This is a genomic window from Streptomyces sp. GQ60 (genome assembly GCF_059758875.1).
Genome location: NZ_JCAXEG010000004.1, coordinates 168847 through 224228, shown reverse-complemented (window position 1 = coordinate 224228; position 55382 = coordinate 168847). Strand labels below are relative to the sequence as shown.

At 72.7% G+C, this 55382-nt stretch carries 47 protein-coding genes, 4 tRNA genes and 3 pseudogenes (1 of these 54 running past the window's edge); 24 read left to right on the top strand and 30 right to left on the bottom strand.

Annotated elements, in window-relative coordinates:
• Positions 1-139: 139 nt before the first annotated feature.
• Complete coding sequence (locus AC6CKD_RS12555; protein WP_498327205.1) at positions 140-1735, bottom strand: beta-N-acetylhexosaminidase; 1596 nt, start codon at positions 1733-1735, stop codon at positions 140-142.
• Between the two features lie 52 nt (positions 1736-1787).
• On the opposite strand from AC6CKD_RS12555, the gene AC6CKD_RS12550 reads away from it, so the two are divergent.
• The 3 genes from AC6CKD_RS12550 (at position 1788) to glmS (ending at position 5033) form a co-directional block, all read left to right on the top strand.
• A complete protein-coding gene (locus AC6CKD_RS12550; RefSeq protein ID WP_498327204.1) occupies positions 1788-2738 on the top strand; it encodes a DUF4429 domain-containing protein in 951 nt (316 codons plus the stop codon).
• Positions 2739-2845: 107 nt separating this feature from the next.
• The gene (locus AC6CKD_RS12545; RefSeq protein WP_214951593.1) at positions 2846-3121 is read left to right on the top strand and encodes a hypothetical protein; all 276 of its coding nucleotides are present in this window, start codon (positions 2846-2848) and stop codon (positions 3119-3121) included.
• A 94-nt stretch (positions 3122-3215) separates the two neighbouring features.
• On the top strand, positions 3216-5033 hold the full coding sequence (gene glmS / locus AC6CKD_RS12540; protein ID WP_498327203.1) for a glutamine--fructose-6-phosphate transaminase (isomerizing): 1818 nt from the start codon (positions 3216-3218) through the stop codon (positions 5031-5033).
• A gap of 115 nt (positions 5034-5148) precedes the next feature.
• Here the strand turns inward: glmS and AC6CKD_RS12535 are convergent, their stop codons facing one another.
• Together AC6CKD_RS12535 and AC6CKD_RS12530 are read right to left on the bottom strand one after the other, a co-directional pair.
• A complete protein-coding gene (locus AC6CKD_RS12535; protein ID WP_498327202.1) occupies positions 5149-5718 on the bottom strand; it encodes a GPR1/FUN34/YaaH family transporter in 570 nt (189 codons plus the stop codon).
• A gap of 99 nt (positions 5719-5817) precedes the next feature.
• Positions 5818-6348, bottom strand: a complete 531-nt coding sequence (locus AC6CKD_RS12530; protein WP_214951587.1) for a universal stress protein — start codon at positions 6346-6348, stop codon at positions 5818-5820.
• A 544-nt stretch (positions 6349-6892) separates the two neighbouring features.
• Between AC6CKD_RS12530 and AC6CKD_RS12525 the strand changes: the two genes are divergently transcribed.
• The 4 genes from AC6CKD_RS12525 (at position 6893) to AC6CKD_RS12510 (ending at position 9568) form a co-directional block, all read left to right on the top strand.
• On the top strand, positions 6893-7171 hold the full coding sequence (locus AC6CKD_RS12525; RefSeq protein WP_498327200.1) for a hypothetical protein: 279 nt from the start codon (positions 6893-6895) through the stop codon (positions 7169-7171).
• Positions 7172-7547: 376 nt separating this feature from the next.
• Positions 7548-8714 (top strand): helix-turn-helix domain-containing protein, encoded by a 1167-nt coding sequence (locus AC6CKD_RS12520; RefSeq protein ID WP_498327198.1) that lies wholly within the window; start codon positions 7548-7550, stop codon positions 8712-8714.
• An 82-nt stretch (positions 8715-8796) separates the two neighbouring features.
• Positions 8797-9399 (top strand): oligoribonuclease, encoded by a 603-nt coding sequence (orn, locus tag AC6CKD_RS12515; protein ID WP_250741286.1) that lies wholly within the window; start codon positions 8797-8799, stop codon positions 9397-9399.
• Positions 9400-9495: 96 nt separating this feature from the next.
• A tRNA-His gene (locus AC6CKD_RS12510) sits at positions 9496-9568 on the top strand.
• Between the two features lie 70 nt (positions 9569-9638).
• Here the strand turns inward: AC6CKD_RS12510 and AC6CKD_RS12505 are convergent.
• Positions 9639-11399, bottom strand: a complete 1761-nt coding sequence (locus AC6CKD_RS12505) for an NlpC/P60 family protein (RefSeq protein WP_498327197.1) — start codon at positions 11397-11399, stop codon at positions 9639-9641.
• A gap of 192 nt (positions 11400-11591) precedes the next feature.
• Between AC6CKD_RS12505 and AC6CKD_RS12500 the strand changes: the two genes are divergently transcribed.
• Positions 11592-12905, top strand: a complete 1314-nt coding sequence (locus tag AC6CKD_RS12500) for an MFS transporter (RefSeq protein ID WP_498327195.1) — start codon at positions 11592-11594, stop codon at positions 12903-12905.
• Here AC6CKD_RS12500 and AC6CKD_RS12495 read toward each other — a convergent pair.
• From AC6CKD_RS12495 to AC6CKD_RS12470, 6 genes are all read right to left on the bottom strand, one after another.
• On the bottom strand, positions 12820-13122 hold the full coding sequence (locus AC6CKD_RS12495; protein WP_498327194.1) for a hypothetical protein: 303 nt from the start codon (positions 13120-13122) through the stop codon (positions 12820-12822). The two genes, AC6CKD_RS12500 and AC6CKD_RS12495, sit on opposite strands and share 86 nt — an antisense overlap.
• Positions 13123-13200: 78 nt before the next feature.
• Complete coding sequence (locus tag AC6CKD_RS12490; protein ID WP_498327193.1) at positions 13201-13875, bottom strand: NADPH-dependent F420 reductase; 675 nt, start codon at positions 13873-13875, stop codon at positions 13201-13203.
• A gap of 114 nt (positions 13876-13989) precedes the next feature.
• Positions 13990-14631: a disulfide bond formation protein B gene (locus AC6CKD_RS12485; RefSeq protein ID WP_498327192.1), complete on the bottom strand. Its 642-nt coding sequence runs from the start codon at positions 14629-14631 to the stop codon at positions 13990-13992.
• 11 nt (positions 14632-14642) lie between these two features.
• Complete coding sequence (locus tag AC6CKD_RS12480; RefSeq protein WP_478689918.1) at positions 14643-14807, bottom strand: DUF5993 family protein; 165 nt, start codon at positions 14805-14807, stop codon at positions 14643-14645.
• A 68-nt stretch (positions 14808-14875) separates the two neighbouring features.
• Entirely contained in the window at positions 14876-16249 is a 1374-nt protein-coding gene (locus AC6CKD_RS12475; protein ID WP_498327190.1) for a sensor histidine kinase, read from the bottom strand.
• Between the two features lie 7 nt (positions 16250-16256).
• Positions 16257-16946, bottom strand: a complete 690-nt coding sequence (locus AC6CKD_RS12470) for a response regulator transcription factor (protein WP_250741272.1) — start codon at positions 16944-16946, stop codon at positions 16257-16259.
• A gap of 79 nt (positions 16947-17025) precedes the next feature.
• Here AC6CKD_RS12470 and AC6CKD_RS12465 point away from each other — a divergent pair, with 79 nt between their 5' ends.
• Together AC6CKD_RS12465 and AC6CKD_RS12460 are read left to right on the top strand one after the other, a co-directional pair.
• A complete protein-coding gene (locus AC6CKD_RS12465) occupies positions 17026-17577 on the top strand; it encodes a hypothetical protein (RefSeq protein ID WP_498327188.1) in 552 nt (183 codons plus the stop codon).
• Between the two features lie 42 nt (positions 17578-17619).
• Positions 17620-19134, top strand: coding sequence for a class I adenylate-forming enzyme family protein (locus AC6CKD_RS12460; protein ID WP_498327187.1), 1515 nt, complete (start codon positions 17620-17622; stop codon positions 19132-19134).
• A 32-nt stretch (positions 19135-19166) separates the two neighbouring features.
• Here the strand turns inward: AC6CKD_RS12460 and AC6CKD_RS12455 are convergent, their stop codons facing one another.
• Entirely contained in the window at positions 19167-20045 is an 879-nt protein-coding gene (locus AC6CKD_RS12455; protein WP_498327186.1) for a spermidine synthase, read from the bottom strand.
• 65 nt (positions 20046-20110) lie between these two features.
• Positions 20111-20584 carry a hypothetical protein gene (locus AC6CKD_RS12450; protein WP_498327184.1) on the bottom strand — a complete coding sequence of 158 codons (474 nt, stop codon included), beginning with the start codon at positions 20582-20584 and terminating at the stop codon, positions 20111-20113.
• Between the two features lie 306 nt (positions 20585-20890).
• Between AC6CKD_RS12450 and AC6CKD_RS12445 the strand changes: the two genes are divergently transcribed.
• On the top strand, positions 20891-22240 hold the full coding sequence (locus AC6CKD_RS12445) for an NsdA family TPR-like regulatory protein (protein WP_498327182.1): 1350 nt from the start codon (positions 20891-20893) through the stop codon (positions 22238-22240).
• Between the two features lie 12 nt (positions 22241-22252).
• Here AC6CKD_RS12445 and AC6CKD_RS12440 read toward each other — a convergent pair whose 3' ends face one another.
• Complete coding sequence (locus AC6CKD_RS12440; protein WP_498327181.1) at positions 22253-22846, bottom strand: histidine phosphatase family protein; 594 nt, start codon at positions 22844-22846, stop codon at positions 22253-22255.
• A 141-nt stretch (positions 22847-22987) separates the two neighbouring features.
• Positions 22988-24181 carry an RNA-guided endonuclease InsQ/TnpB family protein gene (locus AC6CKD_RS12435; protein WP_498327179.1) on the bottom strand — a complete coding sequence of 398 codons (1194 nt, stop codon included), beginning with the start codon at positions 24179-24181 and terminating at the stop codon, positions 22988-22990.
• A 193-nt stretch (positions 24182-24374) separates the two neighbouring features.
• Here AC6CKD_RS12435 and AC6CKD_RS12430 point away from each other — a divergent pair.
• The 5 genes and pseudogenes from AC6CKD_RS12430 to AC6CKD_RS12410 form a co-directional block, all read left to right on the top strand.
• Positions 24375-25007 (top strand): annotated as a pseudogene (locus tag AC6CKD_RS12430) (phosphatase PAP2 family protein); the annotation flags it as partial.
• Positions 25008-25260: 253 nt separating this feature from the next.
• A complete protein-coding gene (locus AC6CKD_RS12425) occupies positions 25261-26538 on the top strand; it encodes a hypothetical protein (RefSeq protein WP_498327178.1) in 1278 nt (425 codons plus the stop codon).
• Complete coding sequence (locus tag AC6CKD_RS12420) at positions 26526-28148, top strand: hypothetical protein (RefSeq protein ID WP_498327177.1); 1623 nt, start codon at positions 26526-26528, stop codon at positions 28146-28148. Before AC6CKD_RS12425 ends, AC6CKD_RS12420 begins: the two co-directional genes overlap by 13 nt.
• On the top strand, positions 28145-29479 hold the full coding sequence (locus AC6CKD_RS12415) for an AAA domain-containing protein (protein WP_498327176.1): 1335 nt from the start codon (positions 28145-28147) through the stop codon (positions 29477-29479). Before AC6CKD_RS12420 ends, AC6CKD_RS12415 begins: the two co-directional genes overlap by 4 nt.
• 141 nt (positions 29480-29620) lie before the next feature.
• Entirely contained in the window at positions 29621-31015 is a 1395-nt protein-coding gene (locus tag AC6CKD_RS12410; RefSeq protein ID WP_498327174.1) for a signaling protein, read from the top strand.
• A gap of 15 nt (positions 31016-31030) precedes the next feature.
• Here AC6CKD_RS12410 and AC6CKD_RS12405 read toward each other — a convergent pair whose 3' ends face one another.
• A complete protein-coding gene (locus AC6CKD_RS12405) occupies positions 31031-31441 on the bottom strand; it encodes a MarR family winged helix-turn-helix transcriptional regulator (protein WP_498327173.1) in 411 nt (136 codons plus the stop codon).
• A gap of 130 nt (positions 31442-31571) precedes the next feature.
• Between AC6CKD_RS12405 and AC6CKD_RS12400 the strand changes: the two genes are divergently transcribed.
• Positions 31572-32159, top strand: a complete 588-nt coding sequence (locus AC6CKD_RS12400) for an NADPH-dependent FMN reductase (RefSeq protein ID WP_498327172.1) — start codon at positions 31572-31574, stop codon at positions 32157-32159.
• Here the strand turns inward: AC6CKD_RS12400 and AC6CKD_RS12395 are convergent.
• Both AC6CKD_RS12395 and AC6CKD_RS12390 read right to left on the bottom strand, forming a co-directional pair.
• Entirely contained in the window at positions 32149-32994 is an 846-nt protein-coding gene (locus tag AC6CKD_RS12395) for a M20 metallopeptidase family protein (protein WP_498327170.1), read from the bottom strand. The genes AC6CKD_RS12400 and AC6CKD_RS12395 overlap by 11 nt on opposite strands.
• A gap of 103 nt (positions 32995-33097) precedes the next feature.
• A pseudogene (locus AC6CKD_RS12390) lies at positions 33098-33157 on the bottom strand (hypothetical protein); the annotation flags it as partial.
• A gap of 357 nt (positions 33158-33514) precedes the next feature.
• Between AC6CKD_RS12390 and AC6CKD_RS12385 the strand changes: the two are divergent.
• The 3 genes and pseudogenes from AC6CKD_RS12385 to AC6CKD_RS12375 all read left to right on the top strand — a co-directional run bounded on the left by AC6CKD_RS12385 (position 33515) and on the right by AC6CKD_RS12375 (position 34631).
• Positions 33515-33862: a DUF8844 domain-containing protein gene (locus AC6CKD_RS12385; protein ID WP_498327168.1), complete on the top strand. Its 348-nt coding sequence runs from the start codon at positions 33515-33517 to the stop codon at positions 33860-33862.
• Between the two features lie 122 nt (positions 33863-33984).
• Positions 33985-34567 (top strand): annotated as a pseudogene (locus AC6CKD_RS12380) (bifunctional DNA primase/polymerase).
• Positions 34558-34631 (top strand) — tRNA-Lys (locus AC6CKD_RS12375). Before AC6CKD_RS12380 ends, AC6CKD_RS12375 begins: the two are co-directional and overlap by 10 nt.
• 88 nt (positions 34632-34719) lie before the next feature.
• Here AC6CKD_RS12375 and AC6CKD_RS12370 read toward each other — a convergent pair.
• A complete protein-coding gene (locus AC6CKD_RS12370; protein ID WP_498327167.1) occupies positions 34720-35922 on the bottom strand; it encodes a M6 family metalloprotease domain-containing protein in 1203 nt (400 codons plus the stop codon).
• 441 nt (positions 35923-36363) lie between these two features.
• Between AC6CKD_RS12370 and AC6CKD_RS12365 the strand changes: the two genes are divergently transcribed.
• Positions 36364-38259 carry a putative bifunctional diguanylate cyclase/phosphodiesterase gene (locus tag AC6CKD_RS12365; protein WP_498327166.1) on the top strand — a complete coding sequence of 632 codons (1896 nt, stop codon included), beginning with the start codon at positions 36364-36366 and terminating at the stop codon, positions 38257-38259.
• 17 nt (positions 38260-38276) lie between these two features.
• Here the strand turns inward: AC6CKD_RS12365 and AC6CKD_RS12360 are convergent, their stop codons facing one another.
• The 5 genes from AC6CKD_RS12360 to AC6CKD_RS12340 form a co-directional block, all read right to left on the bottom strand.
• Entirely contained in the window at positions 38277-39137 is an 861-nt protein-coding gene (locus AC6CKD_RS12360) for a poly-gamma-glutamate hydrolase family protein (protein WP_498327164.1), read from the bottom strand.
• Between the two features lie 170 nt (positions 39138-39307).
• On the bottom strand, positions 39308-39568 hold the full coding sequence (locus AC6CKD_RS12355; protein ID WP_498327163.1) for a DUF397 domain-containing protein: 261 nt from the start codon (positions 39566-39568) through the stop codon (positions 39308-39310).
• A complete protein-coding gene (locus tag AC6CKD_RS12350; RefSeq protein WP_498327161.1) occupies positions 39558-40376 on the bottom strand; it encodes a helix-turn-helix domain-containing protein in 819 nt (272 codons plus the stop codon). The genes AC6CKD_RS12355 and AC6CKD_RS12350 overlap by 11 nt, the downstream gene beginning before the upstream one ends.
• A 164-nt stretch (positions 40377-40540) precedes the next feature.
• Complete coding sequence (locus AC6CKD_RS12345; protein ID WP_498327160.1) at positions 40541-42232, bottom strand: glycosyl hydrolase family 18 protein; 1692 nt, start codon at positions 42230-42232, stop codon at positions 40541-40543.
• Between the two features lie 306 nt (positions 42233-42538).
• The gene (locus tag AC6CKD_RS12340; RefSeq protein ID WP_498327158.1) at positions 42539-44179 is read right to left on the bottom strand and encodes an IS200/IS605 family accessory protein TnpB-related protein; all 1641 of its coding nucleotides are present in this window, start codon (positions 44177-44179) and stop codon (positions 42539-42541) included.
• Positions 44180-44454: 275 nt separating this feature from the next.
• On the opposite strand from AC6CKD_RS12340, the gene AC6CKD_RS12335 reads away from it, so the two are divergent.
• Complete coding sequence (locus AC6CKD_RS12335; protein WP_498327157.1) at positions 44455-45573, top strand: NADAR family protein; 1119 nt, start codon at positions 44455-44457, stop codon at positions 45571-45573.
• A gap of 22 nt (positions 45574-45595) precedes the next feature.
• On the opposite strand, the gene AC6CKD_RS12330 is transcribed toward AC6CKD_RS12335, so the two are convergent.
• On the bottom strand, positions 45596-46786 hold the full coding sequence (locus tag AC6CKD_RS12330; RefSeq protein WP_498327155.1) for an LLM class flavin-dependent oxidoreductase: 1191 nt from the start codon (positions 46784-46786) through the stop codon (positions 45596-45598).
• A gap of 238 nt (positions 46787-47024) precedes the next feature.
• Between AC6CKD_RS12330 and AC6CKD_RS12325 the strand changes: the two genes are divergently transcribed.
• Complete coding sequence (locus AC6CKD_RS12325; protein WP_243337173.1) at positions 47025-47783, top strand: IclR family transcriptional regulator; 759 nt, start codon at positions 47025-47027, stop codon at positions 47781-47783.
• A gap of 79 nt (positions 47784-47862) precedes the next feature.
• Here the strand turns inward: AC6CKD_RS12325 and AC6CKD_RS12320 are convergent.
• The 5 genes from AC6CKD_RS12320 to AC6CKD_RS12300 all read right to left on the bottom strand — a co-directional run bounded on the left by AC6CKD_RS12320 (position 47863) and on the right by AC6CKD_RS12300 (position 54801).
• A tRNA-Lys gene (locus AC6CKD_RS12320) sits at positions 47863-47936 on the bottom strand.
• Positions 47937-48023: 87 nt separating this feature from the next.
• Entirely contained in the window at positions 48024-49697 is a 1674-nt protein-coding gene (locus tag AC6CKD_RS12315; protein WP_498327154.1) for an AMP-binding protein, read from the bottom strand.
• Between the two features lie 88 nt (positions 49698-49785).
• Positions 49786-50412 carry a lytic polysaccharide monooxygenase auxiliary activity family 9 protein gene (locus AC6CKD_RS12310; protein ID WP_498327153.1) on the bottom strand — a complete coding sequence of 209 codons (627 nt, stop codon included), beginning with the start codon at positions 50410-50412 and terminating at the stop codon, positions 49786-49788.
• A gap of 250 nt (positions 50413-50662) precedes the next feature.
• Positions 50663-53446, bottom strand: a complete 2784-nt coding sequence (locus tag AC6CKD_RS12305; protein ID WP_498327151.1) for an SPFH domain-containing protein — start codon at positions 53444-53446, stop codon at positions 50663-50665.
• On the bottom strand, positions 53443-54801 hold the full coding sequence (locus AC6CKD_RS12300; RefSeq protein WP_498327568.1) for a peptidoglycan-binding protein: 1359 nt from the start codon (positions 54799-54801) through the stop codon (positions 53443-53445). The genes AC6CKD_RS12305 and AC6CKD_RS12300 overlap by 4 nt, the downstream gene beginning before the upstream one ends.
• 284 nt (positions 54802-55085) lie before the next feature.
• Between AC6CKD_RS12300 and AC6CKD_RS12295 the strand changes: the two genes are divergently transcribed.
• A tRNA-Lys gene (locus AC6CKD_RS12295) sits at positions 55086-55159 on the top strand.
• A gap of 64 nt (positions 55160-55223) precedes the next feature.
• Here the strand turns inward: AC6CKD_RS12295 and AC6CKD_RS12290 are convergent.
• A protein-coding gene (locus AC6CKD_RS12290) for a class F sortase (protein WP_498327150.1) crosses the window boundary here: on the bottom strand, positions 55224-55382 show its 3' portion. Its footprint extends 504 nt past the window's final position; the window shows 159 of its 663 coding nt (coding positions 505-663); its start codon lies off the right edge, out of view; the stop codon is at positions 55224-55226.

Sequence of the window (55382 nt, the reverse complement as noted above, 5' to 3'; positions counted from 1 at the left end):
GCGAGGTCGTGACCCACCCGCCCGGCGATCTCGTCTACTCGCCCTCCGGGTCCGGCAGGCCCCCGCCGCCCGCCTCCGCCCAGCGCGCGCAGAAGTCACTTCCCCGAGCACCGCCGCCAACCGGGGTCCGTGCGGGCCGTCACCGGCCCCACGGCACGTCCGGCGCCCGGAAGAAGGCGACGTCCTGGGCGTCCAGGCGCGGGCCCTGGGCCGCCAGGCGCAGCCGGTACGAGGTCCAGTCGCGGGCGGCCGCCGGGGACCAGCCCAGCTCGGCGAGGCCCAGCACGCGCGGGAAGGCCATCAGCTCCCAGTCCCCCCGCGTCGCGACGGTCTCCGTCCACAGCGGGGCCTCCACCCCGAGCACCGCGGACTCCGGGAGGCCGGCCAGGTAGGCGCCCGGATCCCAGTCGTAGGCCCGGCGCACCGGTACGTAGCCGGCCCAGGCCAGCCCCGGCTTGGTCTCCCTGTCGTACTTCATGTCCAGGTAGAGCCGGTCCGCCGGGGACAGGATCACCGGGCTGCCCGCCTTGGCCGCCGCGGCCACCGCCGCCTTCTCGGCCGCCGCCGTGCGGTCGTGGCCCCAGTACTGGAGCACCGCGCCGGGGGCGGGCCGGGCCGTGGCGAGCTGGTGCCAGGCCACCACCGTCTTGCCGTGCTTGGCCACCACCGCCTGCGCCCGGTCCATGAAGGCCGCGTAGTCCGCCGCGGGCGTGGAGTGCGCCTCGTCGCCGCCGATGTGCAGGTACTTGCCCGGGGTCAGCTCCGCGATCTCCCCCAGCACCTGGTCGATGAACTCGTAGGTCCGCTCCTTGCCCACGCACAGCGAGCTGAAGCCGACCTTGATCCCCGTGTAGCGCTCGCGCGCCTTGCCGTCGCAGTTCAGCTCGGCATAGGCGGCCTGCGCGGCGTTCACGTGGCCGGGCATGTCGATCTCCGGGACCACGTCCACGTACCGCTCCGAGGCGTAGGCCACCAGGTCCCGGTACTCGTCCTTCGTCCAGTGCCCGCCGGGTCCGCCGCCGACCTCGCTCGCGCCCCCGTACTCCGCCAGCCTCGGCCAGGAGTCGATCGCGATGCGCCAGCCCTGGTCGTCGGTCAGGTGCAGGTGCAGGGTGTTGACCTTGTACTGCGCGAGCTGGTCCACGTACCTCTTCACCTGCTCCACCGTGAAGAAGTGGCGGGCCACGTCCACCATCGCGCCCCGGTACGCGAAGCGCGGCGCGTCGGTGACCGTGCCGCCCGGCACCGTCCCCGGACCGGACACCGGCAGGAGCTGGCGGAGCGTCTGGCCCGCGTGGAAGAGGCCGGCGGGCGTGCGGGCGGTGAGGGTGACCCCGCCGGGCCCGGACTCCAGCCGGTAGCCCTCCTCCCCCGCCCCCTCGGCCCCGGCGTCGATCCGCAGCCGGACGCCGTCGCCCCGCAGGCCGTCGACCACGGGCAGCGGCAGCCCGCTGGGGCCGCGCAGCTGCTCGGCGAGGAGTTCGCCGACCCTGCGGACCTCCTCGTCGCCGGTCGGGCCGGTACGGATGACCGTGCCCGGGCCGAAGGCGTACCCCGGGCCTTCGGCCCGGGCCGAGACGGGAGCCGGCAGGAGCCGCTCGTAGGGCGCGAGCGCGGCGGGCGGCTCGTCGCCGGGGCGGGCGTCGTCCCCCCGGGCGGCGCTGCCGCAGGAGGCGGCCGCGGGGACGGCGGCGAGGACCAGGAGGGCGGCGAGCGTGCGTCGCGGGACTCTCATGGGCACAGGTATAGGCCAACCGGGCCCGTGGGGCCGGTGCGAGAATCCGAAGATGGCGGAAATCATCCAGAAGGACGGCACATGGACCTTCGACGGGGACGCGGTGCGCATCGTGCCGGGCCGCGACAAGGGGGTGGGACTGCTGCGCCAGACACTGGGCGAGGTGCTCGTCCCGCTGCGCGCGCTCGCCGGGATCTCCTACGAACCGGGGCGCAAGACGGGCCGGCTGCGCCTGCGGCTGCGTGACGGCGCCGACCCGCTGCTCCAGGTGACGGGCGGCCGGCTGCCGGAGGCCTCCGATCCGTACCGGCTGACCGTGGAACCGGACCGCGGCGGGGTGGCGGAGTACTTCGTGGACGCGGTGCGCAACGCACTGCTGCTGGACCAGGTGGATGCCGGGCCCGCGGACTCCTACCTCCTGCCGGGTCCCGCCGTGCCGATCACGGTCGGCGCGGGCGACGGGACGGTGGCCTTCGACGGGGACCGGGTGTCCCTGGAGTGGAACTGGACCACCGAGGAGGCCAAGCGGTCCGGCGGGCCCCGGGAGTTCCGGATCGGGAACGTCCGGTCGGTGGAGTGGGCCCCGTCACGGGGGCTGGAGAACGGGTGGATCCGCTTCGCCTTGACCGGCCACTCCGCGCAGCCGGTCCCGCCGAAGTACGACCCGCACGCGGTGGAGCTGTTCGGGTTCAAGAAGGATCCGTTGATGGCGCTGGTCGCGGCGGCGGTCGCCGTGCGCATGCCGCACCCGGCGGCACTCGCGTCCGAGCCTCCGCTCCCGCATCCGCTCCCGCCCGGGACACCGCCGGACGCCGTCCCGCCGGCCCCCGCCCCGGCCGCCCCCGCCCTCGCATCCGCCCGTGCCGCCGCCCCGGCCGCCCCCGCGGAGGACCACGACGCCCTGCTGCGCCGGCTGCGCGAGCTGGGAGAGCTGCATCAGGCGGGGATCCTCACCGCCGAGGAGTTCGCCACAGCGAAAGCAGCGGTTTTGGGTCGTTTCTGATCCCAGAAGACCGGAATCAACCCTTCCCCTGGTCCAGACCAGCGCAATCCTGCCCGATTCCGGGCAGGATTTTTGCGTTCTGCGGCTCGTACCGCCAATATCGACGGATGCCCGACCGCCGCCCGTCGCACGACGACCTCGTCGACCACTTGGTGCGCAGCACCTCGCTCCAGCGGGGCGAAGCCGCCCGAGTGGTGCTCGACGTGCTCGCGTACTTCGACGAGAGCACCGAGGAGTTCGTCCGCCGGCGCCACCGTGAGCTCCAGTCCGGGGGCGCGGTCAACGCGGACATCTTCGAGCGGATCGCGGCCGAACTGCCGCACCGCGCCGTGGCACCGCCGGAGCTGTCGCTCCGGCAACTGCGCCGCATCGTCTACGGCTGAGCCATCCACAGCTGGGTCGTCCCCAGCTGAGCACCACCTGCCGGGAATCCGGGCAGCGGCAAGAGCAAACGAACTTCAGGAGGGGAAAGACCTTATGTGCGGAATCGTGGGTTACATCGGCAAGCGTGACGTGGCACCGCTACTGCTGGAGGGCCTGCAGCGACTGGAGTACCGCGGTTACGACTCCGCGGGCATCGTGGTCAACAGCCCGAAGGCCGCGGCCCTGAAGGTCGTCAAGGCCAAGGGCCGCGTACGCGAGCTGGAGTCCCGGGTACCCAAGCGCTTCGCCGGCACCACCGGCATCGCCCACACCCGCTGGGCCACCCACGGCGCCCCGAGCGACCTCAACTCCCACCCGCACCTGGACGCCGACAACAAGGTCGCCGTCGTCCACAACGGGATCGTCGACAACGCCTCCGAGCTGCGCGCCAAGCTGGAGGCCGACGGGGTCGTCTTCCTCTCGGAGACCGACACCGAGGTGCTCGTCCACCTCATCGCCCGCGCCCAGGCCGACACCCTGGAGGAGAAGGTCCGCGAGGCGCTCAAGGTCGTCGAGGGCACCTACGGCATCGCCGTCATGCACTCCGACTTCGCCGACCGCATCGTCGTGGCCCGCAACGGCTCCCCGGTCGTCCTCGGCATCGGCGAGAAGGAGATGTTCGTCGCCTCGGACATCGCCGCGCTCGTCTCCCACACCCGCCAGATCGTCACCCTCGACGACGGCGAGATGGCGACCCTGAAGGCCGACGACTTCCGGACCTACACCACCTCCGGTACGACGACCACCGCCACGCCCGAGACCGTGGAGTGGGAGGCCGCCTCCTACGACATGGGCGGCCACGACACGTACATGCACAAGGAGATCTCCGAGCAGGCCGACGCGGTCGACCGCGTCCTGCGCGGCCGGATCGACGACCGGTTCAACACCGTCCACCTGGGCGGCCTGAACCTGGACCCGCGCGAGGCGCGCGGCATCCGCCGGGTCAAGATCCTGGGCTGCGGCACCTCGTACCACGCCGGCCTCATCGGCGCGGGCCTCATCGAGAGCCTGGCCCGCATCCCCGCCGACGCCGAGCCGGCCTCGGAGTTCCGCTACCGCAACCCGGTCGTGGACCCCGACACCCTCTACATCGCGGTCTCCCAGTCCGGTGAGACGTACGACGTGCTCGCGGCGGTGCAGGAGCTCAAGCGCAAGGGCGCCCGCGTCCTCGGCGTGGTCAACGTGGTCGGCTCCGCGATCGCCCGCGCCGCCGACGGCGGCGTGTACGTGCACGCCGGCCCCGAGGTCTGCGTCGTCTCCACCAAGTGCTTCACCAACACGGTCGTGGCCTTCGCGCTGCTCGCCGTGCACCTGGGCCGCATCCGCGACCTGTCCGTCACCGACGGCAAGCGGATCATCGACGGCCTGCGCAAGCTGCCCGCGCAGATCCAGGAGATCCTGGACGGCGAAGAGGACATCAAGAAGCTGGCCGCCGAGTACGCCGAGGCCAAGTCGATGATGTTCATCGGCCGCGTCCGGGGCTACCCGGTGGCCCTGGAGGCCTCCCTGAAGCTCAAGGAGATCTCCTACATCCACGCCGAGGCCTACCCGGCCTCCGAGCTCAAGCACGGTCCGCTCGCCCTCATCGAGCCCTCGCTGCCGACGGTCGCGATCGTCCCGGACGACGACCTGCTGGAGAAGAACCGCGCGGCGCTGGAGGAGATCAAGGCCCGCAGTGGCCGGATCCTGGCGGTCGCCCACGCCAAGCAGGAGAAGGCCGACCACACCATCCTCGTCCCCAAGAACGAGGACGAGCTGGACCCGATCCTGATGGGCATCCCGCTGCAGCTGCTGGCGTACCACACCGCCCTGGCCATGGGCCGGGACATCGACAAGCCGCGCAACCTGGCGAAGTCCGTCACCGTCGAGTAGGTCGGGTGGTCGAGCAGGTCGCGTAGACCGGCGTGACCGCGCAGACCGCGCGCACGAAGAAGGCCCCCGGGGAACCCCCGGGGGCCTTCTCGTGCGGTGCGCGGTGCGCGGTCCGTCAGCTCGCGGCGACCGCGCGGCCGCGCGAACCCTTTCCGAAGGCCATCGGCCAGCTCGCCAGCGCCGCGGTGGCCCCGTACCAGGCCAGCAGTCCGGAGAGCGCCGCCACCCAGCCGGCCGCCTTGGCCAGCCCGCCGCTCTCGGCGAAGGTGCCTATCGCCAGGAGCAGCAGGGAGAGGGTGAACAGGCCGTACACGCCCTGACCGAACAGCCCGCCCGAAGCGGCGGCGGTGAGGGTCAGTGCCAGCATGGCGAACAGCACGAGGAACATTCCGGCCGCGTCTGCCGAAACCTTTCCGTCGGCCCCGCTGGCCCAGATGAACCAGAAGGTGCCGATGCCCGCGAAGGCCGTGCCGTTGAAGCCGTTGCCACCGCGGTACTCGAGGACTCCGAGGACGAACAGGGCGAGTCCGCCGAGGTACATGGCGAGCGAAACGGAGTTGGCTGCGGTCACACCGTCGATGATGCCGGTGGTGCCGATACCGAACGCGAGAAGGGTGAGACCCAGGGCGATGTGCCCGAGGGTCGAAGTCGAGGCCGTGCTTCCCGCAGAGACACCGTTGTCCACGGCGGGCTCCCTTCGATCTGCAGTTGTTTGCTGCGTCCCAGCAGCCTTTATCTACCCCTTACATGGGGGTGCACAACCGCACAATCGACATACAGTCGGTTACGGGATGACAACGACCGGTCGCTGCGCCCGCTTGGCCAGCCGGCCCGCCACCGATCCGAAGATCCGGCCGACGATGCCGTGCGTGGAGCCGACCACGATGGCGTCCGCCGAGTACTCCCGGCCGACCTCCTCCAGCTCGTGGCAGATGTCCCCGCCCCGCTCCACGAGGATCCACGGAACCTCGGAGAGGTAGTCCGCGCAGGCCAGCTCCAGCCCCAGCACCTCGGTGCGGTGGTCCGGCACGTCCACGAAGACCGGCGGCTCGCAGCCGGCCCACACGGTGGTGGGCAACCGGTTCGCGACGTGGACGATGATCAGACCGGAGCCGGAGCGGCGGGCCATGCCGATCGCGTACGCGAGGGCGCGCTCACTGGACGTGGATCCGTCGAAGCCCACCACGACCCCGTGCCGGAAGGCCGGGTCGCAGGGATGGCGTGGCTGTTCCACCGCGCGCAGGTCCGCCGATTCGGGATCGGCGAGGCGTTTGCGCTTACGGTCCGCGGGTTCGGAGAATTCGTGACCGGCCATGGGTGTCTCGGCGAAGAGGTCCTCAGGGGAAGGGACAAGGGGACGGGGCGCCAGTAGGCGGAAGCGACGATTCAAGCGGGACGATTCCAGAAAACGACAACTCAGTGTGACCGAGCTCTGTCCGGGAAGCATCTTCCCAAGCCCATACCCACCAGGGTACGGCGACACTCCTGTGCTGCACAGGTCATGCCGCCCTTGGAGAGCGTCCCAGGGAGCATGCCGCAGCCACGCCTCCTTGGCAATGTCCGCTGTCCCCTACAGCCAGTGACGAGGAGCACCCCATCGGGTGTGCGCCACCCGTGCGCGCAGTGACCGAGCCGCGCCGCGGGCCGTTGGACACGAGTCCGACCGTCCAGGAAGAGCCCGCAGGGAGCACGCCGTGCCCGGTCATACGCGAGGCCATCGAGGTCTTGGCCCCGTCCAGCCCGCTCAGCCACCCGCCCAGCCGCCCGCTCAGCCGACGCAGTCCGTCCACACGCCGCCCCCTCCCCTTCACCCGTCCGTGCAGTCCGCTCGGCGGCCGCACGAGGACCCCGCGGGTGACGTGGTGCGCTGGGCGGCTTTCAGCTGCCTGCTCGTCCCCGTGGTCCTCGTCGTCTACGGGACCTCCTTCGGCGGGGCCGCCGTCGCCACCCTGGGCCTCGCGGCCGTTACGGCGGCCTGCCGGGTGCTGCTGCGCCACTCGGAGCAGGTGGAGCGGAATGCCGCGCGGATCACCTCGGAAGACCGGTTGCCGCCCGCGCATCGGGGCCGGCACTCGCGCGCCGGGGCCGGAACGCAGCGCGGATGTCAGGTTTCCGGCGGGATGTCCCCTCGCGGCTGACCGATTCGCACATCCACACCCGCATGTTTTCAGCCAACTTCCCGGCAGGTCGCCCCCCTTGCCGGAATGTCCCCCCACCCCCCTCACCATCAGCGACTACGGCGCGACGGGGGCGCTTTGACCCTACGAGTACTGGCCATGGCCGGACAGTGCGCTTTCCACCCGGGTAGCGGAGTGGAACGCTTCCTGATCGAATGCTTTTCGCCAAGTTGCCAAGTCGACATAGCGCTGCGTGCTGAACTTGTCACGCCGACACCACGGGACGCAGTAGATTCGATCATGTATTTACGGCGGGGGAGCCACGTGCAAGGCCGAGGGGATACGTGCAGGTGCGACCAGACCAAGGAGTCGCGACACCCAAGGGGGGCTTAGCGCCATGAGCCAGGATTCCACCGCCGTCGTAGACGGCAGGAAGCTCGCGGGGCGTCGCCGCAGGGAGATCGTCGCGGTGCTGCTCTTCAGCGGCGGACCGATCTTCGAGAGCTCCATTCCACTTTCCGTGTTCGGCATTGACCGGCAGGACGCGGGAGTTCCACGCTACCGATTGCTCGTGTGCGCCGGTGAGGACGGTCCACTGCGGACCACCGGCGGACTCGAGCTGACCGCGCCATACGGGCTGGAGGCGATCGCCCGGGCAGGCACGGTCGTCGTGCCCGCGTGGCGTTCCATCACCTCACCGCCGCCGCCGGAGGCGCTCGAAGCGCTGCGCCTGGCGCACGAGGAGGGTGCCCGGATCGTCGGACTGTGCACGGGGGCATTCGTGCTCGCCGCCGCCGGTCTGCTGGACGGGCGGCCCGCGACGACGCACTGGATGTACGCGCCGACGCTGGCCAAGCGCTACCCGTCCGTCCACGTCGATCCGCGCGAGCTGTTCGTCGACGACGGCGACGTGCTGACGTCCGCGGGCACCGCGGCCGGAATCGACCTGTGCCTGCACATCGTGCGCACGGACCACGGCAGCGAGGCGGCGGGGGCACTGGCCCGCAGGCTCGTCGTACCGCCGCGCCGCACGGGTGGCCAGGAACGCTACCTCGACCGGTCGCTGCCGGAGGAGATCGGCGCCGACCCGCTGGCCGAGGTCGTCGCCTGGGCACTGGAGCACCTCCACGAGCAGTTCGACGTGGAGACGCTGGCAGCGCGCGCCTACATGAGCAGGCGCACGTTCGACCGGCGGTTCCGCTCGCTCACCGGCAGCGCGCCGCTGCAGTGGCTGATCACCCAGCGGGTGCTCCAGGCACAGCGGCTGCTGGAGACCTCCGACTACTCGGTCGACGAGGTCGCCGGACGCTGCGGGTTCCGCTCGCCGGTCGCGCTGCGCGGGCACTTCCGCCGCCAGCTGGGGTCCTCCCCGGCCGCCTACCGCTCCGCCTACCGGGCTCGCCGCCCGCAGGCGGACGTGGTCCAGGTGGCTCAGCTCTCGGACTCGCCGGTCCCGCACCAGCGCACTCCGCAGCCCCAGCGGGCCGCCGCGGCGCTGGCCGCGGCCGGTCCCACGGTGACGGAGCTGTACGCTCCGGGCCGGGTGCTGCGCGAGCACGCGTAACGAGGTCCTTGGAAGGTCCCCCGCATCAGTGGTCACCTCGGTGGTCGCCGATGCGGGGGACCTTCCGCATAAGGTGGGGCGCATGAACGATCGCATGGTGTGGATCGACTGCGAGATGACCGGGCTCTCGTTGACGGACGACGCACTTATCGAGGTGGCCGCACTGGTCACCGACTCGGAGCTCAACGTGCTCGGCGAAGGCGTGGACATTGTGATCCGCCCGCCGGACGCGGCCCTGGAAACCATGCCCGACGTGGTGCGCGAGATGCACACGGCGTCCGGCCTGCTCGACGAGCTGGCCGGCGGGACCACCCTCGCGGACGCCGAGGCACAGGTCCTGGCCTACGTACGGGAACACGTGAAGGAACCCCGCAAGGCCCCGCTCTGCGGAAACACGGTCGGCACCGACCGCGGCTTCCTGCTGCGCGACATGGCCGCGCTGGAGGGTTACCTGCACTACCGGATCGTGGACGTGTCCTCGATCAAGGAGCTGGCACGCCGCTGGTACCCGCGCGCCTACTTCAACAGCCCGCCGAAGAACGGCAACCACCGGGCGCTCGCGGACATCAAGGAGTCCATCGCCGAGCTGCGCTACTACCGGGAGGCCGTCTTCGTGCCGCAGCCCGGTCCGGACTCGGACACGGCGCGCACCATCGCCGCCAAGCACGTCGTCCCCGGCGCCTAGCACCCACCGGAGAGGGGTGCGGGGAAAGGGGGGAGCGAGCACCCTTCCGGACCCTGTACCCTTTTCTTCGGCCGGTCGGTTTTCCGACCGGACATGGTGGGTGTAGCTCAGTTGGTAGAGCACCTGGTTGTGGTCCAGGTGGCCGCGGGTTCAAGTCCCGTCACTCACCCTGTTGAAAGGCCCCGGTCCGCGCAAGCGGACCGGGGCCTTTCTCATTGACCTACGGGGTCAGCCCGTTCTCAGATGCGGTGGACCGTGCGGAGCGACGTCGCGTATTTGCCTGCGCCGTCGAGGAGCGAGGAACCAGCCAGGTCGGCCATGGTGGGACCGTTGCCGGTCTTGCGGCTGGAGAGGAAGCGGCGCTTGCCCGTGATGTCCAGGCCGAGGTAGATGCCGACGTGGTCTACGGGGTGGTCGTTCGGCTCGGTCGGGTCGACCCCGGTCGCGTCGAACAGGACCAGGTCCCCCGGCTGGATCGGGGCGTCGGCCGCAAGGACGGTCAGGTCGGCCGGCTTGGTCGCGACGCGCACCCCGGGGGCGTGGTCGACCATGTCGCCCGATGTGCGGGGCAGCGCCTCCTTCGTCGCGTGCACGCCGTGGTACATCGGGACGCCCATGTGGTAGCCGTAGACCATCCGCACGTACCCCGAGCAGTCGAGGTTCTTGGCCTGGCCGTCGTACTGCCAGTACGTGTCGGGGAAGGTCCAGCTCCGCCCCATGTAGTCGTGGAAGTCCGCGCCGACCGGGCGCAGCCCCTGCGCATCCATATTGCCGTATCCGGCCTCGCCCATGACCTGCGAGCCCGCGGCCTGGGCGGTGGCGCTGGTGACCGCCGGAGCACCCGCGAGGAACATGGCCGCGTAGGCCAGGACGTCCGGGCTGGGGGAACCGGCCCAGCCGCGGATGGTCTGCTCCAGGGCCTGGGTCCAGGTGCCGTCGAAGGGCGCGGGGAGGACGCGTACCCAGCTGTCGTGGGTGACGGTCGCCGGCTGCTCCCAGGTCGAGGCGTCGACCCTGAAGCTGCTCACGGACAGCGTGGGCGCGTTCGTGCAACCGGTGCTGGCCACTGCCCGCACGCCCACCCGCCCCTTGGGGAAGGTGTCGTCCGGGTCCGCGGTGTCCACGGCCCAGCCGGGCTCGTCGGTGCCCGTACGCCAGGCCTTGGCCTGTATGCGGGAGCCCTCGCGGCGCACGCGGATCGTGAAGTTGGTGTTCGCCGGGATTCCGGTGCCGACGACGGTGGGGGCGGTGGCACCCGACGGGAGCCGGGTGATCGAGTTGAGGTGCTCCTTCTCGACCCGCAGTTCCACCGCACCCGTGGTCAGGAAGGACAGCCTGGCCCGGTAGCTGTTGTCGATGTTGCCGTAGCCGAAGGACAGCGCGAACGAGCAGGCCTGGCCGGCGGGCACCTTGTCGAACTTTGCGGTCATGCTGACGTCGACGTCGGTGATCTGGCTGTCCACGAGCGTGACGTGGCGGCTCGCGTCTAGGCTGCTGAGCTTGATGGTGCCACTGCCCGGCGCCACCGCGAAGTCGGCGGCGTAAGGGTCCTCGATGGACCATACGCCGCCGCCGGGGGACGTCCCCCAGCCCGAGACGGTGCGCTTGAACTCGTCCACGAAGGACTTCTTGTTCTCGATGAACGTGCGCTCGGCGCCCTTGAGGACCACCGTGCGGGCGCCCTTGGTCAGGACGGCCACGCGCTGGGAGCCGGCGGTGACCTCCAGGCGCTCGGGCGTCCCCGGCAGCACCTTCGTGGCGAAGGTGCCGAGGGCGACCTCTCGGTAGAAGTTGGGGTCCAGCCCGGCGACCCATACGGCGGACCGGGGCGAGGTGAGCGTCCCCGTGCCCGCGGGCAGGGTCGAAACGGCCGGCGCGAGGGTGGGCGCGGCCACGACGGCGGATCTGGGCGAGGCGGCCGCGGTCAGGGTGCCGAGTGGAACGGAGGCCGCGGCCCCGGCGAAAACGGCAAGGACATTGCGTCGAGAAGTGTTTGACATGCGGTAATGATCTACGTGCCGTCAGCTGGAGCGGTCGCCGCCCCCTCAAGTTCGCAGGAGCGGCCTGGGCGCGGAAGACATCGGCACCGTCCGTGGGTACCGAACCGGAAGCTCCGGCATTAGCCTCCCGCCCAACGGGCAACAGCGCGCGCCGGAGAAACGGGAGGGTCGGCGTGCGGCTGGAGGTTGTCCATGCCCACGCCGTTGCCCACACCGTCCCCCACGTCCACAGCCCCGCCCACGCCCGCCGGCTTCCGGGGGGTGTTCGCCCTCGGCGGCCCCGCCCTGCCCGTCTACGGGTTCCTGGCCCGGCTCCCCGCCGCGCTGTGCCCCATCGGCACCCTGCTGCTCATCAACGAGCGCGACGGCATCGGCGACGCCGGGACCATCGCCGCCGCCCTCTGGCTCGGCCAGGCCCTCGGCGGACCGTTCATCGGCCGGCTCGCCGACCGGCGCGGCCACCGGCCCGTCCTGCTGGTCGCCTGCGCCGCGAACGCCGCCGTGCTCCTCGCCCTCGTCGCCGCCGTCCTCGGCGGGCTGCCGCTCGCCGCCCGCCTCGCGCTCGCCGTCGCCGCCGGCCTCACGGCGGCGCAGGTCGGTCCGCTGGCCCGGGCCCGGTGGGCGCGGCTGGCCGGAGAGGACGAGGCCCTGGTCGGGGCCGCGCTCTCCTTCGACACCACCCTGGACGAGGTCGGCTTCATGGTGGGGCCCGCACTGGCCGGCATCCTCGCGGTGACGGTCCATCCCGCGTCGGCCCTGATCCTCGCGGCCGCCCTGGGCCTGGTGTTCGGGACGCTCTTCGCCCTGCACCGCACGGCGCCCGGGCCGACGGGTCCGGGCGCCGCCGCGCGGGGCGGCGTACGGCTGTGGTCTCCGGGGCTCGCGCTGCTGTTCGTCGTGGCCGTCCTGCAGGGCGCCGCATGGGGCGGGGCCAACACCGGGGTCAACGCGCTCGCCGTGGCGGTGGGATCCCCCGGGGCCGCCGGTCTCGTCTGGGCCGCCATGGCCGTGACCAGCTCGGTCGCCGGCTTCGTGACCGTGGCCCGGCCCGGGACGGCCGGCCTGACCGTCCGGCTGCGCTGGACCATCGCCGCCCAGGCGCTGCTGACGCTTCCGCTGCTCGCCGTCTCCGGCCTGTGGGGCGCGGCCTTCGCCGTCGCCGGCATCGGGCTGGCCGTCGCCCCGCACCTCATCGCGCTGTTCGGGCTCGTCGAACGGACCGGCCCGGCGCGGCGGATGGGCGAGGCCATGACCCTGGCCGGCAGCGGTCTGATCATCGGCCAGGCACTGGCCGCGGCGGCCGCCGGTCCGCTCGCCGCGGCGTACGGCCACCGGGCTGCCTTCGCCGTCTCGTGCGCGGCCGCGGCCGCCTCCGCGGTGCTGGTGTGGGCGGCCGCCGACCGGGTGCTGGGGCCGGGGCTCAGCCGGGCGAGGCCTTCATCGCCGCCAGCCCCTTCGTCAGGTCCTCGGCGTTCATCACCGGGGACACCTCCAGCTCGGCGTTGAACTGGAGCAACAGGTCCTCGAAGAGGGGCGGCAGCTGAGAGCTGTCCTGGAGGTCGAAGACGACCCAGCAGGACCGGACGCCCTCGTCGAGACCGAAGTAGGCGGCCTCCGGCTTCACCTTGTCCATGAGCGCCTTGAGGGCCGCCGGAAGGGCGCCGCTCTTGATGCCCTCGTTCGTCGCCGCCGTGTCCATATGGGCCTTGAGCATGACTCTCATGCACGGCTCCTTTCGTCACGGCCACCCTGAGCGCGGGTGCGGGGGGCGGCAACATCTCCGCCTCCGTCCGGGCGCGGGCTACTCCGTCCGGTTCGCGCCCTGGATGTGGAAGTTGAAGTCCGTGTGGCCGAGGGTGCCCATCAGCCGGAGCCAGAGCGGCAGCAGCATCTCCGTACCGCGCGCCGTCTCGATCCCGCCCAGGTCGATGACGGTGTGCTCGCGCCAGTCGAAGGAGTACAGGAGCTCCCGTACGGCCTTCTTGGCCCCGGCGTCCTCACCCGAGAGGAAGACGGTGTGGTCGCCGGGGACCCTGGCCGGGTCGACCATGACCTGGCAGTTCATCGTGTTCAGCGCCTTGACCACGCGCAGCCCCGGGAAGGTCCGCTGGATCAGCTCGCCCAGGCTGTCGCCGTCCACCGGGTCGAGGCCGGGCGGGAACCCGCGGGAGAAGTCCAGCGGGTTCGCGATGTCGATCAGGATCTTGCCGTCCAGGTGGGCGGCGTCCGCCTGCGTCAGGGCGGCCACGCTGACCTGCCCGCCCGTGGCGTTGACGAGCGTCTCGCCGAGCCGCGCCGCCTCCGCGAAGGGGGCGAGGCCCGCCTCCGGGTGGGCCTGCTGCCACGCGGCGTACTCGGTGCGCTCGAGGGTGGCTCCGGGGTCCCGGGTGCCGATGACGACCTCGTGGCCGAGGGAGAGCAGCCGGGCGGCCACCGTACGGCCGACGATCCCGGTACCGAGCACTGCGTAGCGCATGACGGCTTCCCATCGCAGACGGAAGGAACGGAAGGACCAAGGAGAGGGGCGGCCCCACTCAAGCAGGTCGGGCGGATTCCCGCGCGGAGGGCGTCAACTCCGCGCCAACCTCAGCTAGTCGAGGATCCCCACGTCGTAGAAGAACTGGTAGCGCGACGGGTCGTCCGGCAGGAACCAGTGGAAGCCCTCCTCCAGGAAGACGGCCACGGTGTTCACGGCGATCACCAGCCCCAGGAACCACAGGGCGGCCATCCCCACCGTGCGGTACGGACCCGGGTCCTCCGCCGGGACGGCCCGGTCCGCGGTGGCGTGGGCGAAGGCCAGGACGATGCCGACGGCGACGACCGAGGCCTGGAAGAGGATCCACGCCCAGACGTACAGGTGCAGGCCGAACACCTCGCTCCCGTACCCCTTGTCGCCCGGCAGGACGTGCAGCATCGTCTGGCGCCACGAGGCGAACGATCCGGCGGTCACGGCGACCAGGGACAGGCCCCAGCCCATCATGTAGTCGCGGCCGGTCACCGCCCCGCGCGTCAGCGCCGTCCGGATGATGTGGGCCGCCCCCATCGCCGCCATCAGCATGAACATCCGCTGCACGATGCAGAGCGGGCAGGGGTACTCCCACATCCCGAACTGGTAGAAGAGCCCGCCGCACACCACCCCCGTCCAGCCGATGGCGAAGGCGCACGCGAACCAGAACTGGACCCGGCCCAGCAGGCCGCCCTCCAGGGGAGCCTCCGGGAGGAGGCTGGACATGGCGGCCACGGTCAGTAGCTCAAGGTGAGGGCGAGACCGCTGGTGATGTGGTGCGCCATCAGCAGGATCACGGCGAGGAGCATGAGCCACCAGGCGCCGAGCACGACGAACCGCGGGGCGTCCCGGTACATCGCGATCAGCGTGGCGAGGAGGCCGCCGAAGATGAGGGTGTCCATGGCGCGGACCGTACCGACCGGGGGACATACCGGGCGCGCGGCGCGCCCCCGCCGGTCGCAGGGTTACGTCAGTTGCGCCGCCGTTTGCGTCGGCTGCGTCCCGCCCGCCCGGCTTCCCGCCGCGCCCGCCCGTCCAGACCGATCCACACCCGCACCTCGGTGCCGCCGAGCACCGAGCGCCCCAGCCGCACGTCCCCGCCCGTCGACTCCGCGACCCGCCGGACGATGTCCAGCCCCAGGCCCGTGGACCCGTCGCGGCCGCCGTCGTTGCCGCGCCGCAGGGCCGCGTCCGGATCGGCGATGCCGCCTCCCGCGTCCGAGACGAGCACGATGACCGCGTCCCCGGCGTCGTGGACGTCCACCGCGAAGGGGGTGCCCTCCGGGGTGTGCCGGAACACGTTGCCCAGCATGGCGTCCAGTGCCGCCGCGAGCTCCGGCCGGGCCACGGGGATCCGTACCGTACGGTCGACCCCCGCGAGCCGCACCTCGCGGCCCTCGTCCTCCGCCAGCGCCGACCAGAACCCCATCCGGTCGCGGATCACCTCGGAGGCGTCGCAGCCCGCGCCCGGCCCCTGCGCGGCGGCCGGCCGCTGCTCGCGGGCCGTACGGATGATCGTGTCGACCTCCCGCTCCAGCTGCTCCACGGCCGCCCGGGTCTGCTCCGCCGCCGGGCCGTCGCCCAGCGAGGCCGCGTTGAGCCGCAGCACCGTCAGCGGGGTCCGCAGCCGGTGCGACAGGTCGGCGGCCAGCTCCCGCTCGTTGGCCAGGAGTTCCACCACCTGGTCCGCCATCGAGTTGAACGCGACGGCCGCCGAGCGGAGCTCCTTCGGCCCCTCCTCCGGGACCCGCGCCCCCAACCGCCCCTCGCCCAGCCGGTGCGCGGCGTCCGCGAGCCGCTCCGCCGGCCGCACCAGGCGGGCGCCGAGCCGGTCCGCGACCGCCACCGAGCCCACGACGAGGGCGAGGCCGACGCCCGCGAGGACCACCCAGGCGGTGGCGACCCCGTTGCTGACCTCGCGCTCCGGGACGAGGATCTCCACCACGGCGATGTCCCCGGAGCCGAGCGCCACGGGCTGGAGCAGCGCGAAGCCGCCGCCCGCCACCGGGGCCGTCGCGGCCCGGCCGATCCGCCGGGTCTCGGAGACGGCGCGCTCGCCGGCCCAGCCGTCGCCGATGTCCACCCGCGGGGTGTCCCCGACGGCCGGCACGTGCACGGCCATCCGCCGGTCGGCGCCCATCTGCGTGGACTCCACGGCCCTGCGCAACTGCACCGGGTCGGTGGTGATGGACAGCGTCGGCCCGATGGTCGCGGCCTGCCGCTCGGCGTTGGAGAACGCCCGGTCGCTGGCCATCTCCTGGACGACCAGCCCGAGCGGTACGGCGAAGGCCACGACCACCATCACGGTGACCGCGAGGCACACCTTGACCAGCGCCCACCTCATCGGCGCATCACTGCGGGGGCTCCAGCTTGACTCCGACCCCCCGCAGCGTGTGCAGGTAGCGCGGACTGGCGGCGGTCTCGCCGAGCTTGCGGCGCAACCACGACAGGTGGACGTCGATGGTCTGGTCGTCGCCGTAGGACTGCTGCCAGACCTCTGCGAGCAGCTCCCGGCGGGCCACGACCACGCCCGGCCGCCCGGCCAGGAAGGCCAGCAGGTCGAACTCCCGCCGCGTGAGGTCCAGCACGGCCCCGTCCAGCTCGGCCTGGCGGCGCAGCGGGTCGATGGCGAGGCCGCCGACGCGCAGCACGCGCGAGGGCGGTTCCGCGCCGGCGGCGGAGCGGGCGCGGCGCAGGACGGCGGCCATCCGGGCGGAGAGGTGTTCCACGGAGAAGGGTTTGGTCAGGTAGTCGTCGGCGCCGTCGTTGAGCAGCCGGACGATCTCCGCCTCGTCGTCCCGGGCGGTCGCGATGATCACGGGCACATCGGTGATCCCGCGCAGCATCTTGAGCGCCTCGGCCCCGTCCAGGTCGGGCAGTCCGAGGTCGAGGATCACCACGTCGAAGCGGTTGTGGGCGACCTCGCGCAGCGCCTCCAGGGCGGTGCCGACGCTGCGCACGGTGTGCGAGGCCTCGGTCAGGTGCCGGATGAGGGCGGAACGTACGAACTGGTCGTCCTCGACCACGAGCACACTTGCCATGGCCCGCACCGTAGCCCATTCGGGGGAGGCCGAGGGGTGCCGGGCAGGGTCTGGGCCCGGTGGTGCAGTATGTCCCCCGATGCGACGAGGACTTGTCGGTAGAGCAGTCGGCCATGCCGGGGCGTGGACCCTGGCGACCGGGGCGGCGGTGACGCTGTCCTGGTGGGGCGTGCACTCGGTCATGTCCGGTACCGCCTACGATCCGCCGCTCGCGGTGCCGCTGGCCACGCAGCCCCTCTCCTCCTCCACGCACCGGGCCCAGCCGCCGGAGCCGTCGCCCTCCTCGGTGCCGTCCCCGTCTCCGTCCGGGTCCGCGTCCTCGTCGGCGTCGGCGTCCTCCTCCCCGTCCGCCTCCGCCAGGGCCTCCGCGCCGCCCGCCCCGCAGCCGCGGCCGCAGGGGTCCCCGAGCGGGAACGTGAAGGCGTACAGCGTCTCGGGCGGCCGGGTCGTCTTCGATCTCGGCGCCTCCTCCGCCGAGCTGGTCTCGGCGACCCCGCTGGCCGGCTGGCGGATGCAGATCTGGAAGCAGCCGTCGTGGATCCGCGTCACCTTCACCCGTGACGGCCGCGAGGTGTCCGTGTTCTGCACCTGGCACGACCACCCGCCGCTGGTGGAGATCGTCGACCCGTAGGGGCGGGTCCTTCGGCTCGGGCCCTGCGGATACCGTGGCGCCATGAGCACCGGCGCGCGCTACGTCACCGACCTGATCGACGCCTGCGAGCGGTACGCGGACCGGCCCGCCCTCGGGTCCGGGCCCTGGGTCCTGACCCACTCCGAGGTGCTGGCCTGGACGTACCGGCTGGCGGGCGCCCTGGCCGACCTGGGGATCCGGCGCGGCTCCGGGCTGGCCTGCGTATCGGCGGGCAATCCCCCCGAGACCCTGCTCGTGCGGCTCGCCGCACACGTGCTGGGGGCCCGGCTGACCCACGTGTGCGTCGGCCCCACCACCCACGGACTCGACCACCTCCTACGGGACTGCGAGCCCGCCCTGGTCGTCCACGACACCCCGGTGCCGCCGGGGCCCGCGGCCCGCATCGGCCTGGCCGCACTGCTGGAGCTGGCCTCCGCCCGGGAGGCGCTGCCCGTCGCGGTGGCGGCGCGCGGCGAGGACGTGGCCCGGGTGACCTACACGGGCGGTACCACGGGCCGGCCGAAGGGGGTGGCCTCGACCTTCGCCGCGATGGCGGCCCGTACGGCCACCCGCACCGACTCCCCCGGCTCCGACGGCTCCGACGGCGCCGCCCCGCTGGTGTTCGTATCGACCGACGCGCTCTCCCAGCGCTCCGGCGGCCGGTGCCTGGAGCAGTTGCGGATCGGCGGCCGCTCCGAGGTCGTGCACCCGCTCGGCACCCGGGAGTTCGCCGAGGCCTGCCGGCGGCTCGGACCCGCGGCCACGTACCTGACGCCCTCGATGCTGTACCGGCTGCTCGACGACCCGGAGACCGCCGACGGAGTGCCCGGCCTGGTGCGGGTCTCCTACGGCGACTCCCCCGTCCACCCGGAGCGGCTGCGGCAGGCGCTGACCCGCTGGGGTCCCCGGGTGCGCTGGACCCAGGGCTACGGGATGAACGAGGCCGGGGTGCTCAGCAGGCTCTCCCCGGCCGACCACGACGCGGCGGCCACCGACCGCCCCCACCTGCTCGGCTCCGTCGGCCGTCCGGCGCCCGGGGTGGAGGTCGAGGTACGGGGCTCCGCGCCCGGGGCCACCGGGGAGGTGTGGGTGCGGTCCCCGATGGTGATGGCCGGCTACCGCAACCAGCCCGCCCTGACGGCCGAGACCCTGCGCGACGGCTGGCTGCGCACGGGGGACGTCGGGCATTTCGACGCCGACGGGTACCTGTACCTCGACGACCGGGTCAAGGACGTGGTCATGGTGCACGGGGCGAACATCTACTGCGGCCCGATCGAGACGGCCCTGACCCGGCACCCCGCCGTGGCCCGGGCGGCCGTCGTGGGGCGGACGGACCCGGTCACCGGGGAGGCGGTGTGCGCCTTCCTCGTCGCGGCCCCCGGCCACGCCCCGACGGACGCGGCGGCGGCCGAGGCGTGCGCACTGGTCGCGGCGGAGCTGGCGCCCGGCCAGCGGCCGGCGGCGGTGTTCTGGCTGCCGGCGCTCCCGCTGACGGGCCGGGGCAAGCCGGACAAGGGCCGCCTGCGCGAGATCGCGGCGGCGTCGGCCGAGCGGTAGGGCGGCGGTGGGCCGGGCGGTAGGCCCGGGCCTCAGCGGAAGACCGACGGCGGGGGCTCCGGCGATGCCACCGCCGAGGCGTCCGAGACCGGGACGGCCCCGCCCGCGAAGTCGGTGAGGGCGCGGCCGTGTTCGACCCGGCCGGGGTGCGGATCGCTCGCCACCCGGCGGGTGAACTCGGCGACGGGAAGCTCCCGGTCGGCCGCCACCAGCACGGCGTTGCCGAAGCGTTTCCCCCGCCACACCACGGGGTCGGCGGCCAGCGCCAGTTCCGTGAAGCGGGACGCGGCCGTGGCGATCTGACCCCGCAGATGGGAGAGCGGCGGACCGTCCGCGAGGTTCGCCACGTACCAGCCGCCCGGCGCCAGGGCCCGGCGTACGTCGTCCAGGAACTCCGCGCTCGTCAGGTGCGCCGGGGTGCGGGCCCCGCTGAACACGTCGGCGATCACCAGGTCGGCCCAGCCGTCCGGGATCTTCGCCAGCCCGGCCCGGGCGTCGACCGCGCGGACCCGGACGCGGGCCTGCGGGTCCAGCGGCAGGTGCTCCCGTACGAACGCCACGAGCCCGGCGTCGATCTCGACGATCTGCTGCGTCGAGCGGGGACGGGCGGCGGCCGTGTAGCGCGCGAGGGTGAAGGCGCCGCCGCCGAGGTGGAGCACGTTCAGGGGCTGGCGGGCGGGGGCGAAGAGGTCGATCAGGTGGCCGATGCGGCGCTGGTACGCGAAGTCCAGGTGCCCGGGGTCGTCCAGGTCCACGTGGGACTGCGGGGCTCCGTCGATCAGCAGGGTCCAGGCGCGCGACCGCTCCCGGTCGGGCTCCAGCGCGGCGTGGCCGCCGTCCACCGGCCCGGCCGGCGCCTCGGAGGTCTCGCGCCCGCGCCGCTTCTCATTGCCCTTGCCCTTGCTCGCCACACCCTCATTATGGCTGGTCAGGGCCCGGGGGCGGAGGTCGACGGAGGTCGGGGGCCCGACAGGCCCTAGCGGCAGTTGTCGGCGGCCTCGATCAGCCGTGCCGCCTCGCCGAGCGCCGCCCGCAGCACCTCCGGGTCGGTGACCGGCCCGACGGCCTCCGGCGGCAGCAGCCAGCCGGTGTCGCCCGCGGTGGGCGAGGTGTCGCCGAAGCGCATGCCGCGCCCGTTGGTGTGCGTACAGGCACTGCCCGGGAGGTCCCAGGCGTCGGCGGTGCCGGGCGGGACGAGGAAGCCGAGGGTGCTGCCCGAGCCGTCGTGCAGGACCGGGCCGACGCCGCCCGCGCGGCTGGCCTGGCCGGCGGCCCGCTGGATGATGTCGACGGCCTCCAGCCCCTGCCGGGTGGGCACGGTGACCAGGTCCGGGGCGCCCGGGACGAAGGACGCCCCGCCGGCCATGAGGGGCGCTCCGGGGTTCGAGGGCGCTCCGGTCTTCAGGGCCGATCCGGGCTCGGGCGCGGTGTTCGTGTCCGTGCTCTCCATGCCGCCCTCCACCAAGGGAAACCCCTCCTCAGATCCGCGTACGAGCATCGCGGGAGCGGTCCCGGAAGCCGGCGGGCTTCCTCCCACTCCGCATAGGTTCAACGCACGGGAACGTCAACAGGTGCGGTGGCAAGACGCTGCAAAGGATGGCAGTTCATGGCGGATCGCGGGTGAGATATCCGTTTTGTAGCCAAACACCGGGTCAACCCTCCACCGCTGGCGGTACGTTCGTGCCCGCCGGGCAGCGCGTCACAGGCACCACACAGTCACCGGCAGCGCAATCACTTGCCCAGAGAGGCCGCGTCCATGGCGACGTCCCCCCACTCACCCAACATTCCCTTCCGGCGGCTGCGCGGTCAGCACTCCCCGGCCGAGTTCGCCGCGTTGGTGCGCAGGGCGGCGAAGGAAATCGGAGAAACGGTTTCCTGCGACGCCCGTTACATCGGCCGGGTCGAGTCCGGTGAGATCCGCTGCCCCAACTACGCCTACGAGCGGGTCTTCCTCCACATGTTCCCCGGCCGCACCCTGGCCGACCTGGGGTTCCCCCCGCGCGAGACGGTACGGGGCCGACTGGCGCAGCGCGAACAGGCCGCGTCCTTCGGCTCGTTCGCCAAGCGCTCCCACCCCGCCGGCTCCCCTGCCCCTTCGCGTTCCAAGGAGAGCGACGTGCTGCGTCGCGCGTTCATGGCGGGGGGCTCCGCGACCGTGGCGGCCGCGACCCTCAGCCTCACCCTGCTCGGCGACACCCGCCGGCTCCCCTCCCGCGCCGGCGAGTCCGAGGCGGCCGCCGTCGAGGAAGCCGTGCGCCAGATCCGGCTGCTGGACGACCGGCACGGAGCGGACGCCCTGTACCGGCGGGCCGCCGAACCCCTGCGCACCGCCTACGCGTTGCTCGACGCGGGGGCGACCCGGCAGTCCACGGAGGACCGGCTGCACGCGGGCGCGGGCGAGCTGGCCATCTCGGTGGGCTGGCTCGCGCACGACTCGGGCCGGTTCGACGACGCCCGCTCGCACTACGCGGAGGCGCTCGCCACGGCCCGGGTCGCCGGGGACGCCGGCCTGGAGGCGCACGCCTTCAGCAACATGGCCTTCCTCGCCCGGGACTGCGGGCGGCCCCGCGAATCGGTACGGGCGGCCCAGGCGGGCCGCCGGGCCGCCCGTTCGCTCGGTTCCCCGCGGCTCCTGTCGCTGCTCGCCCTGCGGGAGGCCGGCGGCTGGGCGGGGCTGGCCGACCGCAAGGCCTGCGAGGAGGCGCTGGCCCGGGCGCACACGGAGTTCTCGCGCGGCGAGGCGGGGGCGGACCCGGAGTGGATGTCCTTCTTCGGCGAGGCCGAGCTCGAGTCCCTGGAGTCCCGCTGCTGGGCCGCGCTCGGCGAGCACGCCCGGGCGGCCCGGCACGCCCGCCGGGCGGCGGACCTCCAGGATCCGCACTTCGCCCGCAACGTCGCCCTCTACACCGCCGAGCTGGCCGACAACCTGGCCCACGCGGGCGCCCCCGACGAGGCCGCCTGGGCGGGCGGCCGGGTGCTGGGGCTGCTGGACGAGGTCCAGTCGACCCGGATCCGGTCCATGCTGGCGGCCACGGCCCGCACCCTGGTCCCGCACCAGCGCTCCCCGCGCGTGGGGGCGTTCCTCGGCCGGCACGCGTCGGCGTGACCCGCCGGGGGCCTACTCCAGGTGCCCCGTATCGTTCCAGCGCTCCAGCGCGGGCGCCCCGTACGCCCAGCCCAGGACCGACAGCGAGGTCGGCTCCAGCCTGATGCGGGCGCCGAAGGAGGCGTCGAAGCCGAGCCAGCGCGCCGCCAGGGTGCGCAGGACATGGCCGTGCGCGAAGACGAGGACGTCGCGTTCGGCCGAGCGGGCCCAGGTGACGACCTCGTCCGCGCGGGCCGAGATCTCCGCGACGGACTCGCCGCCCGGGACCCCGTCGCGCCAGATCAGCCAGCCGGGCCGGATCGCCTGGATCTCGGCCGGGGTCATGCCCTCGTAGTCGCCGTAGTCCCACTCCATCAGCGCGTCCCACGGCTCCGCCTGGACACCGAAGCCGGCCAGGTCGCAGCTCTCGCTCGCCCGCACGAGGGGGCTGGTGCGCACCTCCAGCCCGCGCAGGCTCGCCCACGGGTCGCGGGCGAGGCGCTCGCCGAGCAGCTTCGCGCCGCGCTTCCCCTCCTCCAGCAGGGGCACGTCCGTGCGTCCGGTGTGCTTGCCGAGCTGGGACCACGCCGTCTGGCCGTGGCGGGCCAAGAGGATGCGGGGGGCCATATGAGTTCTCCCGGTCGAGGGGTGAGAGGGGCGGGACCTACCAGCATCGACGGCCCGACCATTCGCACTGCTTTGCGAGGTTACGTCGCCGCTCCATCATCCATCACTTGGCATCGTCCCCTCCCTGACGGGAGGGGGTTCCTACGGCTCGCACCGTGGGGTTTTCTGCTTCGTCGCCGAATGCCCGCCCGGAGTGCTCCGTTGAGGTCTTACACCGGCTCCACAGACGGACACGGCCAGCCCGGCCGCCAGAATGTTCTTCGCCGCGTTCACGTCGCGGTCGTGGGTCACGCCGCAGCCGCACGTCCACTCACGGATATGCAGCGGCATCTTCGCCGCGATGGTGCCGCAGGCGGAGCACAGCTTGGAGGAGGGGAACCAGCGGTCGATGGTGACCAGGTTCCTTCCGTACCAGGCGCTCTTGTACTCCAGCATGTGGCGCATCGTGGTCCAGGCCGCGTCCGAGATCGCGCGGGCCATGGTGTGGTTCTTGACCATGTTGCGTACGGTCAGGTCCTCGATCACGATCGTTTGGTTTTCACGAACGAGCCGAGTGGTCAGCTTGTGCAGGTGGTCACGCCTGCGGTCGGCGATCCGGGCATGGATCTTGGCAACCTTGCGTCGGGCCCTGGCCCGGTTGGCGCCGTCACCCTTGGTCTTGCGGGACAGGTTCCGCTGAGCCCTGGCCAGGCGGGCACGGTCCTTGCGTTCGAACTTCGGATTGGCGACTTTCTCCCCGGTGGAGAGCGTCACCAGGCTGGTGATGCCTGCGTCGATCCCGACAGTCTCGGCGGTCGCGGCCATGGGCACGGGGATGTCGTCGCACAGCAGGGAGACGAACCAACGCCCGGCCGCGTCCTGCGACACGGTCACCGTCGTAGGCGTCGCACCCCCGGGCAGCGGCCTCGACCACACGATGCGCAGCGGCTCGCCCATCTTCGCCAAGGTCAGCGCACCATCCCGGTAGCGGAAACCGCTGGACGTGTACTCGGCGGACCTGCGGGACTTCTTCCGCGATTTGAAGCACGGGTACTTGCCCCGCTTGGCGAAGAAGTTGGCGAACGCGCCTTGCAGATGCCGAAGCCCCTGCTGGAGCGGAACGGAAGAGACCTCCGAGAGGTAGGACAGTTCCTCAGTCTTCTTCCACGCCGTCAGCATTGTCGAAGTTGCGTTGTAGTTGACCCGCTCCTGCCTCGCCCATGCCTCCGTGCGGGCTGCGAGGGCCAAGTTGTAGACCTTCCGCACGCAACCGAAGGTGCGCGACAGCTCAGCTGCCTGCGCATCAGTCGGATAGAAGCGGTACTTGAACGCACGCTTCACGTGGCTTGCGGTCACGCTCACAAACTAGCGAGGGTGTATGTAATGGCCAAACATGCAGGTCAGTGCACTGCAATCCACGCTGGCATCAAATCCCAGCTCTTTGCCCCGCTCCGCAGGTCCGATTCCTCCCTGCCCTTAGGACGGGTTTCCAACGGAGATCTCCGATGAACGGCGCAACCCTTGCGTCTTCACACACGTCATACGCCGTATGACTAATAGGCGGCAGCCTCCACGCTGGTGGGCCGAACTGCTGCTGCTGGGGCTCGTCTACGCGGCGTACTCGGGCGGCAGGCTCCTCGCCCGGGGCGACGTCGGGCTGGCCGTGGAGCACGGGCTCGCGATCCTGCGCCTGGAGGAACGCCTCGCCATCGACCTGGAGCGGCCGCTCAACCGGCTCTTCACCGGCCGGCCGGTCCTCGGCATACCCGCCGACTTCGTCTACGCCTCCCTGCACTACCTCGTCACCCCGGCGGTGCTGGTCCGGCTCTACCGGCGCCGCCCCCAGCAGTATCGTTTCGCCCGCACCTGGCTGATGCTCTCCACCCTCCTCGGGCTCGTCGGCTTCGCCCTGGTCCCCACCTGCCCGCCCCGGCTGCTCGACGCCTCGTACGGGTTCACCGACACGATGGCCCGGTACAGCGCCTACGGCTGGTGGGGCGGGGAGGCCAGCGCGCCGCGCGGGCTCGGCTCCTTCACCAACCAGTTCGCGGCCATGCCCAGCCTGCACGTGGGATGGGCGCTGTGGTGCGGGGTCGTGCTGTGGTGCTGCGCGCGCCGACCGCTGGTGCGCGCGCTCGGCGCCGCGTACCCCGCCGTCACCACCCTCGTGGTCATGGGCACGGCCAACCACTACTTCCTCGACGCCGTCGCCGGAGCCGCCGTGATGGGGGTCGGCTACGTCGCCGCCCGCGCCCTGCCCGCCGGGATCGCCGGGATCGCCGGGGCCACCGGGCTCGCCGGATCCCCCGCACCTGCCGCACCTGCCGCACCTGCCGGGTCCGCCGGGTCCGCCGGGGCGCCCCCGCACAGCACCCGAACAGCCGGTTTCCGCGGTAAGTCCACGATTGTCGGTGGCGGATGGGAGACTTCCGCGGGTGAGCTCCTACCCGTCCAGCGGTCAGCCGCCGCAGACCCCGCCGCGGTCCCCCGCGCCGACGGCGCGGCCGGCGGCATGGCAGACCACCCAGGCCGCACGGCCGGCCACGCCCCCGAATCCCCCGAAGACGCTGCGGCAGCGGCTCGCTGATCTACGCGGCCCCGCCGTCGCACCGCGCCCGCTCGACGCCCGCGCCCTGGCGGCCCTCGCCGCCAACCCCGGCTGCGGCAGACGCGCCCTGCTCGACGGCGCCGGCGTGGACAAGACCGCCCTCGCGGCGGCCCTCGGCTCCCCCGCGGCCTTCGGACAGTCGCAGTTCGCCATCGTGCGCGGCAACTCCTTCGAGGCCAAGGTCAAGGGAGACGGCGGAGCCGAGCTCCTGCGGCTGGTGTACGAACACCTCGGCGCGGGATCCGGCGGCGCGGCCGCCCCGCCCGGACCGGACGCCCTCACCCCCGACCTCACCGCCGCCGGCCCCCAGGGCCGCGCCGCCCGCACGGCGCTCGCGCTGCGCGAGGCGACCGCCGCCGGGGCCTGGACCCTGCTGGACCACCCCATGCTCGCGCTGGAGGTGGCCGGCTCCCCCGCCTACCTGGAGCCGGACGCCGTCGTCGTGCACCCCGACGGGCGCTGGTCCGTCGTGGAGATCAAGTCGTTTCCGATGATCGACGGGGCCGCCGACGCCGCGAAGGTGGGCGCCGCCGCCCGCCAGGCCGCCGTCTACGTCCTCGCCCTGGAGACGACCGCCGCGAAGGTGGCCGGCGCCGAGGTCGGGCACACGGTGCTGCTCGTCTGCCCCAAGGACTTCTCCAACCTGCCCACCGCCGCCCCGGTGGACATCCGCCGCGAGCGCTCCGTGACCCGGCGCCAGCTGGAGCGGCTCACCCGGGTCGAGGAACTCGCCGAGAACCTGCCCGCGGGCCTCACCTTCGATCCGGCGTGCTCCGCCGAGGAACTGACCGAGGCCGTGTCGGCCGTGTCCGCCGCCTACGCCCCCGAGTGCCTGGCCGCCTGCGAGCTGGCCTTCCACTGCCGGGACCGGGCGCGCGGGGCCGGTGAGGTGACCGCGCTCGGCCGCTCCGTACGGGGCGAGCTGGGCGGGCTGACCACGGTCGAGGCCGCCCTCGCGGCGGCCTCGGGGTGCGGGTCTCCCGATGACGCGGCGCCCGAGGACCCCACGGCCGCCGCACTGCGGCAGGCGGCCCGGCTGCGCGCCGAGGCGCTGGAGCAGGCCCCCGCCCGCATCCGCACGGAGGCTGCCGCATGTCCCTGCTGAACACCCTGGCCCGGCTGGAGGCCGTCCGCGCCGGGCGGGCCCAGCCGCTGGCGACCGTACGCCACCGGCACCTGAGCGAGCGGCCGCTGGTCTTCGTACCGCTGACCACGGCGGGCGAGGCGGGTGCTCCGCTCGGCGCGATGGTCGGCACCGATCCGGACCGGCCGCACGTCCTGGCCATACCGCAGCCGCGCGACCGGGACCTGCGGTGGGAATTCCTGGCGGAGCTGGCCGGGCAGGTGGTCCCGTACATCGAGGGCTACGCGGACGCCGTCGAGCCGGTGGAGCGCACCGAGACCGACCCGGAGACGGGCAAGCGGGTCAAGGTGGAGGCCGAGCTCTGCCTGGACGCGCCGCAGTTGATCGTGCCGAGCCGCGCGGGCATCGAGTACGTCCGGCTGCTGGGGCGGTCCATGCGGTTCCGGCGGACCGCCGAGGAGGACCCCGAGCACCCGTACCCGGCACCCGCGCGGGTGCCGCTGCTCGGGCGCTGGTTCACGCACCTCGCCGAGCGCTCCCGGGTGCCCGGTTCCTCGATGCTGCTGTCGGCGACGGACCTGCTGTCCCGGCACTGGGCGACCGGGCAGAGCAACCTGGAGGACCAGCACCTCGGCGCCCTGCTGGCGTGGATCGACCCGCCGGAGGGGGAATCCGGCGCCGCGCGGGCGCTGCGCGCGGAGCTCGGCCGGGACCCGCGGGGCCTGCTGCTGGTCCCGCCGGCCGGTCCGGCCACCGATCCGGCCTTCGACAACAAGCTGCTGGCCCCGGCGATCGCGAAGTTCGACGCGGCACGGGCGGTCGAGTCCCGGGACGGGGACGGACCCCCCGCGGCCGCCGAACAGGCGGTCCGGCGGCTGGTCGCGGAGCAGATGGAGGGCACCTGGCGGGCGGTCTGGGCATCGATCGCCCTGCTGCGCGAACTGCCTCCCGGGCAGCGGACCGAGGACCGCTGGACCGGTGACCGCTGGTCGTACACGGGCCACCGGGACCGGGTCCGGGCGGGCGAGGGCCCGCAGCCGCGCCGCGACGACGCGGTGACGGCCGCGCGCAAGCTCGCGACGCGCGAGACCGAGCAGGTGCGGCTCGACGCCCAGGAGGCGCTGGACGACCTGCTGGTGATGGCGGGCCGGCGGCTCGCGGGCGAGGCGTTCGCCGGCGAGGTCACCGAAGTGGTCATGGAGTGGACGGAGTCGAAGCGGCCGAGCCCGCGTCCGCTGGTGTGGGTGGCCACGGAGGACCGGCCGCAGCTCACCGAGGACGGCGGTGGCGGCGGCGGTGGCGGCGGTGGCGGCGGCGGCGGACCGAAGGTGTACCGCTCGCTGGACGGGCGCCCGCAGAGCGCGCAGTTCGTGCGCCGGGAGGAGGACGGCCGGCTCGTGCTGCGCGTCCTCGACAAGATGGGCCGCGGCAAGGACCCGGAGCCGGGCTCGGTGCCGGAGAAGGGCGACCGGGTGTGCTGGACGCTGTTCGAACACGATGCGCGCGGCGGCCCGAAGCTGCCGGACGCCGAGCGGACGCCGTGGACCCACGGCGGGCCGCCCGCGCACCTGACCGGTGACGCCCCCGCGCTGCCGCTGCCCGACCCCGTGACCGCCGAGGACCTCCTGTGAGCACCGCTTTCGATCCGGGCGCGGCCGCCGGCCGGGCCACCGACGCCATCCTGCGCGACACCCTGCACGGCGGGGCCCGGGGCGTGGTCGTCGACTCCCCGCCCGGGGCCGGGAAGTCCACCCTCGTGGTGCGGGCGGCCCGGGACCTGGCGGCGGCGGGGCGCCGGCTGATGGTGGTCGCGCAGACCAACGCGCAGGTCGACGACCTGGTGCTGCGGCTGCACGCGAAGGACCCGGAGCTGAAGGTGGGCCGGCTGCACAGCAGCGAGGGCGACGCCTACGATCCGGCCCTGCGCGAGCTGGACTCGGTGGTCCTCTCGGCGAAGCCGGCGGAGCTCGCGGGGCTGCCGGTGACCATCTCGACGGCGGCCAAGTGGGCGTGGGTCAAGGACGTGGAGCCCTGGGAGCACGCCATCGTGGACGAGGCGTACCAGATGCGCTCGGACGCGCTGCTGGCCGTGGCCGGGCTGTTCGACCGGGCGCTGTTCGTGGGCGACCCGGGGCAGCTGGACCCCTTCAGCGTGGTCGGGGCCGAGCAGTGGGCGGGCCTGTCCTACGACCCCTCCGCCTCGGCGGTGTCCACCCTCCTCGCGCACAACCCGGACCTGCCGCAGCACCGGCTGCCGGTGTCCTGGCGGCTGCCGGCCTCGGCCGCGCCGCTGGTCTCCCGCGCCTTCTACCCGTACACGCGGTTCCGCAGCGGTACGGGCCCCGGCGAGCGGCGGATGTCCTTCGGGGTCGCGGGCGACGGCTCGGGCCCCGACCGAGTGCTGGACGAGGCCGCCGAGTCGGGGTGGGGGCTGCTGGAGCTGCCGGCCCGGCACACTCCGCGGACCGACCCGGAGGCGGTGCGGGCGGTGGCCCTGGTGGTGCGCCGGGCGCTGGACCGGGGTGCGGTGACGGTGGACGAGCAGGCGGCCGGCCCGTCCCCGCTGACGGCGGACCGGATCGCGGTCGGCACCGCCCACCGCGACCAGGCGGCGGCGGTCCGGGCGGCCCTGTCGGCGCTCGGCGTCACCGGGGTCACGGTGGACACGGCCAACCGGCTCCAGGGCCGCGAGTACGACCTCACGGTGGTCCTGCACCCCCTGTCGGGCCGCCCGGACGCGACCGCCTTCCACCTGGAGACGGGCCGGCTCTGCGTCCTGGCCTCACGGCACCGGCACGCCTGCGTGGTGGTGGCCAGGGCGGGGATAGCGGAGCTCCTGGACGCCCACCCGTCCTCGGAACCGGTGCAGTTGGGCGTGACGATGAAGTTCCCGGACGGCTGGGAGGCCAACCATTCGGTGCTGGCCCACCTGGCGGAGCACCGGGTGGCCTGGCGGCCGTAGCCCCGCAGGAGCCCCCTCGCTCCCGTATGTAAGGATCACGCGACCGTACAAGTGATCATTTGAGAAGGGGGCTCGTACGTCCATGTCGTCTCGCTCCACCCGCATACCGTGCCGCGGCCGGTCGAGGATCGCGGCGGCCCCATGTCGCTGACCCGCCGTACCCTCCTGACCGCTGTGGCCGCCGTGGCCGCCACGCCGGTCATCACCCCCGCCAGGACCGCGCAGGCGGCCGGCCTCCAGGTCGCCCCCGCAGCCGTCGCCGCACTGCCGGCCGGGCCGGCCCTGCACGCAGGGCACAGGTTCGACCTGCGGGCCCAGCCGGTCGCCCTGTTCGGCGGGGAGATCCTGCTCGCCCAGGGCAGGGTGCACCAGCAGGTCGCCTTCGATCCGGTGACCGGTCTGGCCTACGTGACGCAGCTCATCAGTGACGGCCGCCGGCTGGCCGACGAGCCCGCCCGCCTGCCCGACGGCGCGCGCGCCCTCCGGGGCGACCTGTGCGTCAACGAGCTCGCTCCGGACGGCACCGTCCGCGCCGTCATGTTCCTGAGGGGCTTCGGCCACGGCGGCGGACTGGGCGTCGAGCACGTCGACGGCCGGGCCTGGCTCTGGCTGGAGACCGACGCCGACCCCGTCACCACCGGCCTCGCCTACGGCAAGCGCATCGGCCGCCTGGAGTTCACGCCCAATGCCATCGTCGATGCGGGGGACGCCCGCATCGAGGTGTTCGACCCCGTTCCGGGGTCCTCCCGGGTCACCCCGTCCCTGGACGTCGAACACGGCCGCATCGGGGTGCGCCACGGGCTGCCCGGCGCCGACGAGTACCGCGTCTACGAGCTCGATGCCTTCAAACGCCGCGCCTTCACGCCGCTGTACGGCTTCCCGGCCCGGTACACCACCCAGTCCTGGTGCCTGTACGGGAACCTCGTGTACCAGAACGAGGGCGGCGCCTACAGCGCCACCAACCCGCTCCCCGGCAATTCCTGGTGGAACGTCTACGACATCACCACCGGGAAGACCATCGAGCGGCGGTTCAACACCACGGCCCTCGACCTGTCCCACCGCGAGACCGAATCCATCACCGTCCGCCGAACGCCCGACGGGCCGCAGCTCGTCTTCGGCTTCGCCACCCGAGAACCAGGACCGCGCCACATGGCCCTCTACGGCATCACCGCCACCACCGACGGCACGGGCGAGCACGTCCCGTGGACCAACCTGGACTACGACACCGCCGTCTACACCCCCAACTCCAGCAACTACGTTCCCCAGTACCGCCAGCTCGGCAACCGCGTCGACCTCCACCTGCGGCTGGCCCGCACCGACGGTGCTCCGTGGACCAACGGCGAGAAGATCCTCACCCTGCCGCCGCACATCCGGCCCAACCGCACCCAGGGCCTGGTCGGCGTGACCACCGGCTCCGGGGTCTCCGACTCCCTCACCATCCGCTGGGAGGTCCTTACCGACGGCTCGCTGGTCGTCTACGACCAGCGCCAGCTCACCGGCTGGATCGGGCTCGACGCCGGCTACTTCACCAGCTGAGCCTTCCCGGACGGCTCAGCGGGTCTTGCGCTCCACGCCGAGGCGGGTGCGGAGCAGTTCGCCCACCTCGGCGAAGGTGCGCAGCTGCTCCGGGGTCAGGATGTCGATCAGGTGGCGGCGCACCGATTCCACGTGGAGCGGGGCGGCCGTCATGATCGTGGTGACGCCCTGCTCGGTGAGCACCACTTCGGCGCCGCGCCCGTCGTCGGCCACCTCTTCGCGGCGGACGATGCCCCGCTGCTCCATCCGGGTGAGCTGGTGGGAGAGCCGGCTGCGGGACCACTGCATGAGGACGGCCAGGGCGCTGATGCGCATGCGGTGGCCGTCGGTGGAGCCGAGGACGGACAGGACGTCGTAGTCGGCTTCGGAGAGCCCGCTGTCCTGGGTCAGGTCGCGCGCAATATCGGCGTTGACCAGCGGGAACATCCGTCGCCAGGCGTACCAGGCCTGCTGTTCGGGCTCACTGAGCCAGCGAGGGCCGGCCCCGCCCCCACCCTCACTCCCGCTCTCATAGGTGACACGTCAACAAAACCTTTCCGGTCGCGAGGAGCCCGCCATGAACCCCCGTCCGATCCGCCTCCACGTCGTCTCCGCCTCCGTCCGCCCCACCTCCGCGGCCCGCCCCCTCGCCCGCTGGGCCGCCGACCTGGCACGCGAGCGGGGACCGGCGCAGGGGCAGGGACCCTTCGAGGTCACCCCCGTCGACCTCGCCGAGATCGCCCTGCCCTTCCTCGACGAGCCCGAGTACGCCTCCACCGGGATCTACACCCACCCCCACACCCGCGCGTGGAGCGCCCTGGTCGACTCCGCCGACGCCTTCCTCTTCGTCCTGCCGATGTACAACGGCGGCTTCACCGCCCCCTTCAAGAACGCCATCGACTTCCTCTACCGCGAATGGCGGGGCAAGCCGGCCGGGCTGCTCTCCTACAGCGCGGGCGGCTCCGGCGGCGCCCCCGCCGGCCGGATGCTGCGGCCGGTGCTGGAGGCCGTCGGCATGGTGCCCACCGAGTCCTCGGTGGCCGTCCCGGGCATCACCGGTCTGGTCACGGCCGACGGGTTCCGGGCCCCGGAGGGCCTCGCGGCCGAGCTGGCAGCCGTACTGGACGAACTCGCCGCCCTTGCCAGGACGCCGGTCAGCGCGTGACGAGGGCCCCCGCCAGGTGGTCGTACGCGGCGTGCGCGTGCAGCCGCACGCCCGTGATCAGGGTGGCGTCGTCGGCGTAGAAGGCGGGGTGGTGGTTGCCCGCCAGGCCCCGGCCGCCGGGGACCGCCACGGGTTCGCCGTTCGCCGGGTCCAGGGCGGCGTCCTGGACCCCGAGCATCACGTACAGCCCGCCGAAGCGGGTGATGAACTCGGAGACGTCGTCGTAACCGAGCGTGCCGCCGACCTCCACCACCCGGTCCGCGCCCGCGACCCGGCGCAGAGTGGGCAGCGCGGCCTCGACCCAGGCCGCGTCGTTGCGCACGGCGGGCACGTCCTGGAGCAGCTCGACGGCCGCGGAGGCCCCGTAGGCCTCGGCCGTGTGCTCGGCGAGCACGGTCAGCCGCCGCTTCACCTCGGCCATGTCCCGCTCCTCGGCGCAGCGGATGGTGCCCCACAAGGTGACCGTTTCACCGATGACGTTGTACCGGCCGACGTCCTCGATGTGGCCGATGGAGACGGTGACCGGGGAGAACGCCGACACCTGCCGGTAGAGCTGGCCGATCCCGGTCAGCAGCGCCCCGACGGCGGGCATCGGGTCGATGCCGTACCAGGGGGAGGAGGCGTGGGACTGCCGGCCGGTGACGGTGACCCGGACCAGGCAGGAAGCCCCGTACATCGGCCCGGACTTGTAGCCGACCCAGCCCTTGGGGTGCGGGGTGACGTGCATGCCGAAGGCCATCGTGGGGACGGGATCCTCGAAGGCCCCCTCGGCCACCATCAGGCGCGCCCCGCCCTCCTCGCCGACCGGCGGGCCCTCCTCGGCGGGCTGGAACACGAACAGCACGGTTCCGGGCAGCCGTTCCCGTACCCGTACGTCGGCCAGTGCGCGCGGCTCCGAGGAGCATCGCGGTGTGGCAGTCGTGGCCGCAGGCGTGCGAGGCCCGCCCGGTGGCGGCGAAGTCCGCGCCGCAGCGGTCGGGGACGGGCAGCGCGTCCATGTCGGCCCGCAGCGCCGCCACCCGGTCCCCGGGCCGGCCGCCGCTCAGCACCCCGACCACCCCGTGCCCGGCGATGCCGGTCCGCACCTCGTCCAGCCCGAACCCGGCGAGCTCCCGCGCCACGAGCCGCGCGGTGGCGGCCTCGCGGTTGGGCAGCTCCGGATTGTGGTGCAGATGGCGGCGCCAGCCGATCACCTGCTCGATGCCCTCGTCACAGAGCTTGTCCAGCGCCTCGTGCACACCATCGGCCATACGCACGTTCCAGCCCATGCGCCGGGACCTTCGGGCGCCCTTGCGTGAAGCTGGACAATGGACGGTGGCCCGGAAGCTTTTCTCACGTCCAGCAGGAGGACACGCATGGCAGAGCCCGAGCGGACCGAGCGGAGGCTGCGGCCCGCGCAGTTGCTCTTCGAGCCGTCGGAGACCGTCACCGACCCGGAGCACTTCTTCGACCTCGAATCGATCGAGGACCCGAGGGAACTGCTGGTCCGGGCGACGGAGCTGACCCTGGCCTTCCGGGCCGCCCAGGAGCGGGCGGTGGAGTTCCAGGCGGTGGCCGCGGCGCAGCTGGCGGATCCCCGGCGGTTCGACCGGCTGTCGGCGGCCGCGATCGCGGAGCAGGCGGAGTGGACCGAGGACTACGCCCGCAAGATGATCGAATTCGGCGAGTCCCTGCTGCGCGGCACCTCCCCCGAGGGTGCCTGAGGGCACGCCCGGCCGCGACGCCTGGCATATGCGAGGCGCAACATACCCCAGTCCCACCCGGCCTGTCCCGGTTTCCCGTAACTCCCGGAGACCGGTCCGCTACCCCGGGTAGACCTTGACGCATGACGACCCTGACCGGCTGCCCCGCTCCCGACCTGCGGACGACGACCGCCTCCGCGACCCACGTCACCCCGGCCGGCGCCGCCTGGCTGGCCTCGGCGTCCGCCCGGCCCGGCGGCACGCTGGCCGCCTGGCAGGCCCGGCCCACCGCGCCCGCCGTGCTGCCCTGCGGGACCGCCTTCGACGTCGTCAACGTCCCCCTCGTCCCCGGGCGCCGGATGCTCGACCTGCTCTGGGCCGAAGGCCCCGGCTCCGGACCGGCCGCCGTGCACCGCGGGCGGACCCTGCTCTTCGCCAGCCCCGGCACCGCTCACCGGCTCCCGGCCCTGCTGGCCTGGGAGGAGTGGAGCACCCCCGTGCCCGCCCCCCTCTGCCACGGCCCCGGCGACGCCGTCACCGTGCCCCCGCTGGCCGCCGACGGAGGGCCCTCGCGCTGGCTCGTGGCCCCCGACACCCGGCTGCCCTGGCTGCCCGGGCCGGAGGCGCTGCTGTGGGCGTTCGTCCGTGCCACCCGAGCTGCGGATATCGATTTTTCCGATCGCCGGTCGGGGTGCTAATGTCTTCCTCGTCACCAAGCGCCGCTAGCTCAGTTGGTTAGAGCAGCTGACTCTTAATCAGCGGGTCCGGGGTTCGAGTCCCTGGCGGCGCACAGACGGAAAAAGACCCCCACGCGAGTGGGGGTCTTCTTCGTATCCCGGGTCCGGGATACGGGTCCGGGATCCGGGACACCAGGTCCCTCACCCCGCCTCGCGCGTGATCTTCACCGTGTACGCGCCCGACTGGGTGCGGTCCGCCACCTCGACGGTGATCCCCTCGCCCGGGACGGTGAAGGCCTCCCCCACCTCCAGCGGGGCGTCCGCCAGCGGCGGGTACACCGACCGGTCCCAGCAGGCCTCGGTGTCGGGGTGCGCGTCCACGACCTCGATCGGCCCGCCGCCCGAGGCCGCCTCGTTGCGGACCCGGTAGATGAGGACGCCTTCGGTGCAGGTGTCCCCGTCGTTGCCGGCGGAGCCCCGCGCCTCGACGGCGATCGCGCTGCCGGGGCCCGTACGGATCACCGCGAGCCGGGTGCCGCCCGTACCGCCGGGGCGCGGGGCCTCGGAGAGCGGCTGGAGGGTGTGCAGGGAGGAGCCGGTTCCCACGCAGTCGACCTGGGAGGCGTCCAGCCAGCCGAGCTTCCACTTCTGCCACGCGAAGAGGTCCGGGGCCATGCCGAACTGGCTGCCCATGACGTCCCAGTCCCCGACGTAGGTGTCCCAGTCGCCCTTGCCGTCCGAGGGCCGGTGGTAGAGGTCCGGCAGGTCGAAGACGTGCCCGGTCTCGTGGGCCAGCACGTTGCGGTCCGGCGGGTGCTTCTCGAAGACCGTGACGATGCGGCGCAGGTCGGTGCCGTCCGCCCGGATCGGCTGCTCGAAGTTGACGACCTTGGTGGCGTCGGAGTCCACGCCGGGCGCGTCCGGGTCGGCGACGAAGTAGACGACGTCGTACTGGCTGAAGTCCACCGCCGGATCGGCTCGGGTCACCGCGTCGCGCAGGTAGGCGGCCCGGTCCGCGGGGGCCCAGTCGCGCTGTATCCCGTACGCGGCGGACGGCTTCGGCATCTGGATCCACTGCTTCTGCGGGTGCGGGACCAGCCGGAAGCGGCCGTAGGAGGCCCGCTCGAAGAACTCGCTGGTCGCCGGGAAGTAGTCGGCGGTGAGTTCCTCGGTGGTCAGGGTGGTGCGGTGGTCGGGGAAGGAGAGGAAGACCATGACCGCGTTGAGGGTGCGCTCGGGCTTGGGATAGGCGCCGTTCCAGCTGTCCAGGCCCAGGGAGTGGTGGGCCGCGGTACGGGTCAGCGCGCAGGGGCCGGCTCCGGGGGAGGCGACCGCGGGTCCCGCGACGAGCGACATGGCGGCGAGCGCCGTCAAGGAAGTGAGCGCCGCCGCCGTGGTTCGCATGCGGGAGCGGTCCACTCCCCCGGGTGTCTGCTGTCGCGGCACATCGACCTCCGGTGGTGGATTAATACCTCTTTATCCACCTTGGGGCGATTGTCTTACTAATGCCCTGTTCCGCTGCCCCACACGAGTGAGCACTAGGGCAAGCCGGTGACGCCGGGTTTCGCACATGCGCCTACGGAAAGTCACGACCGATCAGGTCGGATCAGCGATGGGTGCCGGATGCTCACAGCCGTGCGGAAACGATCAGGCACCGTCATGCCGACAATCCGTCATCACGCGCAACTCCCGCGTCACATACGGCGTCGCCGCTGGATGGGGCCGTCCGGGAGCCTCTATGATCGGCACACTTTCCTGCACGGACACTCACACGCACTGCGGGAGCCAACGGTGAGCGGAACCCCAGATGGAACCGGTTCGGCGGCCGACAGCATCCGACCGGCCATGACGCAGCGTCACCCGGCAGCGTCGGCGACGACGGCAACCCCGGACCGCGCGGATCACCAGGCCGAGTACGAGGCCGGCCTCCAGGCCGGCCACCGGGCCGACTACCGGGCCGCCTTCAACGCGGCCCACCTCCCCATGGCCGTCGTCGACCGCACCGGCCACATCTCCGGTGCCAACCAGGCCCTCGGCGAGCTCCTCGGCTCCGAGCCGCACCTCCTCGCCGGCCAGTCCGCCGCCGACCTGGTGGACCTGGCCTCCGAGGCCCGGACCTGGCAGGCGTACCAGGAGGTGCTGCGCGGCCGGCAGGCCCGGCTCCGCTGCACCCGCCGGCTCAAGCACCCCGACGGGCACTCCCTGTGGACCGAGATCACCCTCGGCCCCGTACCCGGGACCGACACCGGTGACGTACTGCTCTCCGTCGCCGACATCAGCGACCGGCGCGACCTCCAGGCCCGGCTCCGCCACCTCCAGATGCACGATCCGGTGACCCGGCTGCCCAACCGGGCGCTCTTCTTCGAGCGGCTCTCCGCCGCCCTGGAAGCCTCCTCGTACGGGCAGAGCGGCACGGGCCGGATCGGGCTCTGCTACCTGGACCTCGACGGCTTCAAGGCCGTCAACGACACCCTGGGCCACCGGGTCGGCGACCGGCTGCTGGCCGCCGTCGCCGGGCGGCTCACCCAGTGCGCCGACCAGTCCGGCTACGGGCGCACCGGCGGGCACCTGGTGGCACGGCTCGGCGGCGACGAGTTCGCCCTGCTGGTCGAGGAGTCCACCGGCACCGAGCAGCTCGCGGACCTGGCGCGGAGCGTGCTGGCCTCCGTACAGGAGCCCTTCGACCTGGCCGGTCAGCGGCTGTCGGTCTCCGCGTCGATCGGGGTGGTGGAGCGGGCGGCCGCCGGGACCTCGGCGACCGGGCTGATGCAGGCCGCGGACACGACCCTCTACTGGGCCAAGGCGGACGGCAAGGCCCGCTGGACCCTCTTCGACCCGGAGCGCAACGCGCACCGCATGACCCGCCAGGCCCTCTCCTCGACGCTGCGGCCGGCCGTGGAGCGCGGCGAGTTCAACGTGGAGTACCAGCCGCTGGTGGACCTGGAGAGCGGGGCGGTGCGCGGGGTGGAGGCGCTGGTGCGCTGGAACCACCCGCAGTTCGGCACGCTGACGCCGAATCGGTTCATCGGAATTGCCGAAGAGGACGGGTCCATCGTCCAGTTGGGCCGCTGGGTGCTGCGGACCGCCTGCCGGCAGGCCCGGCGCTGGCAGATCGAGCAGCCCAGCGACTCCCCCGTCTTCGTCTCCGTCAACGTGGCCGTACGCCAGGTCTGGGACTCCGACCTGGTCGGCGACGTGGCCGAGATCCTCGCGGAGACCGGCCTGGCACCCCAGCTCCTGCAGCTCGAACTGACCGAGTCGGCCGTCATGGGCTCGGCGGGCCGTCCGCTCCAGGCCCTCCAGGCACTGAGCGACATGGGGGTGCGGATCGCCATCGACGATTTCGGCACCGGGTACTCGAACCTCGCCTACCTCAGCCGCCTGCCCGTCTCCGTCCTCAAACTGGACGGCTCCTTCGTCCGCGGCTTCCGCTACGAGGAGGGCTCCCACCCGAACCCGGCCGACGAGACCATCGTCGAGGCCCTGGTGCAGCTCGCGCACCGGCTGGGCCTGACCGTGACGGCCGAGTGCGTGGAGACCGCCGGCCAGGCGGCCCGCCTGCGGCGCGTCGGCTGCGACACCGGCCAGGGCTGGCTGTACTCCCGGGCGGTGGCCCCGGAGGCGATCGCCGGCATCATCAGCCGTCAGGCGGCGGAGGCGACGGCGCGGGCGGAGACGGGTGCGGAGACGGGCACGGGGCCCGCCCCACCTGAAGGGCCGGCCCCGCACCCCCCGGTCTGAGGGGGCCCTGCTGCCTCTTAGTAGACGAAGAGGCTCGGGCGCGCGCGCTGCTCGGCCTCCATCGCCGCGATGGCGTCACGGCAGGCGTTGGCGAACTTCCAGAACTCCGTGTTGGTGGTGGACGCGCGGTTGGCCGCACCGGAGAAGTTGCCGAAGAGGCTCGCGCGGAGTTCGGTGGTGATCTCCAGCTGGCCACCGCCCTCGCCCGTCAGGGTGCGGTTGCAGATGTTCTCCGGCAGGTCGCCGTTGAGGTTCTCCGGGTTGCCGCCGAGCACCTGGAAGCCCGCGGCGGCCAGCTTCGCGGACAGCAGCTGGCGGAAGCGGGCGTTGAGGCCGCCGACCACGACCGCCTTGGGCGAGCCCGCGGGGGCGCCGGCCTGGGCGGCGGTGCAGCCGTGCAGGCTGAGGACGTTGGCGCTGCCGGCGGCGATGGAGCGTGCGATCGGGTCGTCACAGTGCGAGGAGGTGACGTGCAGCTCGCCGTTGTTGGAGGAGCGCATGCCTTCGAGCATCCAGTAGTCGTACACCGGGGCGCCGACCGTGACGGGGGCGAGGGTCTCGGGGTGGTATCCGGCTATGCCCAGGCAGAGCTCGGAGGTGCCCATCTCGATGCCGCCGCCGTGGATGGCGAGCACACTGCTCAGACGCGGGGCCGGGGTGGTGGGCTTGTCGTTGTCGAAGGCCTCGTGGCGCTTGAAGCGGCGCGCGAAGTCCGTGCCCTCGATGGTCTTCGCGTACAGGTCCGAGTTCGTGTTGTAGAGGTCGCCGCCGACGGCGGCCGCCGGGGACGCGGCGAGGCCGGTCAGGAGCGGACCGCCCGCGGCCGCGGCCACGAGGGTGGCGAGGATGGTCCGGCGACTGGCGTGGGACTGGGACATCTGTGTTCCTTCAGTGCTGCGCGGGCCGACCCGCGGATGCGTGCGATGCCGGGGTCCCGGCTCGAAGCGGGGAGGACGGCGATCGCCACGCGGCGGCATGACTGAAGAGTCGGCCCCCCTTCCGATGGCCGGAAGTGTAGCCGCTCCCCGTTCGCGCTGGTCAGCGGGTATTACAGGTTCCGGACGAAAGCCTCGAACGCCTCCGGCGCGACGGTGAAGGCGGGCCCGTCGGGACGCTTGGAGTCGCGGACGGCGACCCGGCAGGGCTGGGCGGCGACCTCTACGCAGTCGCCGCCGGAGGTGCCGCTGTACGAGGCCTTGCGCCAGGCGGCGGTGCCGAGGGGAGCACACTCGACGCAGTCGCCGCCGCTGGAGCCGCTGTAGGACGACTTGCGCCACATTGCGCCCGCCAGGTTCTGGTTACTTCCCATAGCGTTCCTCCATCACGCGAGCGATCAGCTCTGCCGACGCCCGCGGAGAGAGGGCCTCGGCTTGCAAGCGAGCGTAACCGACCGAACGCTCTTTGATCACTTGCGGGTTGGCGGTCATGTGCCCGGAGTCATAGCTCTCGCTGTAGTGGAGGTCCGGGTCGTCGTCGAAGCGCAGCAGGTTGAACGAACCCATCATTCCCGTGTGCTGACCGACCTTGAACGGCAGTACCTGAACCTCTAGCCACGGCCGCTCCCGGAGGCTCAGCAGGTGGGCCAGTTGGTCCCTCATGACCGTGCGGCCTCCGATCTCCCGGAGCAGCGCGGCCTCGTCCAGCACCACCCACAGCACCGGCGGGCTCTCGCGGCCCAGTATGCGCTGCCGGTCCATGCGTGCGGCCACGGCAGCATCGAGAGTGTCCGGATTCTCGACTCCCAGCACCGCTCGCGCGTAGGCCTCCGTCTGAAGGAGCCCGTAGACCAACTGGCACTGGTACGTGGAGATGAACGTCGCCCGCGCCTCCATCTCCGCGTACGCCTGAAACCACGGCGGCAGCACGCTCCGCAGAACCAGCCCCACCAGTCGGGAGAAGTGCCCGTCCGTACCCAGTGCGGCGTCGAGCCGTTCCGAGAAGTCGCGGGTCGGGACCTTCTTGGTCGTCTCCACCTGTCCGATCAGGGAGGCGGTGCAGAAGATGATGTCGCCGAGCTGCCCCTGCTTCAGGCCCGCGGCCTCCCGCAGGCGGCGGAGTTCGTAGCCGTAGTAGTCCAGCGGCGAGGCGCTGGGATCGAGAGCGCGGATGTTGACCATGGGCGGTCACCCCCATGAGGACGCGTGCGGATCCAACTCATCGCCGAGCGTAGTGACTTCGGCACGCTCCGGTACGGGGAATCCGGCAACCATGTCACACAGCGGCCCCCACACCCGGAGAGAAGGGTGCGGGGGCTGCCGGCGCTCGGCGCGGGGTGGGGGGATCAGCAGGCGCCGAGGTCCTTCCAGACACCCCATTCACCGGTGGTGCCGGGCACCTCGTTCTGCGTCCACCACTGGGCCTTGTACTTGCGGCCGTTGTGCGAGACCTCGCTGCCACCGGTGTAGACGGTGCCCGCGACGTACGCCGGAGCCGTGCAGCCCGAGGTGGGCGTGGCGGTGGGGGTCGCCGTCGGGGTGGCGGTCGGGGTCGAGGTCGGCGTGGCAGTCGGGGTGACCGGAGGCTGCGTGGTGCCGCCCAGGGAGTCCGAGATCTGGTTCAGCAGGGTCGCGTTGGCGTCCAGGCCGAGCAGGGAGTACATCATCGCGCCGGCCAGGCCGCGCTGCTTGCCGTAGTCGACCCGGGCCTGGATGGACTTCTGGTTCAGGCCGGTGAAGAACTCGCCGTCCTTGAAGAAGTACGAGGCCTTGGCCTGGTCGTCCCAGAAGGTGGTCGCCGGGTTGTCGACGATGCCGCCGAGCTCCTTGTAGAGCGCGATGCCGGCCTGCTGGCTGGTCGGACGGGCGGCGGAGCCCTGGGTGGCGGGCTGGGCGAGGCCGTTGGTGGTGCCGGGCGTGACGCCCTTCCAGCCGCGGTAGTAGAACTCGTAGCCCAGGGTCAGCTTGTTGGCGGGGAAGCCGCCGGTGATGCCGTAGGCCGCGTTGCCGTCGATCCAGGAGTCGATGGCGTTCTTGATGCTGTACTTCTCGGTGCCCGGGGCGATCGGGTCGGTCGGGTCGGACGACGAGGGCAGCAGCGGGGACTGGTGGTACGTCGGGCCGTCCGAGTCCCAGGCGCCGTGCATGTCGTACGTCATGATGTTCGCGTAGTCGAGGTACGCGCCGATCTTGTCCGTCTCGATGTACTTGATCTTGTCCTGGCCTGCCGGGAGGGCCGAGGTCAGCAGGTACTTCTTGCCGCCGTTGGCCGCGCCGTGGGCGTCGAGCTGCTGGCGGAACTCCTTGAGCAGGAGCGTGAAGTTCTGCTTGTCCTCGGGGGCGTAGTGGTTGCCGAGGTGGCCGCCCGACGAGCCCGGGTACTCCCAGTCGATGTCGATGCCGTCGAAGATGCCGGCCGCGCTGCCCACGCCGCCGTAGCCGCCCTCGACGGGCAGGTTGCCCTTGATGTACTGGTCGATGCAGGAGGTGACGAGCTTCTTGCGGGAAGCGTCGGTCTTGGCCGCGTCGCTGAAGTACTTCGAGTAGGTCCAGCCGCCGAGCGAAATGTTGATCTTCAGGTTCGGGTACTTCGCCTTGAGCTGCTTGAACTGGTTGAAGACGCCGACGATGGGCTGGTCCCACTTGTCGGCGACGCCGCTGACGCTGTCGGCCGCGCTGAAGGACTTCTGGTAGTCGGCGTACGAGTCGCCCGCACCGTCACCGGCGTTGGGGTTGTTGTCGTCACCCGCCGCCTTGTTCGCCTCGAAACAGGTGAGGTTGGTGGGGTGGATGTTGCCGAACGAGTAGTTGATGATGTCCAACTTGCTCGCTATGCCGCGGGTATCGAGGTGCTTGGGATAAAAGGCGTTCCCGTACACGCTCCACTGGTCGTAGTAGGCGATCTTGACGTTGCCGGCCGTCGCGGTGGTCCCGGCCTCGGCGGCCGAGGCGGTGGTGAGTCCCGCGAAGGCGGCCAGCGTCCCGCCGGCCAGCGCGGCCGTGGCGGCGGCCGCGATGAGGGATTTACGGATGTGCATGAACTGCCTCCGGGGAAGTGGGAGGGGAAGGCAAGACTTCAGGTGGGGATAGTGATAGCGATCACGCCGGGTCCGAGTCAATGGTTTGGACCAAAGAAGGACTAGACCACTCCCCGGCCAGAAGCCCACGTCAGGGACTTGGGACCGCACCAAAAATCGCCCGCCACCCTTCGTGACGAGCGATTTAAGGCTGCCTTCATTCACCCTCCGGCAAGGTTTCGGCAACAAACCAGCCAAACTCCGGTCGCCCGCTCGTGCGGGTCCCTCCGGGCTTCCTCGGGGCTCGTGTACACCCGTAAACCGTTCCTAGCCAGTGTGCAGGAGTGAGTCTTGGACCCACTGGTGCGTACTGGGCGCATCCCGAACGGTTTTGGATGCGCTGGGTCCCCGCGTTCTCTTCCCGCTCGGCGCCGGCTCTCCGTGGAGCCGGTCCGTGGTGGGTGGGCGGTTTCCCTCACGCCTGCGGGCGCCTGATCCAGCCTGGGCGGTCCGATGCCCCGCACGATCACTCTGGTCGTGTGGGGGCGGTGCCGTCCGTCGCCGGATCGGGTGTCCGAGGGCGCGTCGCCCGATCGCGATACCGGCGGCATCGTGACGGGACATCTTTCGGCGCGGGGTGACCAGCGGTTTCTGCCAGTGCTGGCCTCCCCACTGGGAGGTGTAGGCGGGATCGACCGCGACGACGGCCAGCCCGTGCTCTGCGGCCATAGACACGAGCCGGGCCTTGAGCTTGCCGGTCGGGATGCCGGAAATCAGCTGCCGGAACCGCTTCCTGCGGCCGTGCTTCTCCCGTGTCTTCTCGGCGGCGAAGTCGAGGTCCTCAATCGCGATGGCGTTGACGCCCACTTGCCTGGCCCAGTGCAGTACCTGGGTGATGGCGTGGCGGATCTGCGCGTCGCGGTGGTCGGCCGATCCGCTGAGATCGTAAGGGAAGTGCTGCGGCTCGCCGATCGGGTTGCCATGCGGGTCGAGCCGGTAGGCGGCGAAGTGGTCGGCGTTGGTATCGACACCCACCATGCCCTTCGCGCGCGCGGTGGCTAGCGGGATCGTCTGAATGACGGGGCGTTGCCAGGAGGCGGTCAGATACCAGCGACCGCGTGCGGCATCCAGGTGGATGCGATAGGCCACGGCCCGATTCGCTGCGATGCGGTCGGCCCATTCCGCGCCCCGGTGCGCGAACGAGATCCGGCAGGCCAGAACGTACCGCCCGTGCTTGCTGTTGGCCAGATGCGCGAGCGGGGCCGGGAGCTTGATACTGATCTCGCCGTCGGGGGTGACGCGGATCGTCTCGTTCCCGAACCGTTTCCCGGACTCGCCGTCGGCGGCCAGGAACCAGCGTTCGGCTTCCCAGCGGGCCCGCCACTGCTCCTCGGTGAGCTGCGCCTTGTCCAGATGGTGCCGGGTGTTCGCCAGCCGCTTCCCACCCCGGACCACCCGGACCCGACCAGCCCGCCAGTCTGTGAGAGCGGCTTCACGGCGGGCCTCCAGGACGACGAGACGGCGGGACTTGGTGAACCACTCGCTCTTGGAGCCGTAGCCGCCCGCAGCACGTTTGCTGCCCTTCGCCCTGATCGGCAGGGCGAGACGGCGCCTCAGCGTCTTGATGCCGGCGTCCAGGTTCCGGATGTGCGCGGCCTGGCAGCGGCGGGCAAGGGCCCATTGATCGTGGCTGGCCTTGGTGATCGCCCCGGCGATCCGCGACGACGACTCCCCCGTCAGTCCCCGCTTACGGGCCGCCCATGTCTCGGTGGAGTGGTCCGGACCGTCCGCGCACCGCTGCTTGAGATCGCGGGAAGCCAGAGCCCCCTGATGCGCGCCGACCAGCCGCAGAACCCCCTCGTCCTCGACGCTCAGATTCTTCAGGCGGTCGCGTACCGACACACCGGACGGACCGAGCGCCACAAACGAAGGAGCGATCGCACGCAACTCCTTGACCGGATCAGCCATCCCCGACCGCCACGGACAGAGCCCTGCACGCCCGCAACTTCTCGGAGGACCGTCCGTGTAAGCCGGCGCAGAAGCCTGTCAGCCAACTGCCCTTACGGAACCAGCGATACGCACCTTGGGGACGTACACCCCGTGCCCTCGCCGACTCCTTGAGATCCATACAGACGACCGTAACGACACTCACCCAAATGGACCATCACTCACAAGAGTGGACCAAGGAACCAGCAGTTCCCTACCCTTCCGGTCGGGCGCGCATCGGCGGCAGAATCAGCCGGATGATCGGCAAGCGAACCACCCATCGCGTCGTGGATGGCGTCCACATACCCGGCACCTGGCGGCCCGCCTTCATCCACAACGGCGGCTACTTCCTGACCGACCTCTTCATCTACGCCGACGGGCTCATCGACTGCTGGGGCCTGGTCACCCTCGAGGAGTTCGAGGAGAAGGTCCGGACCGGCTGGGTGGCCACCACCCAGCCCGACGGCGGCCAGGCGTCCGCACACGGGCTGGCACGCTGGAAGTTCGGCGAGCCCCGGATCCAGCTCACCCCTGACCTGCTGGTCGAGGAAATCCGCGACACCATCGACCGGCTGAACGAGCGGCCCGACTCAGTGGGCCGCTGCCTCGCCGCCGTCAAGGCCTTCCTCGCCGATCGGACGGAGGACAACCGGACCGCTGCCCGGACCGCGTTCCTGGCCGTCCCCGTCTCGCGGCGCCGCAGTGCGCTGAGCGACATGGACAGCAAGGACTGGCCACTGCGGGTCCTGGTGGCGGGGCCCGGCGGCCGGACCTACCTGCCCGTCGACCCGCCGGTCACGCAGGAGGCGTACGACAGGGCCGTCGCGTACTTCGAGCAGCGGGCCGACGAGCTGACGAAGTGGCAGGCGCGCGCCTCGGCAGACGGACCGGTTGCTTCGTACGCTCCGTCGGTCCATCTCCACCACTGGGTTCCGAAGGAGCCGGTGGCCGAGCCCGGACGGCTCGGGCTGCGCAACGACTACCCCGCCCCGATCACCGTGGACAAGGCCGACTACCCCTCGGTCGCCCATGCCTACTGGGCCCTGTCGGCCGCTCGGCCGGAGGTCCGCGCCGCGATCGCGGCCGCGGCCACCTATGCCGCGGCACGGGACCTCGCGATTGCGGCGCCGCGCCGCGAGGACTGGGAGCACGTCCGGACCGGCGTCATGACCGACCTGCTGCGCGCCAAGTACGACCGGCATCCCGGGCTGGCCGAGATTCTGCTCGCGACGGGCGATGCCACCCTGGTCTACGAGGACGTGGACTCGGCCTTCTGGGGGCACGCCGGCGGCCGGGGCCGCAACTGGACGGGCCGGCTCCTCGAACTCGTCCGGTCCGAACTGCACATGCGGCGGGCCGGGATCCCCGGTCCGTAGGCGGACCGGGGATGGTCGGGGCTCAGGCGTCGAGGACCGGCATGCCGTACGCGTCCGCGACGAGGCCGTACGAGCGGAGGCGGGCGTCCCCGCTGTGGGCGTTGGCGGTCAGCATCAACTCGTCCGCGCCCGTCAGCTTCGCGAGGTCGTCCAGGCCCTCGGTGACCTCGTCGGGGGTGCCGTGGACCACGCTCGCGAGCCGGTCGTCCACGAACTCCCGCTCCAGCGGCGTGTACGGGTACGCCGCCGCCTCCTCCGGCGTCGGGACCAGCCCGGGGCGCCCGCCGCGCAACCGGAGCATCGCCAGCGCGCCGGTCAGCACCTGGGCGCGGGCCTCCGCGGCGGTGTCGGCGGCGAGGGCCGCGACTCCGATGACGGCGTACGGGGCGTCCAGGACGGCCGAGGGGCGGAACGACTGCCGGTAGAGGTCGAGGGCGGGCAGGGTCCCGGCCGGGGAGAAGTGGTGCGCGTAGGCGAAGGGCAGCCCGAGTCCGCCGGCGAGGCGGGCGCTGAAGCCGGAGGAGCCGAGCAGCCACACCGGCGGACGCCCGGCGGGACCCTGCACGGGGCCCGGCACCGCGTGCACGCGGGCGTACGGGTGCCCGTCGGGGAAGTCGTCGTCGAGGAAGCGGATCAGCTCCGCGAGCTGCCGGGGGAACTCGTCCACGGCCTCGTCGCGGCGCCCGGGCCCGCGCAGCGCGGCGGCCGTGTGCCCGTCGGTGCCGGGTGCGCGGCCGAGGCCGAGGTCGATCCGGCCCGGGGCCAGGGCCTCCAGGGTCCCGAACTGCTCCGCGATGGCGAGCGGGGCGTGGTTGGGCAGCATGACCCCGCCCGAGCCGAGCCGGATCCGGGAGGTGTGGGCGGCGAGGTGGGCCAGGATCACGGCCGGGGAGGAGCTGGCGACCCCCGGCATGGAGTGGTGTTCGGCGACCCAGTGCCGGTGGTAGCCGCGGGACTCGGCGAGCCGGGCCAGGCCGACGCTGGTGCGCAGGGCGGCGTGGGCGGTGCTGCCGGCGCCGACGGTGACGAGGTCGAGCACCGAAAGCGGCACCGGCGCCCGGCCGAGGGCCGCCCCGCGGATCCCCTGGGCTCCGCCGCCCGATCCGAAGCCCGATCCAGAGCCCGATCCAGAGCCCGATCCATCGGCCGTTCCGCCGCCCGAGCGGTCGGCTCCCCGTCGTCCAGCGTCCCCCGCGTCTCCGGTGTCACTCATCGTCTCTCCCGCTCCGTTTTCCGTCCGTCCTCGTCCGTACGAAGAACCCGAACCGCGCCGCCGGTCCGGGCATTCCCGGCACTCTCGGACACCGTCCATGACCCAGGCATATGCCAGAGGAGTAGATCCAGGCAGACCGGTGTGATTGAGCCATCAATCTCATCAACAGGCGCTCCACACGGGCCTCTTGATGGCTATCGTGTGAGAGCAAGCGGTAACAACCTGCTAGGGGGAAACCGTGGCGCTGAAGCCCGAGCCGACCGCGCCGTTCCACTCGGTGCAGTACGCCCTGCGCGTACTCGAAACGGTCGCCCGCCATACCGGCGGCGTGACCGATGTACAGATCGCGCGTGAGACCGGCCTGCCCGCGGTCCATCTCGCCCCCATGCTCCTCATGCTGCGCCGGGAGGGGTACGTACTGCAGGTGTCCGACGGCGCCTACGCCATAGGGGACTCCCTCGTCCTCCTCGGCTCCGGTGTCGACCGCCAGCAGGCGTTGCAGGACAAGCTCCAGGACACCCTGGACCGGCTGCGGGACTCCGTCGGCGCCGCGGTCTACATCAGCAGGTACGTGGACGGCGAGGTCCGGATCACGCAGTTCGCGGACAGCCCGCGCACCCCCAAGGTCCACGAGTGGGTCGACTTCCGCTCGGCGGCGCACGCCAGCGCGGTCGGCAAGTGCCTGCTGACCCAGCTCGACCTCGACGGCCGGCGCGACCACCTGTCCCGGCACAAGATCGCCCGGCTGACGTCGAAGACCATCGTGAACGAGCGGATCCTCTTCTCGAAGCTGGACAGCCAGCCCGCCACGGTGCCCACGCTCGACCTGCAGGAGTACGCCGTCGGCACGGTCTGCGCGGCCGTCCCGATCACGGCGGGAGCCTCGGTGGGCTGCCTCGCCCTGTCCCTGCCCGTGGAGCACGCCCACCGGCTGCGGGCCGCGGCCGACGTGCTGAACCGCAAGGCCGCGCCGCTGCTGCTCTCGCTCACCCTCTGAGCACGGGCGGCGGGGGCCGATCGGCCCGGAAAACACTTCGGGCGGTTCCCGGTGAACCGGAAACCGCCCGAAGGACAGGTGCGCCGCCAGGGACTCGAACCCCGGACCCGCTGATTAAGAGTCAGCTGCTCTAACCAACTGAGCTAGCGGCGCCTGCTGACAGAGAAAATACTACCTGCTCCTCCGGGGTGCTCAAAACCGCTTCCGCGGACGCCCCCGGCGGCCCCGCAGGCGCCCCCGTCAGCGCCGCAGCAGATCGGCCCGCCCCTGGGCCTCGTAGGCCGCCAGGAGCCCGGCCAGGTCCTCCGCCTCCAGCCTCCGGTACGCGTCCTCGCCCGGCGGCCGCCACCAGACAGGGTCGGTGGTCTGGAAGGCCTCGCCGCGCAGGGAGACCCGGTGGACCTTGTTGGTCGCGGTGGTGGGCATGGCGGAGACGACGCGCACGTAGCGCGGGGCCATCTTCGTGCCGAGGTCGGGCTGGGCGGCGAGGAAGGCCGCGAACCCCTGCGGGGAGAAGACGGCCCCCGCCCGCAGGGCCACGGCGGCCATGACCTGGTCTCCCGCCACCTCGTCCGGTACGGCGTACACGGCCACGGCGGCCGCCCGGGTCCAGCGGGCGAGGATGTTCTCGATCACCGCCGCGGCCAGGTTCTCGCTGTCGACGCGCAGCCGGTCGTCGGTGCGGCCGGCGAAGTAGAGGAAGCCGTCGGGGTCGCGGAAGAAGAGGTCTCCGGTCCAGTACCAGCCGTCGCGGGTGCGGGCGGCCTCCGCGTCGGGGTTGCGCCAGTAGCCCTCGAAGAGGCTGCGGCCCTTGTTGACCAGCTCGCCGATGGCCTCGGCGCCGTTGAGCAGCCGGCCCCTCGGGTCGAGCACGGCCGGCGGGCACTCGCGGCCCGTCTCGGGGTCGATGACGGCCAGGTCGTCGCCCGCGCCCGCGCGGCCGAGTGCGCCCGGCGGGGTGTCGGGGGTGCGCTGGACGGAGGCGCCGCCCTCGGTGGCGCCGTAGCCCTCGACGAGGCGGACCCCGAAGCGATCGGCGAAGCGCGCCGCGTCGACCGCGCCCGCCTCGGTGCCGAAACCGAGGCGCAGGGTGTGCGCGCGGTCGTCGGGGCGGGGCGGGGTGGCGAGGAGGTACTGCACGGCCCGTCCGACGTAGGTGAAGTACGTCGCCCCGTAGGCCCGTACGTCGTCCAGGAACGCGGAGGCCGAGAAGCGGCGGCGCAGGGCCACGGCGGCGCCGCCGGCGAGGGCGGGCAGCCAGTCGGCGATGACGGCGTTGCCGTGGAAGAGGGGCATGCAGATGTAGTGGACGTCGTCCGGGGTGACTGAAAAGTGCCGTGCGAGCGAGGCGCCGGCGCCGGCCAGGCGGCCCTGGGTGCAGATGGCGGCCTTGGGGGCTCCGGTGGAGCCCGAGGTGAAGTAGAGGAGCAGCCGGGAGGACGGGGCCGGGCCGGGGCCGAGCGTCGCGTCGCCGGGCTTCGCGCCGGCGTACGGGGCGAGCAGGGCCGCGTACTCCTCCGTGTCCGTGACCAGGAGCCGTACGCCGGGCAGGTCGAGGCCGCGCAGGAGGGGCAGGTGGGTCCGCTCGGTCACCAGGATCCGGCAGTCGGTGTGCAGGATGTCGCGGGCCAGCTCGGGACCGCGCCGGGTGGGGTTGATCCCGGCGACGGCGGCCCCGGCGAGGGCCGCCGCGCCGAGCCAGAACGGGAACTCGGGGGTGTTGTCGAGCAGCACCCCGATGTGCGGCTCCGCCCCCGGCGGCAGCAGGTCGACGAGGAGCGCGGCGCGCGCCGCGGCCTCCCGGGCGGTCCGGTGGTGGCTGAGGACGCCGTCGGCGTACTTCAGACCGGGCCGGTGGTCGCCCCATTGGCTCGCGATGAGCTCCGCGACGGTTTCGGGTGTCGTCGTCCGCATGCCGCCGGACAATAGCTGACGTTCCGTCAGAACTGAACGCCGGGCGGGGAGCCTGCGGTCTCCGGTGGTCGCCGGTGGCCGCTGGTGGTCAGAACTGGACGTCGGAGCAGGAGTAGAAGGCCATCGGGGTGTCGTTGACGGTCCACACGGCGAGGATCAGGTGCCGGCCGGTCTTGCCGCTCGGCATGGCGCCCTGGTGGACGGTGGTCATGGCGGGGCGGGCGCCGTTGTAGGCGACCGTCAGGAAGGGCTGCGGGTCGAGGGCGGCGCGGGTGAGCGGCTTGGTGGAGTCCCAGCCGTTCTTGGTGACGTAGTACCGGAAGTCGGTGGTGGAGTGGTTCGCGGTGAACTGCCAGCGGAAGCCGTAGCTCTGCCCGCCGGTCACCGGGGTGGCCGGCCAGGCGCCCCCGCGCGGGTCGTCGAGCTGGGCGAACTCCGGGTGGTTGCCCGCACATATGCGGCCGTCGGCGGGACCTGCGGCGGGGAACCCCTTGAGGCCCTCGACGCTCTGGGGCTCCCACTGGATGGGGCCGCAGTCGGAGACGGTCTTGTTGGCGCAGAGCTTCTGGCGGCTGATCGGGGTGTCGGTGTACCCGTGGCTGCTGGCGGTGGGGGCCGTGACGAGCGCGAGGGCGGCGACGACTCCGAGGCCGACGGTGGTGGCGGTGGCCGTGGCGGCGGCCCGCTTGGTTCTGGGCATGCGGAAGGAACGCATGATGCTGGTGCTCCTTGAACGTGGGGGGATGTCCGGAGAGAGCGTGCGCACGCGTGGGGATGGGCCGTACCGGTGTCGGCGGCACGGCCCGTTCGCGAGTTCTGGTTTTAGGTCTAGACCAAGTCCCACAGTATTGACGGGAGTTGGCCATGTCCAGACCAATGGGAGAACGGGTGGTCCGGTCCACCCGGATCCACCCGTTCTTCCGTCGGCCCGGGGACGGCGGGCCTCGCCCGCCGTCCGGTGAGGGCTACTCCGCGCGGCCCGTGTAGAAGGCGACGGTCAGGTCCTTCACGAGGGCCTTGCGCTCGTAGTCGTCGAGCTCCACGATCCCGCGCGAGGTGAGGCGGTGGACGGTGTCGTCCACCGCGTCGACCACCGAGGTCAGGACGGTGTCCCGGTGCTTGGCGTCGATCGCCGCGACCCGGCGCCGGCGCATGGCGTCCGCGACCTCCGGGGCGTACTCGATCCGGGTGGGCTGCGCCGAGAACACCTCCACACCGACCGCCTCGGTCTCGGCCGCCAGCATCCGGGTCAGCGCGTCACCGACGGCTTCGGCGTCGCGCAGGGTCGGGGCGGCCTCGTGGAAGGCGTCGGCGGGGAGCTGGGACAGGACGCGGGCCATGGCCGATTCGACCTGCTCGGCGAGGTAGTCCACGTGGTCTTCCACGGCCAGGGTGGCGCGGGCGGTGTCCTTGACCTGCCAGACCACCTGGACGACGACCTGGAGGGCGAGCCCGCCGGAGTCGACGGCGGGCATCGGGTCGCTGCGCCAGTGCCGCAGCCGGACGTCGACCCGGCGGCGCAGCAGCAGGGGGCTGATCCAGGTCAGGCCGGTACGGCGGACGGTGCCGCGGTAGCGGCCGAAGAGGGTGAGCACCCAGGCGTGGCCGGCCCGGCCCCGGCCCAGCCCGCCGAGGGCGAGGAGGGCGACGACCCCGAGGAAGGCGAGCGGCGGCCAGAATCGCGCCTGCAGTCCCCGGTAGGGGCGGGGCTCCGCGCCGAACGCCAGCGCGAGGGAGTCGGGGACGGCCCCGGCCCGCCAGAGCACGACGGCGCAGCCGGCGAGCGCGATCCCGCCGACGGCCACCCCGATCCAGCCGGGCAGCACCGGGCCGCGGTGCTCGTGGAGCCGGTCGTCGCCACGGGGCACGCGGCGGCCGGGGGCGGACGGGGGCGTGGCGACGGCCCGCGCCTTCGGCTGCGGCTGCCTCGGCTTCTGCTCCTGCTCCTGCTCCTGCTTCTGCTCCTGCTCCTGCTCCTGCTCCTGCTCCTGCTGCGGGTTCGGCTGCTTCGGCTGGGCGGCGCCGCGGAACGGGAGGTGCACCGGCACCTCGGTCACCGCGACCCCGCGCGCCGGGGCGACCAGGGGCAGGTCCTGCGTGTCGTCCTCCGCGATCCGCGCCACGGCTCGTGCGACGACCTCGGCCACCTCTGCCGCCCCGGGCCCGGGGACGACTCCGCCGCCGGTCGCGGGCTGCGCGGCGGGTGCGGGGTCGCCGGGGCCGGCGTCGCCGTCGGAGCCCTCGCCGTCCGCGGCCTCCCGCCCGGGCCCGCCTTCGCCGACGGGGCCGTTGCCGACGGGGCCGGAGTCACCGGCACCGGCACCGGCACCGGCCGGAGCGGGCACGGACCACGTCAGCTCCCGCCCGCCTGGCGGGGCGGCGTCTCCCGGCTGGGGCAGGTCCCGTACGGGGCACGGATCCGCGTACTCGGCCTCCGGGGCCGGGGCCGGGACCGCGTGCTGCGGAGCGCGGCCCTGGTCGCCGGACGAGCCGCCCTGTCCGGGCAGGTCCCAGGCGGCGGGCGGACCCGCGTGCCGGGGGGCGCGGTCCGCTGCGGCGTACGAGCCCTCGCCGGGCGCGGTCCGCACCGCGGCGGCGAGGGACCCGCCCGGGGCGGGTGCGGCGGCCGGGGGCCAGGCCTCGTCCTGCGGGTGGGGCCGGGCGGATTCGGCATCGGGGTTCCGCAGCCGGAGCGTGGCCGCGCCGGCGTGGGCCGCCTCGTCCTGGGGGTGCGGGATGTCCAGACCCGGCTCGGCCCGGCCGCGCGCCGCCGGTACGTCGCTGCGCGCGGACTCCCCCGCACCCACGGCGAGGAGCCCGTCCGCGTCCCAGTCGGCCCCGGCCGCCGCCGGCCGGGGGGAGGCTTCGGCGCGGGCGGGCACGGACGGCTCCGCCGCCAGTGCCCAACCGGTGGGCGCGGCCCACCCGGTCACCGCCGCCGCGCCGGAGTCCACGGCCGAGTCGGGCGCGGCCGACGGGTGCGAGCCCCGCTCGGCAGCGGCCTCGGCGGCTGCCCACCGTGCGGCAGCCGGTGCGGACAGGGCCTGGTCGGCCGCGGCCGGCATGTCCAAGTCCCGCTCGGCGGCGGCCTCGGCCGGGACCCATCCGGTAGCGACCGGCACGGCTGCGCCCGGCACGGGCACGGCCGGGTCAGGAGCAGCCGACAGGTACGAGCCCCGCTCGGTACCGACGGCCTCGGCGGCTGCCCACCGTGCGGCAGTTGGTGTGGACCCGGCCCGGTCGGCCGCGGCCGGCATGTCCAAGTCCCGCTCGGCGGCGGCCTCGGCCGGGACCCATCCGGTGGCAACCGGCACGGCTGCGCCCGGCACGGGCACGGCCGGGTCAGGAGCAGCCGACAGGTACGAGCCCCGCTCGGTACCGGCCGCCTCGGCGGCTGCCCACCGGGCGGTAGCCGGTGTGGACACGGCCCGGTCGGGCGCGGCCGGCTCGGTACCGGACCCGGCGACGGCCCACCCTGCGGTGACCGGCACGTCCTCTGCCGGCGCGGGCGCGGGGGGCAGCGGAGCGGCCCGGTCGGGGTCGGCCGGAACGGACCACCGGGGGGTGGCAGCCGCCGGGGCGGCTCCGCCCGGCGTGATCGCGGGCTGCGGCGCCGTGGGCTGTTCGGCTTCGGCCGGAGTCGGGGTGGCCGGGGCCGGGGTCGCCGCTCGGGGGGTCGGGTGCGGGGGGATCTCGAAGGTGCCTGTGGTCGAGGTCGTGCGCGTGGGGTACATCGTTGCCTCCGTCATGCGAACAGCCGGCGCCAGGTTTCCGGGCCCGGGTAGCCGTTGGCCTCGGCGCCGCGCCAGCCCTGGGCGCGCTGGAACGCCTCGACGTTGCGGCGGTCGGCCTCGCCCCAGCGGGGGCCCGGTCCGGACGTGTAGTACTTGCCGAAGCCCTTCTTCACCAGCTGGCGGCCAAGGGCGGTGATGGACGGGTGGGACGCGCCCGGCCGGAAGGCGGACGCCCCGGGGTAGGCGGGCTTGCCCGCCGGGCCCGGCGCGCCGCCCGTGGTCGGCGGGATGTCCTTGCCCTGGTGCTTGGCGAGCAGCCGCCAGGTGTGCGCGCCCGGAAGGCCGTCGGCGTCCCCGCCCGTCCAGCCCTGGGCGCGCTGGAAGGCCGCGGTCGCCTGCCGGTCGGCGTCGGACCACTTCGTGCCGACGCCCTTCGGGTAGAAGCGCAGCCCGCCCCGGTCGGACAGCATCCGGCCGAGCTGGGCGACGTAGGCGTTGTCCGCGCCCGGGCCGAACTTCGACGCACCGGGGTAGGTGGCCGAGACGGCCGGCGTGCCGCCCGGCGCGGGCGGCTCGCCCGTGACCGGCGGCTCGGGAACGGCTCCGCCCGCCACCCCGTTGAACCGGTACGGGATGTACTTCACCGCGTTGTTCCAGTAGCCGTACGGCGTGGCCAGCTTCCGGGTCGTGGGCCGGGTCTGCTCGTAGGCGACGTAGTGCGTGCGCGTCTCGTCCACCCACCCGCCGAAGAGCACGACGTGCGAGCCCTTGTTGGGGTCGGCGGGGTTGTGGAACAGCAGCATGTCTCCGGGGAGCAGCTGCTCCTTCGTGATCCGCGTCGCGAACGTGTCGAGGCTGCCGGTCCATTCGTTGGTGCCGAGGTTCCAGGCCATCGAGACGTAGCCGGAGCAGTCCTGCCGGTACCCGTCCGACCAGTACTCGGACATGCTGTACGGGACCTGCGCGTCCAGCCACAGCTTGGCCCGGTTGATGATCGTCGCCCGGTCGGTCCGCTTCACCGCCGAGGGCGCTCCCGGCAGCCCGGCGGGCTTCGCGGGGGTGCCCTTCGCGCCCTTGGCCCCCTTCGGCCCGTGCAGCGGGGCCCGGCCGCCCTGCGGGGAGCCGGGGTCGTCCAGGGCCACCCGTCCGCCGGAGCCCGGCGCCGCCGTGGCCACGGCCGCTCCCCCGCCGCCGAGCACCACGCCCGCGGCGGTGGCCAGGACCAGCGCGCGGCGGGCTCCGCGCGCGGCGGGGTGCCCGCCGTCGCGCAGCGGTATGGCCCGGGCGCGCGCGAGCGTGCGGCGGCGGGCGCAGCCTCGGCACGGGCAGTCGCCGGCGGGTTCGTACTCCTCGAAGGAGGGCAGTGGCATCGGCGGCACCGCCTCGGCCCTCGCCATCGCCATCGGCACCGGCACCAGCACCGGCACCGGCGTCGCTTCGTACTCGTGCGTCGGAGGCTGCATCGTCATGCGGTTCCGTCCACTCCCCTGCTCGTCACTGGTCGGCCGGGACCGCATCTGGCGGGGCATCAGATCCGGCCTGGCCCAGACATATCGTGCACGACAAACCCCCCAAACATGGGTTAATCGGACAGAACGCGCGCGGCTTGTCACGAGCACCCGCAGCGGTGCGGTAGAGTTTTCCCTGTCACCAAGCGCCGCTAGCTCAGTTGGTTAGAGCAGCTGACTCTTAATCAGCGGGTCCGGGGTTCGAGTCCCTGGCGGCGCACAGACGCAGAGAAGCCCCTCGCAGTGAGAACTGCGAGGGGCTTCTTCGTGTGCGCGGGGCCGGTTCAGACCGCCGTTCCCGGGCGGAGTCCGACGCCCGTCAGGTACGCCGACACCACCACGTTCGCCGAGTACTGCCTGGCCGCCTTGTCGTAGGTGCCGCCGCAGGTGACCAGCCGCAGTTCGGCACGGCCCCGGACCTTGGGGCCGTACACCTCGGCGGG

Bases quoted from the DNA above. Each gene is read 5' to 3' on its own strand.
- AC6CKD_RS12555 (WP_498327205.1), bottom strand. From the start codon at position 1,735: ATGAGAGTCCCGCGACGCACGCTCGCCGCCCTCCTGGTCCTCGCCGCC.
- AC6CKD_RS12550 (WP_498327204.1), top strand. From the start codon at position 1,788: ATGGCGGAAATCATCCAGAAGGACGGCACATGGACCTTCGACGGGGAC.
- AC6CKD_RS12545 (WP_214951593.1), top strand. From the start codon at position 2,846: ATGCCCGACCGCCGCCCGTCGCACGACGACCTCGTCGACCACTTGGTG.
- glmS (WP_498327203.1), top strand. From the start codon at position 3,216: ATGTGCGGAATCGTGGGTTACATCGGCAAGCGTGACGTGGCACCGCTA.
- AC6CKD_RS12530 (WP_214951587.1), bottom strand. From the start codon at position 6,348: ATGGCCGGTCACGAATTCTCCGAACCCGCGGACCGTAAGCGCAAACGC.
- AC6CKD_RS12520 (WP_498327198.1), top strand. From the start codon at position 7,548: ATGAGCCAGGATTCCACCGCCGTCGTAGACGGCAGGAAGCTCGCGGGG.
- orn (WP_250741286.1), top strand. From the start codon at position 8,797: ATGAACGATCGCATGGTGTGGATCGACTGCGAGATGACCGGGCTCTCG.
- AC6CKD_RS12505 (WP_498327197.1), bottom strand. From the start codon at position 11,399: ATGTCAAACACTTCTCGACGCAATGTCCTTGCCGTTTTCGCCGGGGCC.
- AC6CKD_RS12500 (WP_498327195.1), top strand. From the start codon at position 11,592: ATGCCCACGCCGTTGCCCACACCGTCCCCCACGTCCACAGCCCCGCCC.
- AC6CKD_RS12495 (WP_498327194.1), bottom strand. From the start codon at position 13,122: ATGAGAGTCATGCTCAAGGCCCATATGGACACGGCGGCGACGAACGAG.
- AC6CKD_RS12490 (WP_498327193.1), bottom strand. From the start codon at position 13,875: ATGCGCTACGCAGTGCTCGGTACCGGGATCGTCGGCCGTACGGTGGCC.
- AC6CKD_RS12485 (WP_498327192.1), bottom strand. From the start codon at position 14,631: ATGTCCAGCCTCCTCCCGGAGGCTCCCCTGGAGGGCGGCCTGCTGGGC.
- AC6CKD_RS12480 (WP_478689918.1), bottom strand. From the start codon at position 14,807: ATGGACACCCTCATCTTCGGCGGCCTCCTCGCCACGCTGATCGCGATG.
- AC6CKD_RS12475 (WP_498327190.1), bottom strand. From the start codon at position 16,249: ATGAGGTGGGCGCTGGTCAAGGTGTGCCTCGCGGTCACCGTGATGGTG.
- AC6CKD_RS12470 (WP_250741272.1), bottom strand. From the start codon at position 16,946: ATGGCAAGTGTGCTCGTGGTCGAGGACGACCAGTTCGTACGTTCCGCC.
- AC6CKD_RS12465 (WP_498327188.1), top strand. From the start codon at position 17,026: ATGCGACGAGGACTTGTCGGTAGAGCAGTCGGCCATGCCGGGGCGTGG.
- AC6CKD_RS12460 (WP_498327187.1), top strand. From the start codon at position 17,620: ATGAGCACCGGCGCGCGCTACGTCACCGACCTGATCGACGCCTGCGAG.
- AC6CKD_RS12450 (WP_498327184.1), bottom strand. From the start codon at position 20,584: ATGGAGAGCACGGACACGAACACCGCGCCCGAGCCCGGATCGGCCCTG.
- AC6CKD_RS12445 (WP_498327182.1), top strand. From the start codon at position 20,891: ATGGCGACGTCCCCCCACTCACCCAACATTCCCTTCCGGCGGCTGCGC.
- AC6CKD_RS12440 (WP_498327181.1), bottom strand. From the start codon at position 22,846: ATGGCCCCCCGCATCCTCTTGGCCCGCCACGGCCAGACGGCGTGGTCC.
- AC6CKD_RS12420 (WP_498327177.1), top strand. From the start codon at position 26,526: ATGTCCCTGCTGAACACCCTGGCCCGGCTGGAGGCCGTCCGCGCCGGG.
- AC6CKD_RS12410 (WP_498327174.1), top strand. From the start codon at position 29,621: ATGTCGCTGACCCGCCGTACCCTCCTGACCGCTGTGGCCGCCGTGGCC.
- AC6CKD_RS12405 (WP_498327173.1), bottom strand. From the start codon at position 31,441: ATGTTCCCGCTGGTCAACGCCGATATTGCGCGCGACCTGACCCAGGAC.
- AC6CKD_RS12400 (WP_498327172.1), top strand. From the start codon at position 31,572: ATGAACCCCCGTCCGATCCGCCTCCACGTCGTCTCCGCCTCCGTCCGC.
- AC6CKD_RS12385 (WP_498327168.1), top strand. From the start codon at position 33,515: ATGGCAGAGCCCGAGCGGACCGAGCGGAGGCTGCGGCCCGCGCAGTTG.
- AC6CKD_RS12370 (WP_498327167.1), bottom strand. From the start codon at position 35,922: ATGCGAACCACGGCGGCGGCGCTCACTTCCTTGACGGCGCTCGCCGCC.
- AC6CKD_RS12365 (WP_498327166.1), top strand. From the start codon at position 36,364: ATGACGCAGCGTCACCCGGCAGCGTCGGCGACGACGGCAACCCCGGAC.
- AC6CKD_RS12360 (WP_498327164.1), bottom strand. From the start codon at position 39,137: ATGTCCCAGTCCCACGCCAGTCGCCGGACCATCCTCGCCACCCTCGTG.
- AC6CKD_RS12355 (WP_498327163.1), bottom strand. From the start codon at position 39,568: ATGGGAAGTAACCAGAACCTGGCGGGCGCAATGTGGCGCAAGTCGTCC.
- AC6CKD_RS12350 (WP_498327161.1), bottom strand. From the start codon at position 40,376: ATGGTCAACATCCGCGCTCTCGATCCCAGCGCCTCGCCGCTGGACTAC.
- AC6CKD_RS12345 (WP_498327160.1), bottom strand. From the start codon at position 42,232: ATGCACATCCGTAAATCCCTCATCGCGGCCGCCGCCACGGCCGCGCTG.
- AC6CKD_RS12340 (WP_498327158.1), bottom strand. From the start codon at position 44,179: ATGGCTGATCCGGTCAAGGAGTTGCGTGCGATCGCTCCTTCGTTTGTG.
- AC6CKD_RS12335 (WP_498327157.1), top strand. From the start codon at position 44,455: ATGATCGGCAAGCGAACCACCCATCGCGTCGTGGATGGCGTCCACATA.
- AC6CKD_RS12330 (WP_498327155.1), bottom strand. From the start codon at position 46,786: ATGAGTGACACCGGAGACGCGGGGGACGCTGGACGACGGGGAGCCGAC.
- AC6CKD_RS12315 (WP_498327154.1), bottom strand. From the start codon at position 49,697: ATGCGGACGACGACACCCGAAACCGTCGCGGAGCTCATCGCGAGCCAA.
- AC6CKD_RS12310 (WP_498327153.1), bottom strand. From the start codon at position 50,412: ATGCGTTCCTTCCGCATGCCCAGAACCAAGCGGGCCGCCGCCACGGCC.
- AC6CKD_RS12305 (WP_498327151.1), bottom strand. From the start codon at position 53,446: ATGACGGAGGCAACGATGTACCCCACGCGCACGACCTCGACCACAGGC.
- AC6CKD_RS12300 (WP_498327568.1), bottom strand. From the start codon at position 54,801: ATGCCACTGCCCTCCTTCGAGGAGTACGAACCCGCCGGCGACTGCCCG.